This is a genomic window from Comamonas serinivorans, assembly GCF_002158865.1.
GTDB lineage: Bacteria > Pseudomonadota > Gammaproteobacteria > Burkholderiales > Burkholderiaceae_C > Comamonas_E > Comamonas_E serinivorans.
Genome location: NZ_CP021455.1, coordinates 1140925 through 1197251 on the forward strand (window position 1 = coordinate 1140925; position 56327 = coordinate 1197251).

General features: G+C 67.5%; 50 protein-coding genes and 2 tRNA genes (1 of these 52 running past the window's edge). 41 read left to right on the forward strand and 11 right to left on the reverse strand.

The window, feature by feature from the left end; genetic code table 11:
- The first annotated feature begins 639 nt into the window (after positions 1-639).
- From CCO03_RS04780 to CCO03_RS04800, 5 genes are all read left to right on the forward strand, one after another.
- A complete protein-coding gene (locus CCO03_RS04780; RefSeq protein ID WP_087284187.1) occupies positions 640-1044 on the forward strand; it encodes a CidA/LrgA family protein in 405 nt (134 codons plus the stop codon).
- On the forward strand, positions 1041-1790 hold the full coding sequence (locus CCO03_RS04785) for an LrgB family protein (RefSeq protein ID WP_087277926.1): 750 nt from the start codon (positions 1041-1043) through the stop codon (positions 1788-1790). Before CCO03_RS04780 ends, CCO03_RS04785 begins: the two co-directional genes overlap by 4 nt.
- A 312-nt stretch (positions 1791-2102) precedes the next feature.
- Positions 2103-2579, forward strand: a complete 477-nt coding sequence (gene bfr, locus CCO03_RS04790) for a bacterioferritin (protein ID WP_087277929.1) — start codon at positions 2103-2105, stop codon at positions 2577-2579.
- A 525-nt stretch (positions 2580-3104) separates the two neighbouring features.
- Positions 3105-3536 (forward strand): FKBP-type peptidyl-prolyl cis-trans isomerase, encoded by a 432-nt coding sequence (locus tag CCO03_RS04795; protein WP_418236049.1) that lies wholly within the window; start codon positions 3105-3107, stop codon positions 3534-3536.
- 283 nt (positions 3537-3819) lie between these two features.
- Positions 3820-5100, forward strand: a complete 1281-nt coding sequence (locus CCO03_RS04800) for a DEAD/DEAH box helicase (RefSeq protein ID WP_087277936.1) — start codon at positions 3820-3822, stop codon at positions 5098-5100.
- Between the two features lie 182 nt (positions 5101-5282).
- On the opposite strand, the gene CCO03_RS04805 is transcribed toward CCO03_RS04800, so the two are convergent.
- Complete coding sequence (locus CCO03_RS04805; RefSeq protein ID WP_087277939.1) at positions 5283-6215, reverse strand: LysR family transcriptional regulator; 933 nt, start codon at positions 6213-6215, stop codon at positions 5283-5285.
- An 84-nt stretch (positions 6216-6299) separates the two neighbouring features.
- On the opposite strand from CCO03_RS04805, the gene CCO03_RS04810 reads away from it, so the two are divergent.
- The 3 genes from CCO03_RS04810 to CCO03_RS04820 all read left to right on the forward strand — a co-directional run bounded on the left by CCO03_RS04810 (position 6300) and on the right by CCO03_RS04820 (position 8544).
- Positions 6300-6809, forward strand: coding sequence for a CidA/LrgA family protein (locus CCO03_RS04810; RefSeq protein ID WP_087277942.1), 510 nt, complete (start codon positions 6300-6302; stop codon positions 6807-6809).
- Positions 6810-6849: 40 nt separating this feature from the next.
- Positions 6850-7554 (forward strand): LrgB family protein, encoded by a 705-nt coding sequence (locus tag CCO03_RS04815; protein WP_087277945.1) that lies wholly within the window; start codon positions 6850-6852, stop codon positions 7552-7554.
- 126 nt (positions 7555-7680) lie between these two features.
- Entirely contained in the window at positions 7681-8544 is an 864-nt protein-coding gene (locus CCO03_RS04820; RefSeq protein WP_157667504.1) for a hypothetical protein, read from the forward strand.
- A gap of 267 nt (positions 8545-8811) precedes the next feature.
- Here CCO03_RS04820 and CCO03_RS04825 read toward each other — a convergent pair whose 3' ends face one another.
- Positions 8812-9255, reverse strand: a complete 444-nt coding sequence (locus CCO03_RS04825; RefSeq protein ID WP_087277951.1) for a VOC family protein — start codon at positions 9253-9255, stop codon at positions 8812-8814.
- Positions 9256-9316: 61 nt separating this feature from the next.
- Between CCO03_RS04825 and CCO03_RS04830 the strand changes: the two genes are divergently transcribed.
- Positions 9317-9910, forward strand: a complete 594-nt coding sequence (locus CCO03_RS04830; RefSeq protein ID WP_087277954.1) for a TetR/AcrR family transcriptional regulator — start codon at positions 9317-9319, stop codon at positions 9908-9910.
- Between the two features lie 127 nt (positions 9911-10037).
- Here the strand turns inward: CCO03_RS04830 and CCO03_RS04835 are convergent, their stop codons facing one another.
- The 3 genes from CCO03_RS04835 to CCO03_RS04845 form a co-directional block, all read right to left on the reverse strand.
- A complete protein-coding gene (locus tag CCO03_RS04835; protein ID WP_087277957.1) occupies positions 10038-11174 on the reverse strand; it encodes an aminotransferase class V-fold PLP-dependent enzyme in 1137 nt (378 codons plus the stop codon).
- Between the two features lie 532 nt (positions 11175-11706).
- On the reverse strand, positions 11707-12954 hold the full coding sequence (gene lysA / locus CCO03_RS04840; protein WP_087277960.1) for a diaminopimelate decarboxylase: 1248 nt from the start codon (positions 12952-12954) through the stop codon (positions 11707-11709).
- 188 nt (positions 12955-13142) lie between these two features.
- Positions 13143-14711 carry a TerC family protein gene (locus CCO03_RS04845; RefSeq protein WP_087277963.1) on the reverse strand — a complete coding sequence of 523 codons (1569 nt, stop codon included), beginning with the start codon at positions 14709-14711 and terminating at the stop codon, positions 13143-13145.
- A 311-nt stretch (positions 14712-15022) separates the two neighbouring features.
- On the opposite strand from CCO03_RS04845, the gene CCO03_RS04850 reads away from it, so the two are divergent.
- The gene (locus CCO03_RS04850; protein WP_087277966.1) at positions 15023-15613 is read left to right on the forward strand and encodes a GNAT family N-acetyltransferase; all 591 of its coding nucleotides are present in this window, start codon (positions 15023-15025) and stop codon (positions 15611-15613) included.
- A gap of 446 nt (positions 15614-16059) precedes the next feature.
- On the opposite strand, the gene CCO03_RS04855 is transcribed toward CCO03_RS04850, so the two are convergent.
- Positions 16060-17457: a heavy metal sensor histidine kinase gene (locus CCO03_RS04855; protein ID WP_236904030.1), complete on the reverse strand. Its 1398-nt coding sequence runs from the start codon at positions 17455-17457 to the stop codon at positions 16060-16062.
- Positions 17454-18143, reverse strand: a complete 690-nt coding sequence (locus CCO03_RS04860; RefSeq protein ID WP_087277972.1) for a heavy metal response regulator transcription factor — start codon at positions 18141-18143, stop codon at positions 17454-17456. Before CCO03_RS04860 ends, CCO03_RS04855 begins: the two co-directional genes overlap by 4 nt.
- A gap of 159 nt (positions 18144-18302) precedes the next feature.
- Here CCO03_RS04860 and CCO03_RS04865 point away from each other — a divergent pair, with 159 nt between their 5' ends.
- From CCO03_RS04865 to CCO03_RS04930, 14 genes are all read left to right on the forward strand, one after another.
- Positions 18303-18626, forward strand: coding sequence for a DUF4148 domain-containing protein (locus CCO03_RS04865; RefSeq protein ID WP_157667505.1), 324 nt, complete (start codon positions 18303-18305; stop codon positions 18624-18626).
- 92 nt (positions 18627-18718) lie between these two features.
- Positions 18719-19156 carry a hypothetical protein gene (locus CCO03_RS04870; protein WP_157667506.1) on the forward strand — a complete coding sequence of 146 codons (438 nt, stop codon included), beginning with the start codon at positions 18719-18721 and terminating at the stop codon, positions 19154-19156.
- Positions 19157-19216: 60 nt separating this feature from the next.
- Entirely contained in the window at positions 19217-20539 is a 1323-nt protein-coding gene (locus CCO03_RS04875; protein WP_087277979.1) for a TolC family protein, read from the forward strand.
- Positions 20540-20543: 4 nt separating this feature from the next.
- The gene (locus CCO03_RS04880) at positions 20544-21863 is read left to right on the forward strand and encodes an efflux RND transporter periplasmic adaptor subunit (RefSeq protein WP_087277982.1); all 1320 of its coding nucleotides are present in this window, start codon (positions 20544-20546) and stop codon (positions 21861-21863) included.
- Between the two features lie 10 nt (positions 21864-21873).
- On the forward strand, positions 21874-25029 hold the full coding sequence (locus CCO03_RS04885; protein ID WP_087277985.1) for a CusA/CzcA family heavy metal efflux RND transporter: 3156 nt from the start codon (positions 21874-21876) through the stop codon (positions 25027-25029).
- Positions 25030-25948: 919 nt separating this feature from the next.
- Positions 25949-26308 carry a hypothetical protein gene (locus CCO03_RS04890; protein ID WP_157667507.1) on the forward strand — a complete coding sequence of 120 codons (360 nt, stop codon included), beginning with the start codon at positions 25949-25951 and terminating at the stop codon, positions 26306-26308.
- Positions 26309-26814: 506 nt separating this feature from the next.
- Positions 26815-27681 carry an EI24 domain-containing protein gene (locus CCO03_RS04895; protein WP_087277989.1) on the forward strand — a complete coding sequence of 289 codons (867 nt, stop codon included), beginning with the start codon at positions 26815-26817 and terminating at the stop codon, positions 27679-27681.
- Between the two features lie 395 nt (positions 27682-28076).
- Positions 28077-28889, forward strand: coding sequence for a competence/damage-inducible protein A (locus tag CCO03_RS04900; protein ID WP_087284190.1), 813 nt, complete (start codon positions 28077-28079; stop codon positions 28887-28889).
- A 328-nt stretch (positions 28890-29217) separates the two neighbouring features.
- The gene (gene glnA / locus CCO03_RS04905) at positions 29218-30633 is read left to right on the forward strand and encodes a type I glutamate--ammonia ligase (RefSeq protein WP_087277993.1); all 1416 of its coding nucleotides are present in this window, start codon (positions 29218-29220) and stop codon (positions 30631-30633) included.
- A gap of 242 nt (positions 30634-30875) precedes the next feature.
- The gene (locus CCO03_RS04910; protein ID WP_087277996.1) at positions 30876-31421 is read left to right on the forward strand and encodes a hypothetical protein; all 546 of its coding nucleotides are present in this window, start codon (positions 30876-30878) and stop codon (positions 31419-31421) included.
- Positions 31411-32499, forward strand: a complete 1089-nt coding sequence (glnL, locus tag CCO03_RS04915; protein ID WP_236904031.1) for a nitrogen regulation protein NR(II) — start codon at positions 31411-31413, stop codon at positions 32497-32499. Before CCO03_RS04910 ends, glnL begins: the two co-directional genes overlap by 11 nt.
- 32 nt (positions 32500-32531) lie before the next feature.
- Entirely contained in the window at positions 32532-34118 is a 1587-nt protein-coding gene (gene ntrC, locus CCO03_RS04920; RefSeq protein ID WP_087277999.1) for a nitrogen regulation protein NR(I), read from the forward strand.
- 254 nt (positions 34119-34372) lie between these two features.
- On the forward strand, positions 34373-35299 hold the full coding sequence (locus CCO03_RS04925) for a glutaminase (RefSeq protein ID WP_087278002.1): 927 nt from the start codon (positions 34373-34375) through the stop codon (positions 35297-35299).
- 1 nt (position 35300) lies between these two features.
- Positions 35301-36257: a M90 family metallopeptidase gene (locus tag CCO03_RS04930; protein WP_236904032.1), complete on the forward strand. Its 957-nt coding sequence runs from the start codon at positions 35301-35303 to the stop codon at positions 36255-36257.
- Positions 36258-36376: 119 nt separating this feature from the next.
- Here the strand turns inward: CCO03_RS04930 and CCO03_RS04935 are convergent, their stop codons facing one another.
- Positions 36377-37183, reverse strand: a complete 807-nt coding sequence (locus CCO03_RS04935; RefSeq protein ID WP_087284199.1) for a GntR family transcriptional regulator — start codon at positions 37181-37183, stop codon at positions 36377-36379.
- A gap of 186 nt (positions 37184-37369) precedes the next feature.
- Positions 37370-37454 (reverse strand) — tRNA-Leu (locus tag CCO03_RS04940).
- A gap of 38 nt (positions 37455-37492) precedes the next feature.
- Here CCO03_RS04940 and cysM point away from each other — a divergent pair.
- Entirely contained in the window at positions 37493-38392 is a 900-nt protein-coding gene (cysM, locus tag CCO03_RS04945; RefSeq protein ID WP_087278006.1) for a cysteine synthase CysM, read from the forward strand.
- Positions 38393-38679: 287 nt separating this feature from the next.
- Here cysM and CCO03_RS19505 read toward each other — a convergent pair whose 3' ends face one another.
- Positions 38680-39642, reverse strand: coding sequence for a PfkB family carbohydrate kinase (locus CCO03_RS19505; protein ID WP_157667508.1), 963 nt, complete (start codon positions 39640-39642; stop codon positions 38680-38682).
- A 600-nt stretch (positions 39643-40242) separates the two neighbouring features.
- Between CCO03_RS19505 and xth the strand changes: the two genes are divergently transcribed.
- Entirely contained in the window at positions 40243-41022 is a 780-nt protein-coding gene (gene xth, locus CCO03_RS04955) for an exodeoxyribonuclease III (protein ID WP_087278012.1), read from the forward strand.
- Between the two features lie 171 nt (positions 41023-41193).
- Here the strand turns inward: xth and CCO03_RS04960 are convergent, their stop codons facing one another.
- Positions 41194-42417: an MFS transporter gene (locus CCO03_RS04960; RefSeq protein ID WP_236904033.1), complete on the reverse strand. Its 1224-nt coding sequence runs from the start codon at positions 42415-42417 to the stop codon at positions 41194-41196.
- Positions 42418-42783: 366 nt separating this feature from the next.
- On the opposite strand from CCO03_RS04960, the gene rpsO reads away from it, so the two are divergent.
- The 15 genes from rpsO to nuoI all read left to right on the forward strand — a co-directional run.
- Positions 42784-43050: a 30S ribosomal protein S15 gene (gene rpsO, locus CCO03_RS04965; RefSeq protein WP_087278015.1), complete on the forward strand. Its 267-nt coding sequence runs from the start codon at positions 42784-42786 to the stop codon at positions 43048-43050.
- Positions 43051-43344: 294 nt separating this feature from the next.
- Entirely contained in the window at positions 43345-45678 is a 2334-nt protein-coding gene (gene pnp / locus CCO03_RS04970; RefSeq protein ID WP_087278018.1) for a polyribonucleotide nucleotidyltransferase, read from the forward strand.
- 123 nt (positions 45679-45801) lie between these two features.
- On the forward strand, positions 45802-46821 hold the full coding sequence (locus tag CCO03_RS04975) for an NAD(P)H-quinone oxidoreductase (RefSeq protein ID WP_087278020.1): 1020 nt from the start codon (positions 45802-45804) through the stop codon (positions 46819-46821).
- A complete protein-coding gene (gene tpiA, locus CCO03_RS04980) occupies positions 46818-47576 on the forward strand; it encodes a triose-phosphate isomerase (protein WP_087278023.1) in 759 nt (252 codons plus the stop codon). The genes CCO03_RS04975 and tpiA overlap by 4 nt, the downstream gene beginning before the upstream one ends.
- Positions 47577-47628: 52 nt before the next feature.
- The gene (gene secG, locus CCO03_RS04985) at positions 47629-48036 is read left to right on the forward strand and encodes a preprotein translocase subunit SecG (protein ID WP_087284205.1); all 408 of its coding nucleotides are present in this window, start codon (positions 47629-47631) and stop codon (positions 48034-48036) included.
- A 136-nt stretch (positions 48037-48172) separates the two neighbouring features.
- Positions 48173-48257: transfer RNA gene (locus tag CCO03_RS04990), tRNA-Leu, on the forward strand.
- 55 nt (positions 48258-48312) lie between these two features.
- A complete protein-coding gene (locus CCO03_RS04995; protein ID WP_087278026.1) occupies positions 48313-48672 on the forward strand; it encodes an NADH-quinone oxidoreductase subunit A in 360 nt (119 codons plus the stop codon).
- A gap of 33 nt (positions 48673-48705) precedes the next feature.
- Positions 48706-49185, forward strand: a complete 480-nt coding sequence (locus CCO03_RS05000) for a NuoB/complex I 20 kDa subunit family protein (RefSeq protein WP_087278029.1) — start codon at positions 48706-48708, stop codon at positions 49183-49185.
- A 7-nt stretch (positions 49186-49192) separates the two neighbouring features.
- Positions 49193-49801, forward strand: a complete 609-nt coding sequence (locus CCO03_RS05005) for an NADH-quinone oxidoreductase subunit C (protein WP_087278032.1) — start codon at positions 49193-49195, stop codon at positions 49799-49801.
- A 28-nt stretch (positions 49802-49829) separates the two neighbouring features.
- Positions 49830-51083 (forward strand): NADH-quinone oxidoreductase subunit D, encoded by a 1254-nt coding sequence (locus tag CCO03_RS05010; RefSeq protein WP_087278034.1) that lies wholly within the window; start codon positions 49830-49832, stop codon positions 51081-51083.
- Positions 51080-51571 carry an NADH-quinone oxidoreductase subunit NuoE gene (gene nuoE / locus CCO03_RS05015; RefSeq protein ID WP_087278037.1) on the forward strand — a complete coding sequence of 164 codons (492 nt, stop codon included), beginning with the start codon at positions 51080-51082 and terminating at the stop codon, positions 51569-51571. Before CCO03_RS05010 ends, nuoE begins: the two co-directional genes overlap by 4 nt.
- Complete coding sequence (gene nuoF, locus CCO03_RS05020; RefSeq protein ID WP_087278039.1) at positions 51568-52920, forward strand: NADH-quinone oxidoreductase subunit NuoF; 1353 nt, start codon at positions 51568-51570, stop codon at positions 52918-52920. Before nuoE ends, nuoF begins: the two co-directional genes overlap by 4 nt.
- A gap of 14 nt (positions 52921-52934) precedes the next feature.
- Positions 52935-55082, forward strand: coding sequence for an NADH-quinone oxidoreductase subunit NuoG (gene nuoG / locus CCO03_RS05025; RefSeq protein ID WP_087278043.1), 2148 nt, complete (start codon positions 52935-52937; stop codon positions 55080-55082).
- Positions 55079-56149, forward strand: coding sequence for an NADH-quinone oxidoreductase subunit NuoH (gene nuoH / locus CCO03_RS05030; protein WP_087278046.1), 1071 nt, complete (start codon positions 55079-55081; stop codon positions 56147-56149). The genes nuoG and nuoH overlap by 4 nt, the downstream gene beginning before the upstream one ends.
- A gap of 17 nt (positions 56150-56166) precedes the next feature.
- Positions 56167-56327 carry the 5' end (the start) of an NADH-quinone oxidoreductase subunit NuoI gene (nuoI, locus tag CCO03_RS05035; protein WP_087278049.1) on the forward strand. Its footprint extends 352 nt past the window's final position, so only the first 161 of its 513 coding nucleotides appear in the window; its start codon is at positions 56167-56169; its stop codon lies beyond the right edge, outside the window.

The window sequence follows — 56327 nt, forward strand, 5'->3', positions numbered from 1 at the left end:
CCTGGCCGGCCCGCGTGACGATGCTGGCCGGTGTGGCGTGATGGAAACGGTGCAGGCGGCGCCCGCGCGTGGCCTGTAGATCCAGTGCGAATGCGCGTCGCGGGTCGCTGCGTGCGCCTCATGCCGACACGCGCGGCCACACAGGCTGTGTGGCTTGTCCTGCGGCTTCAGAGCGCTCAGGTGCATGCGCCGACGCTGATCGCCGGCTTCCACCGCCTGCGGCTTGGCCCATGCCCCTTAGACCGCGTGGCGCCGATGTGGCCAGCCGTGGGCATTCGACTGGGCAGCCGTTGGCGAGCGGTGCTTGGCGCGCCGGATGCGATCGTGTGGCTGAGCAGGACCAGTTCGGCAAAGGCGAGTGGCTTGGCACGCCGGTTTGGCATGCTGATTTGCAAAACAGTTGTGAGCACGCGCCTGGGGCCTGGCCCTGGGGCAAGATCGGGCGTTTGGCGCGCATGGCCGCGGCGCGTGGGCCCGTGCGGTCATCGCAATGGCTTCGCGGCCGGCTGGTGTGCCAGCGCGGCGTGGTTCGCTGGGACCGGCGAGGCTGGCGCGGGCAGGCTGCCTGCGACGCCTTGCACTACGTGCGACTTGCGCATGCGGCCGCAGGCGCGGGTGAATGGGACGAAGGATGTGGGCATGCAGGCCTTGATGGGGTTGATGTGGTTGCTGGTGTTTCAGGCGGGGGGCGAGTTGCTGGCCCAGAGCCTGGGACTGGCCTTGCCGGGGGCGGTGCTGGGCATGGCCCTGCTGGTGGTGGCCTTGCGCTGGCGCGCGGTGCGCGAGCCGGTGGCGGCCTGTGCCGACTTCCTGCTCACGCACCTGTCGCTGCTGTTCGTACCGGCCGGCGTGGGGGTCCTGGCCCACATGGGGCTGGTGACGCAGCATGGCCTGGTGCTGCTGGTCATCCTGCTGGTGTCCACCGCCATCGGGCTGGTGGTGACTGCCGTGCTGCTGAACTGGCTCACGCGCCATGAAGCCGCTCCATCGGCCGTCCCGCCTGGCGCGGCGTCGCTCCCTTCGTCGACGGAGCAGGGCGGATGACGGCGCTCTCTGCCTGGGCCGGCCAGGCCGCAGCGCTGTGGCACAGCTGGGCGGCCACGCCGCTGTTCGGGCTCACGCTCACGCTCATGGTGTACCTGGCGGTGCAAACCGTGTACCGGCGCCTGGGCAACCTGACCTGGGCCAACCCCGTGTTCTGGTCGGTGCTGGTGGTGGCCGTGGTGCTCAGCGTCACCGGCGTGCCCTATGCGCGCTATTTCGCCAGCGCGCAGTTCATCCACCTGTTGCTGGGCCCGGCCGTGGTGGCCATGGCCTGGCCGCTGTGGCAGCGCCGCGCGGCCTTGCGCCAGCGCGGCGTCAAGCTGTTGGCCGTGGCGATGGTGGGCGGCGCATGCGCCGCCGGCTCGGCCGTGCTCATGGCCTGGTGGTGGGGGCTGCCGCGCGAGGTGATCCTCTCGCTGGCGCCCAAGTCGGTCACCACGCCGGTGGCCATGGGCGTGGCCGACGCGATCGGTGGCATCCCGGCCCTGTCGGCGGTGTTCGCGGTGCTGACCGGCATGATCGGCGCCATTGGCGGCAAGACCGTGTTTGCCCTGCTGCGCCTGCCGGCCACCAGCCGCGGCGACATGGTGCGCGGCTTTGCCATGGGCACGGCGGCGCATGGCATCGGCTCGGCGCGCGCGCTGCAGGTCAACGCCGAGGCGGGCGCCTACGCCGGCCTGGCCATGGGGCTGCAATCGCTGCTGGCGGCCCTGCTGATTCCGCTGCTGGTGCAACTGTGGCCGTGAAGGCGGGTGGTCGGGCGGCCAGGCGAGCGCGTTCACCGTGGCCGACGTGGCGCGCGGCCATGGCGTCTGCCCCACGCCACTGAACACCACGCCCGCAACCGGGGTGGTGCTTTGATGGCCCAGGGCGGCGCTGCGCGCAGCATGCGCTCTGCCGCGGTTCGCGTGGGATGCCGCGCCGCCACGAATGCAATTGAGAATGCATGGCATGTGCATGCAGAGCGCCAATCAGGGGACATTGCGCCGCCGCTTTGTGGACGGCCCTGGGGGCGGGGATACTCTGGGCATTCGGATGAACCCTGAGGAGAATCGACCATGCAAGGCGACGCCCAAGTTGTGGACTGCCTGATCGCGCTGCTGCGCGGCGAGCTTGCCGCACGCGACCAGTATTTCGTGCATTCGCGCACCTACGAGGACCAGGGCTTCACCAAGCTCTACGAGCGCCTCAACCACGAAATGGAAGAGGAAACGCAGCACGCCGACGCCATCCTGCGCCGCATCCTCATGCTGGGGGCGCGACCCGACATGCGGCCCACCGCCTTCGAGCCGGGCCTGACGGTGCCCGACATGCTGCGCAAGGACCTGGCCACCGAGTACGAGGTGCGCGCCAACCTGCAGGCCGGCATTGCGCTGTGCGAGGCGCAGCGTGACTTCGTCACGCGCGACATCCTGCTCGCGCAGCTCCGCGACACCGAGGAAGACCACGCTTACTGGCTCGAAAAGCAGCTCGGCCTGATCGACAAGGTGGGCCTGCAGAACTACCTGCAGTCGCAGACCAGCGCTGGCGTGTGACAGCGCGGCGGGCCTTGGCTGGCTCGGCCAGCGGGTGACTGGTTGGCGGCGGGGCTTTGTCCCTGACCGCGGGCACTCGACCTTGGCGCGCCGCCGTTCCCTCCACCCGTTCGCTTGTTCAGCGGTGCGCCACAGCTGCCGGCGAACACGGTGTTGCCACCTCCGTCAAGGGCAGACTCACCGCCAACACCTCACAGCCCACACCAACCATCTGACCTGTGCAGCCCTTGGCCATCCGCCACCCGGTGGTTGACGAGCTGTCAGCGTTTGCAACCAGCCATGACACATGTGGGTGCAGTGTATGGCTTTAGGTGTGACCAGTATGGGTTGATTGTCGTTGTTCAAAAAACGGAAATGGCCGCATACTGGGTCAGCTGTTGAATGACCTGCGGCATGCCAGACGACCAACCGGTCCATCGCAGCCCGCGCGTGGGGCCACCCCAGGTGGTCATAATGGCCCCCGTCTCAACTGACCTGGATGCCCTTCGAATGACCAAGTTCCATGTGCCCTTGCTCGCCGCCCTGATGGCCACCGCGTTGACCGCCTGTGCGGGCAACCCCGGTGACAAGTCCGCCGCTGCCGCGCAGCCGCAGCCGGCCGCAGCGCCCGCCGCGCCGGGCAAGGCCGTGACCACCGCGAGCGGCCTGACCTACCAGAGCCTGAAGGACGGCACGGGCGCATCGCCCAAGGCCACCAACACCGTGCGCGTGCACTACCACGGCACCCTGGCGGACGGCAAGGTCTTCGACAGCTCGGTGCAGCGCGGCCAGCCGGCCGAATTCCGCCTGAACCAGGTCATCCCCTGCTGGACCGAAGGCGTGCAGATGATGAAGGTCGGCGGCAAGGCCAAGCTGACCTGCCCGCCGCAGATCGCCTACGGTGCCCGCGGCGCCGGCGGCGTGATCCCGCCCAACGCCACGCTGACCTTCGAGGTCGAGTTGCTCGACGTCAAGTGACGCCTGGCCTGCAAGCGGCAGGCCATGACACAGCCGACCTCAGGGTCGGCTTTTTTGTGGGCGAGCCGGGCGGTGACGCTGGCTTCGGGTGTGATGCGGTGAGCGCCCTGTGTCACCTCGCCCACGGCTTGCCATGGCGGTGCAGCGGGACTGACCCATCGGCGTCGGGGCTGCGGCCGTGAAGCGATGGCGGTTGCTGCACCACCGCCTGTGCGCCAGGGGGCGGCTGAGTGGCGGCCCGATGGCCCGGCGCGGGCGGGAACGGGGTTATCCTCCGCGTCCCATGTCATTTCACTCTCTGGGCTTGAGCCCCGCGCTGGCGCGCGCCGCCGCCGACCTGGCCTTTGACCAGCCCACGCCGATTCAGGCCGAGGCGGTGCCCGTCATCCTGCGCGGGGCCGACCTGCTGGCGCGCGCGCAGACGGGCTCGGGCAAGACGGCGGCGTTTGCGCTGCCGCTGCTGCAGGCCTTCGAGATCTCGCCAGACCAGGGCCCGCGCCGCGTGCAGGCGCTGGTGCTGGCACCCACGCGCGAGCTGGCGGCCCAGATCGGCGAGACGCTGCGCAGCCTGGCGCGGCACCTGGCGCGGGCGCCGCGCATCGCGGTGGTGTTCGGCGGGGCGTCCATCAACCCCCAGATGATGCGGCTGCGCGGTGGCGCCGACATCGTGGTGGCCACGCCGGGGCGGCTGCTCGACCTGGTGGACCACAACGCGCTGCGTCTCGCCGAGGTGCGCACGCTGGTGCTCGACGAAGCCGACCGTTTGCTCGACCTGGGCTTTGCCGACGAGCTGGGCCGTGTGCTGGCGCTGTTGCCGGCGCGGCGGCAGAACCTGCTGTTCTCGGCCACGTATGGCGGCGCGGTGCAGGCGCTGGCCGAGCGCCTGTTGCACGAGCCGGTGCAGGTCACGATCGCAGCGCCTGCAGTGGCTGACGCGCTGGTGCAGCAACGCGCCATCGCCGTCGATGCGGCCCAGCGCGCACCGCTGTTGCGCCACCTGCTGCGCCATGCGGGCTGGAGCCGGGTGCTGGTGTTCGTGGCCACGCAACATGCGACGGAGCACCTGGCTGCCAAGCTGCGCAGCCACGGCATCGCCGCCGCGCCGCTGCACGGGCAATTGAGCCAAGGCGCACGCACGCAGGCGCTGGAGGCCTTCAAGGCCGCGCAGGTGCAGGTGCTGGTGGCCACCGACCTGGCCGCGCGCGGCATCGACATCGCCCAGCTGCCCGTGGTACTGAACTACGACCTGCCGCGCTCCACCGTCGACTACACGCACCGCATCGGCCGCACCGCGCGGGCCGGGCAGGCCGGGCTGGCGGTGAGTTTCGTCAGCGCCGAGACCGAGGCCCATTTCGCGCTGATCGAAAAGCGCCAGGGCCTGAGCCTGACGCGCGAGCAGATTGCCGGCTTTGAACCCACGCAGACCGACGCGCTACCGCTGGCATTGGTCGATGGCACGGGCGGCATCAAGGGCAAGCGGCCGAGCAAGAAGGACAAGCTGCGGGCCGCCGCCGCCGCCGCAGCAGCAGCAGCCGCCGCCGACAGCCCGCACCAGGCGGACTGACGCGTAGCGAGCGTCAGGCCTGCGCGGGCCGGATGTCTGTGTCCAGGCTGGCGCATTGCATGCCAGTATGGGGAAGATGCCGTTGTTAAAAAAACGGGAGGGGCTAGATACTGCCTGCTCGCTGCGCCTGCGTGGCATCACGCCGTGCAGCGGTCCGGCGCTTGGCTTGCGATGGCGCCTCGTCAGTCGTCCACGTCATCGTCGGGTGCAACGCCTTGCGCCGCGGCCTGCGGGTAGATGGCCTGCACGCACGCCAGCCAAGCACGGGCGGCGCGCGAGAGGCGACCGCGCCGCCACAACAGGACCACGTCCCAGGCCAGCTCGGGCTCGATGAGCGGGCGGCTGGCCACGCGGGCGGGGTCGAAGCGCGCGATGACGTGCTCGAACATGACGCCCACGCCCAGGTTGGCGGCCACGAGGTCGCCGAGGAAATCCCAGTAACGCGTCTGCAGCTTCACCTCGGGCGTGAAGCCGGCTGCGGCGCAGGCGTCGAGCACGGCCTGGTGCAGGTGAAAGTCGGACGTGTAGAGGACGAAGGGCTGATCGGCCAGCTCGCGCCAGCGCACGGGCTGGTGGGGGTCGGCAACGGCCGCGGCCGGGAAGACCGCGCGCGTGACCTGGTGGGCGAGCACCCACTGCTGCAGCTCGGGATCGCGTTCGCCCCCGGGCTCGTCCCCCAGGCCCACCGTCATGTCGACCTCGCCGTCGATCACCGCCTGACGCAGGCCGCGCGCGCCCAGCTCGGCCACCTGCAGCGTGACGCCCGGATGCAGCCGGGCAAAGCGCGCCAGCACCGGGGCCATGTAGTGGCCGCTGGTGGGCATGACGCCGACGGTGAGGGTGCCGCGTGCCATGCCGTCGACCTCGGCCACCTCCTGCTGCAGGCGCTGTGCATCGGCCAGCAGCTGCTGGCCGCGCGCGAACACGACCTGGCCGGCGTCGGTCAGCCGCACGCCACGGCCCTGGCGCACCAGCAGCGGGCCGCCCAGCTCGTCTTCGAGTGCGCGCACCATCTTGCTGATGGTGGGCTGGGTGACGAACACGGCCTGGGCAGCGCGCGAGAAGCTGTTGTGGTTGACGACTTCGACGAAGTAGCGGAGCGCGCGCAAGTCCATGGTGGATCAATCATTCGTAGGGTGAATTGATTTCATGAAAATAAGTCATTTTGAGAATATCAGCGTAAACCCTAGGATGGGGCCATGTCTCAGCCCCTGCAGAACGCGGACTTGTCGCACACCCACGCCGCACGCGCCGCCAAGGCCGCCCGGGCGCTGACCGGCGTGGTGGCGCAGGTGGCGGTGCTCAGCGCCATCTGGGTGGCCATGGAGCAGCTGCGGCTGCTCCTGGGCTGGCGCATGCCGGCGGGCTTGCTGGGCCTGGCGCTGCTGGCCCTGGGCCTGTTCGCAGGCTGGGTGAAGGCCGATTGGCTGCGGCGGGGCACCAACTGGCTGTTGGCCGACATGCTGCTGTTCTTCGTGCCCGCCATGCTGGTGGTCACCGACTACCCCGATCTGGTGCGCGCGCAGGGCTGGCGCATCCTGGCGGTGATCGTGCTGTCCACGGCGTGCGTGCTGGCCGTCACCGCGGTGGCGGTGGACCGGGTGTACCGCCTGGAGCTGGCGTGGGCGCGCCGCCGGTCCACCCGGCGTGCGCGGCTGAAGGTGCATGGGTATCAGGCTGCATCGATCGATCAACAAACGCAAAGCTGAAGTACTGCGCCATGATGAAACCAAACACCGAGGGCGTGCCATGCTGACCGCCGTGTCCCCGGAAGCGGTCGCCCTGGGCTCGCTGCTGGTCACGGTGGCTTGCTATGTGCTGAACAAACGCCTCTACCGCGCCTGCCCGCATGTGCTGCTGATGCCGTTGATCGCCACGCCCGCGCTGCTCATCGCGCTGGCCTGTGCGTTGCAGGTGAGCCATGGGCAGTACATGACCCACACGCACTGGCTGGTCTGGCTGCTGGGCCCCACCACGGTGGCGTTTGCCCTGCCGCTGTACGACCACCGGCAGGTGCTGGCGCGGCACGGGCTGTCCATCGGCACCGGGGTGGTGGTGGCCAGCGCCGTGTCGATCTGCACCACGGTGTGGCTGGCGCGTTGGCTGGGGCTGCCGGTGGCGGTGCAAAAAGGCCTGGCTGTGCGCTCGGTCACGACGCCGTTCGCCATCGAGGCCGAGCGCGCACTGGGCGGCCCGACCGACCTGGCCGCGCTGTTCGTGCTGTTGACGGGGGTGGCCGGCATGTTGCTGGGCGGGTTGGCCCTGCGCGGGCTGCCCCGCGTGCGCGAGCGCCTGGCCGGCGGCGCGGTGTTGGGCGCGGCGGCCCACGGCACGGGCGTGGCCACGGCGCGCCAGCTGGGCGAGGTGCAGGCGGTGGTCGCGTCGCTGGTGATGATGATCGCCGGGGCGGTGAACGTGCTGATCGCGCCGTGGGTGCGCCTGGTGTTCTTCTGACCCGTGTCGGCGTCGGCGCGATGCCGGCAGAGGTGACCGGCAGCTGGCTTTGGCAGCTTCGCGCTCGACACGGCGGCATGCGCCCCCCCAAAATGTTGTCGTTTGTAACGAAGCGAGGAGGCCGACATGGGCAACAGGGCATGCGCAAGCGGGGGCCGGTGCGGCGTGTTGGTCATCGGCGCCTGGCTGGCGGGCAGTGCCGCGGCGGCGGTGGTCACCACGCCGGCCGGGGTGCTGGTGGGGCCGGCCGGCGATGCGCCGGTGGCCGAGGTCTGGCAGCGCACCAACGTGCGCGTCGGGTCGTCGGCGGGCATCACGGCGGACTACCCGAACGCCAGCACGGCGTCGGGCCTGTTGACCTCGGACAGCGTGAACGGCAAGGCCGACTGGCAGTACCTGGCCGCCACCCCCTTGGGCCCCCTGAGCAGCTTCCGCTCGGCCACCTACCAGTGGTACCGCGACGGCGCCAGCACCGTGGCGGGGCATTTCAGCCCGTTGCTGCGCATGCTGGTCGATGTGGATGGCAACCCGGCCACCACAGACCTGGCCTGGGTCATTTACGAACGCGGCGCCATCGATGCCGTGACCCCGGTGCCAACCGACACCTGGGTCACCGAAACCATCGACGGCGACACGCGGGTGTGGGTGCATCAGGTGGGCTCGACCAACAACCAGGTGCCCTACACGCGGATGGCGGACTTCGCCGCCGGCACGCATGTGCCCGAAGCCGGCGGCACCCAGATCACGGGCGCCAGCCTGATCCTGGGCTTGCAGGCGGGCATCGGCTCGGGCTGGGACGGCGTGTTTCGCGGCGCGGTCGACCACATCGGCCTGGTGGCCCAGCGCAGCCTGGGGCCGGACAACTTCGAGCTGGCGCCCCCACCGCCGAGTCCCGCGCCCGCGGCCGTGCCGGCCGCATCGTGGTGGAGCCTGCTGGGACTGGGCAGCCTGCTGGTCTGCTGGGGCGCGTGGCGCCGCCGCAGGGCTTGATGCACACGGGCTTGGCGTGGCTGGACGATGGCCTGGCCCACCAAGCCGCGCAGGACCTGGCCTCGGGCGGCGCGGCGTGCGCCCGCGCGCTCGCGTTGGTTCGGCCTCGCGTCCAACCGCCTGGTGCCCGCAGCACCCACCGCACGGCGGGCACAGGCCCGGCGAAAGCCTGGCCGGATCGGCACGGGAGCCGGCCGCGGCCGCACGCATACCCGTGAAGGCTGGATGAGGGCTGCATTCACTCCCGGGCGTCGTGACCGCCCGGGCTCACGCCAGGTACTGCGCGGCGAACTCGGCGCTGGGGGCAATGGGCGTGATCACGTCGATCAGCGTGCCCTCGGGCCCCTGGGCGATGAAGTGGCGCTGGCCAAAGGCCTCGCTGCGCAGCGGCAGCAGGATGGGCAGCACCTCGCGCAGGCGCGCCCACTCGGCGTCCACGTCCGCCACCTCCAGGTTCAGCAGCAGGCCGTGCGCCCGGGCGCCGCGCTGGGCTGCGGGCACGGTGTCGTGGCTGGCGTCCAGCACGGCCAGGTTGGCCTGAGGATTGCCCGCGGACTGCAGGTGCACGTACCAGCTGCTCTCGAACAGGGCCTGAAAGTCGAAGTGGGTGCGGAAGAAGGTGGCGGTCTGCGCCACGTGGGCGGTCATCAGCACCGGGTAGAACGAGCGGATGGGCGACGCGGTGACAGGGCTGGCAGCAGGGGAGGGCATGGCGATTCCTTCAAAACATACAATCTGCATGTCTAAAGATTAAAACATACAGGCTGCACGCATGCAAGACAAGCCCACCCGAACCAACGCCGAACGCACGCAGGCCACGCGCGGTGCCCTCCTCACCGCGGCCCGCGCGCTGTTTGTGCAGCGCGGGTATGCCGACACCAGCACGCCCGAGATCGTGGCCGCCGCCGAGGTCACGCGCGGCGCGCTGTACCACCACTTCGCGGACAAGCGGGCGCTGTTCCTGGCCGTGGCGCAGGCTTCGGCGTTCGAGGTGGCCGAGGCCGTGGCGCACGCGAGCGACGGGGCCCCCGATGCCGTGCAGGCCCTGAACCGGGGCGCGCAGGCCTACCTGCAAGCCATGGCCGAGGCCGGGCGCGCGCGCGTGCTGCTCGTCGAGGCGCCGGCGGTGCTGTCGGCACCCGAGCTGCTGGCCCTGAGCGACCAGGCGGGTGCCCAGGCCTTGGCGCAGGGCCTGGGCGAGTTGTTTGGCGAGCGGGGCGTGGCGGTGCCCGCCGACGAACTGCATGCGCTGGCCCAGCTGTTGTCGGCCGCGTTCGACCGCATGGCCCTGGCGCTGGCGCGGGGCGAGGCGGTCGAACCCTATGCGGCCGCCATGCAGCGCCTGCTGGCGGGCTTGGCGGGCTGAGGAAGGCCTTTGGCGCGGGGCCGCTGCAGAAGCCGTGCTGCGCCGTTGTGGAGGATGAGTATCAGCCCATTGCCGTTCATCAACAAACGGTGATGGGGTGATACGGTCTGAAAATGGTTGAGGCCTGTCAAACGCCCATCTGGTCGAGTGCGGCCTGAAGCTGTGCCACGCTGCGGTCCACGTTGCCCCACTTGTCCAGGCCGAACAACCCGAGGCGGAAGGTCCGGAAGTCCGGCCCTTCGCCGCATTGCAGCGGCACGCCGGCGGCGGCCTGAACGCCCACGGCTGCGAACTTGCGCGTGTTCTGGATGTCCGGGTCGCTGGTGTAGCTCACCACCACGCCGGGCGACTGGAAGCCCGCGGCTGCCACGCTGGGGAAGCCGCGTGATTCGAGCAGGGCCCGCACCTGCGTGCCCAGCGCGATCTGCTGGTCGCGCAGCGTGGCCAGGCCGCGGTCGCGCGCTTCGAGCATGGTGTCGCGCACCTGGGCCAGTGCATCCGTGGGCATGGTGGTGTGGTAGGCGTGCTGGCCATTCACATAGCCTTCGGCGATCTGCAGCCACTTCTTCAGATCGCAGGCAAAGCTGGAACTGGTGGTGCCGTCGATGGCGGCGCGGGCACGCTCGTTCAGCATGACGAAGGCGCCGCAGGGCGAGGCGCTCCAGCCCTTTTGCGGGGCGCTGATGAGCACGTCGACGCCGGTTGCCGCCATGTCCACCCAGATCGCGCCCGAGGCGATGCAGTCCAGCACGAACAGCGCACCCACCTCGTGCGCGGCGTCGGCCACCGTGCGCAGGTAGTCGTCGGGCAGCAGGATGCCGCTGGCGGTTTCGCAATGCGGGGCGAACACGACCTTGGGCTTTTCGGCGCGGATGGTGGCCGCCACCTCGTCCGCCGGCATGGGTGTCCAGGGCGCCTGCGGGCCGCTGCCGACCTGGCGGGCCGCGCAGACGGTGGCGCCGCCATTCAGGCCGAAATGGCCCATGTCGAAGATCTGCGACCAGCGGAAGCTGAAGAAGCCGTTGCGCACGATGAGCACCTTTTCGCCGTTGGCGAACTGGCGGGCCACGGCCTCCATGCCGAAGGTGCCGCTGCCGGGCACGATGGCTGCGGTGTGGGCGTTGTAGGTGGTCTTCAGCGTGGCCAGGATGTCCTGCATGACGCCGATGAAGCGCTGGGACATGTGGTTGAGCGCGCGGTCGGTGTACACGACCGAGAACTCGAGCAGGCCATCGGGGTCGACGTGGGGCAGCAGGGCGGGCATGGGGGTCTCCGGGTGTGGGGTGGGCAATCGGCGTGCGGACGGTGCGACCGTGCGCGGTCTGCGCCGCAGGGCGCGCGGTGCGGGAACCTGGGGCCACCGGTTGGTGGCAGCGGCCCGATTCTAGGGCGTGCCTTCAGGTGCAGCGGCGGCCCGGCTGGGCGGGTTGGGCGGCATGGCTGCGGGCGGGTGCCGCTGTGCAAGGCATCGCCCGGGCGGTCGAGGCATCTTGGCCAGAGATGGGTCGGGGCGGTCAGGTCGCGGCGGCTGAGCGATGGCGCCACGCTGGCGATGCTGCACGCCTTTTTCCGTCTCACCTGGGCTGTGCGCGGCCCGACGTGCTTGCCGCCATGGCGTTCAGCGTGGTGGGCCATTTCGCATCGCCGGCATCGGCGGTATGGGTGGGACGTGTGTGGCGTGAATGGCCAGTTCTGAGGTTTTGATGTGAGTATGGCCTCATTCCCGTTGTTCATTGAACGGGAACGAGGCCATACTCATGTGCCATGATTCGCGCCACGCGTCAGCGCGCCGCTGCTTACAGCCCGGTTTCCAGCGCCAGCAGGTCGTCCACGGTCTGGCGGCGGCGAATCAGCCGCGCCTGGCCGCCATCGACCAGCACCTCGGCCGCCAGCGGGCGCGTGTTGTAGTTGCTGGACATGCTGGCGCCATACGCGCCGGTGTCGTGAATCACCAGCAAGTCGCCGACCTGCGCGGCCGGCAGCATGCGCGGCAGCACCACGCCGCCTTCGCCCTGGGTGAACACGTCCCCCGATTCGCACAGCGGGCCCGCCACCACGCTGGCCACCTCGGCGGCCTGGCTGCCATCCCGGCGCAGCAGGCCCATGGCGTGGTAGCTGCCGTACATGGAGGGGCGCATCAGTTCGTTGAAGCCCGTGTCGACCAGCACGAAATGCGAGCGGCCCTGGTTCTTGACGGCGCGCACCTGGCCCAGCAGCACGCCCGATTCGGCCACGAGGAAACGGCCGGGCTCGATCTCCAGGTGCAGGGCATGGCCCACGATGGCCTCGGCCTGCTGACGCGCGGCATGCCACAGGCTGAAGTAGTGCGCGGTGTCGATGCGATCGCCCCCCGCCTGGTAGGGGATGGACAGCCCGCCGCCGGCCGACAGGGCCTGCAGGTCCATGCCCGCGGCGCGGGTTTGCTCGACCAGGCCGACCATGGCGCCGCAGACGTTCTGCAGGTGGGCGTAGTCCACGCCCGAGCCGATGTGCATGTGCAGGCCGACCAGCGTCAAGCCATTGCGCTGCACGGCGGCCAGGGCCGCGGCCAGGTCGCCGTGCCAGATGCCGTGCTTGCTGTGCTCGCCGCCGGTGTTGGTCTTGTTGCTGTGGCCGTGGCCGAAGCCGGGGTTGATGCGCAGCCACACGGCATGGCCGGGCGAGGCCGCGCCGAGCTGGTCCAGCATGTCGATGGAGCCGGCGTTCACGGGCACGCGGTGTTCGACCACGGTGGCGAGCGTGGCCGGGTCGAACACGTCGGCCGTGAAGACGATGGGGGCGGGCTCGTCAAACCCGGGCTGGTAGCCGGCGGCCAGCGCGCGCAGGATCTCGCCGCGCGAGACGGCATCGACCCGGACGCCGCGCTCGCGCATCAGCGACAGGATGTGGATGTTGGAGCAGGCTTTTTGCGCAAAGCGCACGGTGTCGAAGGCCTGCAGCTGGGCGATGCGCTCGCGGATGGTGGCGGCGTCATACACCCACAGCGGGGTGCCGAACTCGTCGGCCAGGGCCCAGAGCTGGGCGGCAGAAAAAGGATTGGACATGGGCAGGTGGCGTGGCGTCGGCCGGTGCAAGGCTGCGTGGCCGGTGAACCCGCGATTGTCGCCGCAACGGCGCCAGGGGGCGCCGTGCGGGTGTGTCATTGAGGCGATGCAACAGGCGCCGGTGGCCTGCAGGCCATGGGCGGCATCGGCGGCCTTGCGCCGTGCGGGCTTGCCTGGGTGTCAGCCCCTTATCCGTTGTCGTCGCCGCCCTCGGGCAGGCGCTCGATCCGCACGGTCTTGATGCGCTGGGGATCCACCTCGTCCACCGTGAACGCGTAGCCCTGGTGAACCGTGCTGGCGCCGCGCGCGGGCAGCTCACCAAACACGCGCAGCAGGTAGCCGGCCAGCGAATAGGCCTCGCTGCCCTGCACCAGGCCGTCCACGCCGAGGGTGCTTTCCAGCTGGTGCAGGTCAGCCGTGCCGGCCACGCGCCAGCGCCCGTCGCCGGCCGGCTGGATCTCCAGCTGTTCGTCCTCGTCGGGGAATTCGCCGGCAATCGCTTCCAGCACGTCGATGGGGGTGACGATGCCCTTGAGGGTGCCGTCCTCGTCGTTGACCAGCACCAGTTGGCCCTTGGCGCTTCGCAACACGCCGATCACGTCGATGACCAGCATGGATTCGGGCACGAACACGGGCTGGCGCAGGTAGCCGTTGGGCTCCAGCCGGCCCCTCTCTTCGATGGCGCCGAGCAGGTCCTTGGCGCGGGCCACGCCCAGCACCTGGTCCAGCGAGCCCTGGCACACCGGGTACATGCCGTGCGGCGCGGCCAGCAGCTTGCGTCGGTTCACGGCGCCATCGTCATCGACGTCCACCCACGAGATGTTGGAGCGCAAGGTCATGATGGAGCGCACGTTGCGCTCGGCCAGGCGCAGCACGCCGCCCACCATGTGGCGCTCTTCGGCCGCGAAGGCCGGTTCCGGGGCATCCGGCTCGGCTCCGCCACCCGCGGTGGCCGCCTGGGTGGCCTGCGCCGTCGTGCGGTGCCCCAACAGGCTCAGCACGCGCTCGGCCGTGCGTTGGCGCAGTGGCAGGCGCGCCTCGTGCTTGGCCGCGTTGCGGTTGGCCAGCTGGTTGAAGAACTCGATCAGGATGGAGAAACCGATCGCCGCGTACAGGTAGCCCTTGGGCAGGTGGAAGCCCAGGCCCTCGGCCACCAGCGACAAGCCGATCATGAGCAGGAAGCTCAGGCACAGCACGACGACGGTGGGGTGCGCGTTGACGAAGCGCGTGAGCGGCTTGGAGGCCAGCAGCATCACGCCGATGGAGATGACCACGGCGGCCATCATCACGGGCAGCTGGTCCACCATGCCGACGGCGGTGATCACGGCGTCGAGCGAGAACACCGCGTCGAGCACCACGATCTGCGCCACCACGAGCGAGAAGCTCGAGTAGGCGACTGTGGCGGTGGCCTGGTGCTGCACGCCTTCCAGCCGCTCGTGCAACTCCGAGGTGGCCTTGAACAGCAGGAACAGGCCGCCAAAGAGCAGGATCAGGTCGCGTCCCGAGAACGGATGGCCGAACACGTGGAACAGCGGTGACGTGAGCGTCACCAGCCAGGAGATCACCGACAGCAGGCCCAGGCGCATGATCAGCGCGAGGCTCAGTCCGATCACGCGGGCGCGGTCACGCTGGTGCGGCGGCAGCTTCTCGGCCAGGATGGCGATGAAGATCAGGTTGTCGATGCCCAGGACGATTTCCAGGACGACGAGCGTGGCCAGGCCGACCCAGACGGCCGGGTCGGTCAGTAATTCAAGCATGGTGGGGATGGGTTAGGCGCGAGACCGGCCAGGCCGGCAAGGGCTGCCGGCAGCGGTGCGCACAAGAAGATGGGGGACGACCAGCACGGGATGCTGGCGGGTGGTGTCGAGCAAGGCCGTCGACTGGGGGGCTCGGCGTCGCTTGACGCAGAAGGAGAGTCCATGCGCAAAATTTTATCGGGGCCTCGAATGTCCCCGAGAGGCCCGGGCCGAAGGGGGCTTTAGCGGGCCGCCGAAGGCTGGTGCCATCGACCGGATGTCCGACAGGCATGGTCGGTCCTTCTATGCTTGGCCGTTTGAGCGGATCTCGCATGCACCTTTTTCCACCGGCACACCCCTTGCTCACGCCGCGGCTGCAACTGCGGCGTTTTCGCGACACCGACTTCGCCGCGTATGCCGCCTACCACGGTGACCCGCAGGTGTACCGCTTTCTGTACCAGGCCGCACCCGAGGCCGACCGGCTGGGAACGCAGTTCGCCGAGGTGTTGCGCGCACCGTTCGACGGCGATGGGCACGCCTTGCGCCTGGCGGCCGTGCGCCAGGCCGATGAGGCCGTTGTCGGTGAGGTGCTGCTCAAGATCGCCAGCCTCGCGGCCTTGCAGCTGGAGGTGGGCTACATCTTCAACCCGCGCTTTGGCGGCCAGGGCTATGCGACTGAGGCGGTGCGCGCCCTGCTGAATTGGGGCTTCGAGGGCATGGGCGCCCACCGGATCTTTGCGCGGCTGGATGCGCTCAACACGGCCTCTGTCAAGGTGGTGGAGCGCCTGGGCATGCGCCGGGAAGCCCACTTGATCCAGAACGACCGGTTCAACGGTGTCTGGGGAGACGAGTACATCCATGCGTTGTTGCGGTCCGAGTGGCCGCAGGTGGCTGTGTGCCCTGGCCAGGGCCCAGCAGGATGAGGTGTTCGGCCTGGGGCAGGCCAGATGCCGGTCGAGCGACCCGGCCTCGGTCCCGATGATGGGGTGGCGAGGCATCGCAGCGCCATCTTGGGTGACTACGCGATGGCATCGCCCATGGCGAACACCCTCTGCATGACGTGGGCGGCCACGGGTGTGAGGCTGCGTCTTGCCTGCGCGACCTGGCCGGGGGTCTGCTGATGGATGCCATCGGCGTCGTGGCCTTCGCGCCGGTGCTGCTGGCGCGGCGCTGCTGGGCGTGGCCCTGCTGCTGCAACGCAGATCGCCCGCTCACCCGGCGCTGCAAGCCTGCTGGGCCGTTGTCCAGCCATCCACATCGCAGTGCAATTCTTGTGCAGTATGGGTCAACTTCCGTTTGATTGACATCGGATATGCGGGTATACCCATGTTGATGTGGCGTTTGCGGTGCCCGCCCCGAAGTCGGGTGATCAGTCGCGTGCCGGGGCACCGCCTGCAGCCGGCTCCCCCGTGTCAGCGGCCCCAGCCTGGGGACCACCGGGCTCGGCATCCATGGAGAAGCCGATCGTCGTGCGGCCCTGGGCGGAATGGGCCGACGCCTGCCCGCCGTGCATGCGCGCAACGGCGCTGACGATGGCCAGACCCAGGCCGTGGTGGCGGGCGGCGTCGGTGCGCGCGGCATCCACGCGGTAGAAGCGGTCGAACAGGTGCGGCAGGTGGCTGGCATCCAGGGGCGCGCCCTGGTTGCTCACCGCCAGCGTCACCTGGCCGTTGCCAGGGACGATGTCGATGCAGAGGTCGGAGCCCGCATCGGCATGGCGCACGGCATTCGACAGCAGGTTGGACAGGGCGCGCTCCACCAGCGGCTGGTCCAAGGCGCCGACGTGGTCGCCCCGAATCCGCAGGCCCAGACCGGCCTCGGCCAACTCGGCTTCGTGGTAGCTGGCGACCCGCTGTGCCACCGCAGCCAGGCTGGCGGGTGGGCCGCGCCGTGCGAGCGCCCCGCGGTCGGCCCGGGACAGGAACAACATGTCCTGAACGATGCTGGCCATGCGGTGCAGCTCTTCGAGGTTGGCGCCCAGCGTGTCGCGCAGGGTGCCCGCATCGCGTTGCCGCCGCAGGGCAATCTCGGTGCCGCCGATGAGGTTTGCCAACGGGGTGCACAGCTCATGCGCCACGTCGGCGTTGAAGCCCTCCAGCTGCTGGTAGGCGTGCTCCAGGCGCTCCAGCAGCGCGTTGAACTGCTCGACCAGGGGCCGCAGCTCGTCGGGCTGGCCGGCGAGCAGAAGGCGTTGGTGCAGGGTGTCGGCGCTGAGCTGGCGTGCCTGGTCGGTCAGCAGCCGCAAGGGGCGCAGGCCCTGCCGCACCAGGACAAAGCCGCCGGCCGAGATCAGCGCGGCCCCGATCACGCTCGCCAGCACCAGGATCCAGGCGATGCGGGCCAGCAGCACTTGGTCGTCGTCGATCGACAGGCCGAGTTGGCCGCTCACCCGGGGTCGGCCTGCACCCGGCACACCCGGCAGGGCGCTCTCGATGGCCCGGGTGCGTTGGGCACGGCGGGGCACGTCGCCCGCTGGCGGGCGTGCATAGAACACCGTGCCGTCGGCGTGGCGCAGCACCAGCGACATGTCGCCATGCCCGAGCAGGAACTCATCGAGCCGATGGCGCAGGTCCGCCGCGCTGGACTCCGCGAACAGGTGCGCGAGCAGGGTGGTTTTCTCGTCGAGGAAGCGCGTCTGCCGCGATTCCAGCCCCATCGCAATCGCGGCATAGATGGCGAGGCAGATGGCGGCCAGGCCGGCCAGGCTTTGCAACGCCAGCCACATCGACAGGCGTCGGCCCAGGGAATGAGGGCTGTGCGCTGTCACGTCGAACGGGGCTCCAGGACGTAGCCCATGCCGCGAACCGTGTGCAACAGGGGGTGCGAAAACGGCTCGTCTATCTTGCTGCGGAGTCGGCGCACGGCCACGTCGATCACGTTCGTGCCATGGTCGAAGTTCACGTCCCAGACCTGCTCGGCGATCTCGGTGCGCGACAAGACCTCGCCCGTGCGCCGCATCAGCAACGACAGCAGCTGGAACTCCTTGGCCGACAGGTCCAGCCGCCTGCCGTTCCGCGTGGCGCGCCGGCGGACCAGGTCCAGGTGCAGATCGGCCACGGTCAGCTGCAGCGTGTCGGCCAGGCCCGGCGCGGTCGCGCGCCGCAGCAGCACCTCGATGCGGGCCAGCAGCTCGGTGAACGCAAACGGCTTGACGAGGTAGTCGTCGGCGCCGGCCTTGAGCCCCTGCACGCGGTCTTCGACCTGGCCCCGTGCGGTCAGCATCAGGATGGGGATGTGGGCCCGCGGTGACTGCCGGAGCGCCGCCAGCACCCCCAGGCCATCGATGCCGGGCAGCATGCCGTCCAACACGATGAGGTCGTGGTGGCCTTCGGTCGCAAGGTGCAGGCCATCGATGCCGTTGTGCGTCACCTCCACCACATAGCCTTCTTCGCCCAGCCCCTTGCGCAGGTAATCGGCCAGCTTGACCTCGTCTTCGACCACCAGGATCTTCATGGCGCGATCCGATCCGTGGCGCGCCTCTGACATGACAGAACTGTCATCTGCCGGACCCGTTCCTGTTGGGTGCGGCTTCCTACAGTGGCCCCCATGCCTCGTGGCATGCGAGACGCGTTGAGAACACGTCCGCAATTTCCGCTGACAGGAGTGATCACCATGAACAAGACTTTTTCCATTTTGACCATTGTCGCTGGCGTGCTGTCGGCCCCGGTGGCCGCGCATGCCGCATCGGCCTGGCACGAGGGCAACGGCAACGTGGTTCAGTTCACGCCCCACCACATCGGCTCCCAGCCGCGGGCCGAAGTGCAGGCCGACACCCGTGCGGCGCGCGAAGGCGGCACCCTGAGCACCTACCAGAGAGCGATTCCCGTGCCGGGCAAAAGTTCGGCCAGCCCCAAGACGCGCGCCGAGGTGATCGAGGAGATGCGCACCCAGTCGCCGGAAGCCCGCCAGGCGTACAAGGCGCTGTACGGCGGCTGATCGCCGCCGGGGGGGCGCCGACGCGCGCCGCGCTCGCATCGTCCAGGCCTGGCAGACGGCCTGAGACGATCTCCCTACAATCGCCCTCGCTCATGAACCAGGCATCCCTTCGCAGCGCATCGAGCGGCGGCTCCGCCGCCGCGATGCCGGCTCGCCGTCAGCGGCTGGCCGGCTGGCTGCTGCTGGCCTTGCTGTGCCTGATGCCGCTGCAATTCAGTTGGGCGGCCGTGGCCCGCTATTGCCAGCACGAGGCCGTGGCCCCGGCTCAGCAGCCCCATGCCGGGCACCACAGCCACGAGCACCGGGCGCAGGTGGCGGGCGTGGTGTCCAGCCTGCCCGATGCGGATTGCCACTACTGCCATGCCTCGGTGGCGCCGTTCGTGATCTCGCAGTACGCGCAGCAGGCGCCCAGTGTGCCGCCCCAGCAGCGGCTGCAGTCCCCCAACCCCGCTTTCCCTGGCTGGATTCCGCCCGGCATCGACCGCCCCAATTGGCCTTGGACCGACCGTTCCGGCATGGCGGAGGCTTGAGCTTGCTTTGACCTTGGCCATGTCGGATTCACGTTGGTTCGAGACTGAACGGAGAATTCGATGGGCAAAGTTCGTGTGCCGCTCGCCTGGTTGGCGTGTGCGGCCTTGGCCGGCAATGCGCTGGCGGATGAGGGTCGGCTGGGGGATGCAGCACCCCCTGTGCGAGGCGGGTTGAGCGAGCCCGCCCCTGCGCCCGCGACGGGCGCAGGGCTGGACCTGGCGACGGCGTTGCACCGCGCCGAGGCGCGCAGCCCCGACATGGCGGCCTCACAGCTGGAGGCGGAGGCGACGCGCCACGAGCTGGCGCAGGCGGGTGTTCGGCCCAACCCTGAACTGGGGGTGGACGTGGAGGACGCGAACCGTCGCCAGCGCACGACCACCGTGCTGCTGAGCCAGCGCATGGAGCTGGGCGGCAAGCGCGACGCGCGGGTGCAGGCCGCGCGCAAGGCCAGCGAGCTGGCCACCGTTCAGACGCAGCAGCAGCGCGTGGAAACGCGTGCGGCGGTGACCCGCGCGTTCTTCGACACCCTGATCGCGCAGGAGCGCGTCCAGCTGGCGCAAGAGGCCTTGAACCTGGCGCAGCTCGGCGCCGCGGTGGCCGACAAGCGCGTGCAGGCGGGCAAGGTGTCGCCGGTCGAGCTGACCCGGGCCCGTGTGGCCCAGGCGCAGACGCGCATGGCGCTGACCCAGGCGCAGGGCGAGCTGCAGACCAGCCTGCACGCGCTGCATGCGGCGCTGGGCGGCGACACCCGCGTGGAACGGGTGGAAGGCAAGCTGTTGCAGGTGCCCACCTTGCCGGCGTTGCCGGCTGTGCTGGATACCGCCGAGCGGGCCCCGGCGCGGCGCAAGTCGGCCCTGGACGTCGAGCGCTGGAGCGCCGTGGCGGCGGTTGAGCGCAGCCTGCGCACGCCCGATGTCACGCTTTCGGTCGGCATCAAGCGTGAGCGCGAGAGCGCTCGCAACCAGGTGATGCTGGGCGTCTCCATGCCGCTGCCGCTGTTTGACCGCAACCAGGACAACGAGCTGGCCGCGCTCCGGCGCCGGGACAAGGCGGAAGAAGAAGCGCGCGCGCTGGCGCTCAGGCAGCGGGCGGATCTGCTCTCGGCCCATCAGCGCTGGGCCAGCGCCACCGAGGTCGTGGCGCTGATGCGCCAGGACGTGCTGCCCGGTGCCGAAAGCGCGTATGCGGCTGCCACGCGGGGCTTTTCGCTTGGCAAGTTCAGCTACCTGGAGGCGCTGGACGCCCAACGCGCGCTGCTGGAGGCGAAAACCCAGTACCTCACCGCCCTGGCGGATGCCTACCGCGCCGCCAGCGATGTCGAGCGCCTGATCGGTGAGCCGCTGTTCGGCACTGCCGCCCCTTCCACGACCACGCCGAAGTAACGCCATGAACCGCCTTTTTGTTTCGACCCAACGCGGCCTCGCGCGCGCACACCTGCTGATGATCGTGGCCCTGCTGATCGTGGGCGCCGTGACGGCGCTCCTCATCCTGCGGCCGGCTTCGGGTCCCTCTGGCGCCGATGACCATGGCCATGGTCATGGTCACGGAAAAGCGGGGCATGCCAAGGGTGACGCCACGGCGTCCCGCGCCGGGCATGACGAGCACAGTGACGACGACCACCGCGAACACGGCGACGAGGCGCAGCCCGCCAAGCCGTCGCCCGCCGCTGCGCCCGAGCAGGAAGTCGTGGCGATGACCGATGCCCAGATTCAGGTCGCCGGCATCGAGATCGCGCGCAGTGCGCCGGCCCCGTTGCAGACGGTGCTGACGTTTCCGGGCGAGATCAAGTTCAACGAAGACCGCAGCGCGCACATCGTGCCGCGCACGCCGGGCGTGGTGGAGGCCGTGCACGTCGAACTGGGACAGCCGGTGCGCAAGGGCCAGGTGCTGGCCGAGATCGCCAGCACCACCGTGTCCGACCTGCGCGCCGAGCTGCAGGCCGCCAGCCAGCGCACCGCCCTGGCGCGCAGCACCTACGAGCGCGAACGCCAGCTGTGGCAAGAACAGATATCGCCCGAGCAGGACATGCAGCAGGCCCTGCAGGCGCTGCGCGAGGCCGAGATCGGCGTGGCCAACGCGCGCCAGAAGCTGCTGACGCTGGGCGCTGCAGCCACCGGTGCCGGCGGCGGGCGCGTGGCCTTGCGTGCGCCCTTCGAGGGCATCGTGGTGGACAAGCACCTGACCCTGGGCGAAGCGGTGCAGGAGAGCACCAACGCCTTCACCGTGGCCGACTTGTCCACGGTCTGGGCCCAGCTGAACGTGCCGGCGCGCGAGCTGGAGCAGGTGCGGGTCGGCGAGCTGGCCACCGTGCGCTCGGGCGCTTCCGGCGCCACCGCTCAGGGTCGCATCGCCTACGTCGGGGTGCTGATTGGCGAGCAGACGCGCACGGCGCCGGCGCGCGTGACCCTGCCCAACCCGCAGAACGCGTGGCGCCCGGGCCTGTTCGTCAACGTCGAAGTGGCCACGGGACACAGCCAGGCCCCGGTGACGGTGAGTGAAGCCGCGATCCAGACGCTGGACGGCAAGCAGGTGGTGTACCTGCGCGTGCCGGGCGGCTTCCGGGCTCAGCCGGTGGAGCTGGGCCGGCGCAGCCAGGGCCGCGTCGAGATCGTCCAGGGCATGGTGGCGGATCAAGCCCACGCGGCCCAGGGTAGCTTCACCGTCAAGGCCGAGCAGGGCAAGGCCGAAGCCTCGCACACGCACTGAAGGAGTCCCGATGTTTGAACGCATTCTTCGGTTCGCCATCGAGCAGCGATGGCTGGTGCTGCTGGCCGTGTTGGCCATGGCGGGCCTGGGCTTCCACAACTACCAGCGGCTGTCCATCGACGCCGTACCGGACATCACCAACGTCCAGGTCCAGATCAACACGGCGGCACCTGGGTACTCCCCCCTGGAGACCGAGCAGCGCGTGACGTTTGCGGTCGAGACCGTGATGGCGGGCCTGCCGGGTCTGGAGCAGACGCGCTCGCTGTCGCGCTACGGTCTGTCGCAGGTGACCGTGATCTTCCAGGACGGCACGAACATCTTCTTTGCCCGCCAGCTGGTCAACGAACGCCTGCAGTCGGCCGCCGGCCAGTTGCCCGAGGGCATCCACCCGCAGCTCGGGCCCATCTCGACCGGCCTGGGCGAAATCTTCCTGTGGACCGTGGAGGCGGAGGAGGGGGCCACCAAGCCCGACGGGACGCCCTACACCGCAATCGACCTGCGCGAGATTCAGGACTGGGTCATCAAGCCCCAGTTGCGCAACGTGCCCGGGGTGACCGAGATCAACACCATCGGCGGCTACGCCAAGCAGTTCGAGGTGGCGCCGCAGCCCGAGCGGCTGGCCGCGTACGGCCTGTCGTTGAGCGACCTGGTGAACGCGCTGCAGCGCAACAACGCCAACGTCGGCGCGGGCTACATCGAACGTCAGGGCGAGCAGTACCTGATCCGCGCGCCGGGCCAGGTGGCCAGCCTCCAGGACATCCGGAACATCGTGGTGAGCAGCCAGGGCAGCACGCCCGTGCGCATCGCCGACGTGGCTGAAGTGGGCCTCGGCAAGGAGCTGCGCACGGGCGCGGCCACCGACAACGGGCGCGAGGTCGTGCTGGGTACGGTGTTCATGCTGATCGGCGACAACAGCCGCACCGTGGCGCAGGCCGTGGCTCGCAAGATGGCGGAGATCAACCAGAACCTGCCGCCCGGCGTGCAGGCCATCACGGTGTACGACCGCACGGTGCTGGTGGACAAAGCCATTGCGACGGTCAAGAAGAACCTGTTCGAAGGCGCGTTGCTGGTGATCGCGGTGCTGTTCCTGTTCCTGGGCAACCTGCGGGCGGCGCTGATCACGGCGCTGGTGATCCCGCTGTCCATGCTGTTCACCTTCACCGGCATGGTGAACCAGAAGGTCAGCGCCAACCTGATGAGCCTGGGCGCGCTGGACTTCGGGATCATCGTCGACGGTGCCGTGGTGATCGTGGAGAACTGCGTGCGTCACCTGGCGCATGCCCAGGCCCGGCTGGGTCGGCCGCTGACGCGCACCGAGCGCTTGCATGAGGTGTTCGCGGCAGCCAGGGAAGCGCGCCGCCCGCTGCTGTACGGCCAGCTCATCATCCTGGTGGTCTACCTGCCCATCTTTGCGCTCTCGGGGGTGGAGGGCAAGATGTTCCACCCCATGGCCTTGACCGTGATGCTGGCGCTGCTGGGCGCCATGATCCTGTCGGTCACCTTCGTGCCGGCGGCGGTGGCGCTGTTCATCGGCAACTCGGTGGCGGAGAAGGACAACCGCCTGATGACTTGGGCCAGAAAGGGGTATGCACCACTTCTCGATTGGGGAATGAACGCAAAAGCGGTGATGCTCACTGCAGCGGCCGTGGCGGTGGCGTTGAGCGCCTTGTTGACCACGCGCTTGGGCAGCGAATTCATGCCCAGCCTGAACGAGGGCGATTTCGCCGTGCAGGCCTTGCGCATGCCGGGCACCAGCCTGAGCCAGTCGGTGCAGATGCAGCAGCAGATCGAGACCACGCTGATCGAGCAGGTGCCCGAAATCGAGCGCGTGTTCGCGCGCACGGGCACCGCCGAAGTGGCGGCCGATCCCATGCCGCCCAACATCTCGGACGCCTACGTCATGCTCAAGCCCGAGTCCGAATGGCCGGCGCCCCAGCGCACGCGCGACGAAGTGGTGGCCGCGGCCCAGGCGGCGCTGGCCGAGCTGCCGGGCAACAACTACGAGTTCTCGCAGCCGATTCAGCTGCGCTTCAACGAGCTGGTGTCGGGCGTGCGTGCCGACGTGGCGGTGAAGGTGTTCGGCGACGACATGGCGGTGCTGAACGACCAGGCACGGCGGATCGAGGCGGTGCTCCAGGGCATTGCCGGCGCTTCGGAGGTCAACGTCGAGCAGACCACGGGCCTGCCGATGCTGACCGTGCGCATCGACCGCGAGGCCATCAGCCGCTATGGGCTGAACGTGGCCGATGTGCAGGACACCGTGGCCACCGCGCTGGGCGGGCGCGAGGCCGGCACCCTGTTCCAGGGCGACCGCCGCTTCGACATCGTGGTGCGCCTGCCCGAGTCGGTGCGCAGCGACCTGGAGGCGATGCGTCGCCTGCCCATCCCGCTGCCGCGGTCGGGCGACGGGCCGGTGCGCTTCATCCCGCTGTCCGAGGTCGCGGCGTTCGAGCTGGCGCCTGGCCCGAACCAGGTCAGCCGCGAGGACGGCAAGCGCCGCGTGGTGGTCAGCGCCAACGTCCGCGGCCGCGACCTGGGGGGCTTTGTGCGCGAGGCGCAGGCGGCGCTGAACGCCCAGGTCAAGCTGCCAACGGGCTACTGGCTGGACTGGGGTGGTCAGTTCGAAAACCTGGCCTCGGCGGCCACGCGCCTGCAGATCGTGGTGCCCATGGCCTTGCTGCTGGTGTTCGTGCTGCTGTTCATGATGTTCGGCAACGTGCGCGATGGCCTCATCGTGTTCACCGGCATCCCGTTCGCGCTGACCGGCGGCATCCTGGCACTGTGGCTGCGTGGCATGCCGTTGTCCATCACCGCAGCGGTGGGCTTCATCGCGCTGTCGGGCGTGGCGGTGCTCAACGGCCTGGTGCTGATCGCCTTCATCCGCACCCTGCGCGAGGCAGGCGCCTCGGTCAGCCAGGCGGTGCGTGACGGTGCGCTGACGCGGCTGCGTCCCGTGCTGATGACGGCGCTGGTCGCCTCGCTCGGCTTCGTGCCCATGGCCATCGCCACCGGCACGGGGGCCGAGGTGCAACGCCCCCTGGCGACGGTGGTGATCGGCGGCATCCTGTCGTCGACCGCCTTGACGCTGCTGGTGTTGCCGGTGCTCTACCAGCTGATCCACCGGCGTGACGACGGGCCAACGTCACCTTCACCCCTCAAGGCATGACGAGAGGATCGATCTGGTAACCCCCAGGGTTCAGAGCCCGCGCCAGCCACTGATGCACACGTGCGGATCAACGTGTGAGGTTTCTGCCACAAGTGCGTGGCAGTCGCATCAACGCAACATAATGCAACATACCGCGCCCTGAATCCTTAGGCCAGATGACAGATGGGAATGAATCGTGAGTAAACATCGATTGTTGATTGCATCTTTGGGATTGGCCCTGAGTCCTGTGGCCTTGGCCGCGACCCAGGACTTCACCAGCCCGGGGTTCCATGGCTTCACGGTGCCGGCTGGGGTGACCTCCATCCAGGTGGAAGTGGCAGGTGCAGGCGGTGGGGCGGGTTCTGGCTTCACGTTTCGAGATGTGCCCGGAGCGCCGCCATACATGATTGGGGTGTTTCCTGGAGGCAGTGGCGGCGCGGGCGCACGGGTCACCGCCACCTTGACCGTGGTGCCGGGCGACCTCCTGGAGATCGTCGTTGCAGATGGTGGCAAAGGGGGCTCGCTCCATCGAGCTGATGCGCCGGTCGGAACGGGGGCTGGGGGATCTGGCAGCGGATCGGGGGGGGCAACCACGAACGCGGCATATCCAGACCCGGGTTCGAACACGCGCAGCATGGCGGGCGGCGGCGGAGGTGGCGCTTCGTCGCTGTCCATCGGTGGCACGTTCATTCGAGCCGGCGGCGGCGGCGGGGGCGGCGGTGCATTTCAAAGCCAGGCCACCGTGTCGACCGCAGAGTCTGGGGCGAATGGGCTGCAGCCCGCTGTATCGACCGCCAGTTGCATGAGCCCCGGCGATGGTTCTGATGGGACTCACTCACCCCTGTTGGTCGAGAACGGGGCCTACCTCAACACCGGATCAGGCGGGGGCGGGGGAGGGGGCTATCTGGGGCAAGTCGGAGCCGGCGGGATCACCCCCGGCTTGCTGTTTGACTTCGGACCTCCGGTGGTGGAGTTTGCACCCACCGGCGGGGGCGGTGGCGGCTCGTGCATTCATGTGAATGGCACGCGCCAGCTCTCCAACGTCAATTCGGATGTCCAAGGGGGCTCGGGTGGCGTCGCAGATTCAGACCCGATTTTGATCACAGACTTCTTTGACGGCATCGTGTCGCCCCCCATTGATGGCTCCGCTGGCTGGGTGAGGTTGACCTTCTCCGATGCGCCTGTCGTCACGCCCCCTGCGCCTGCGCCGGTGCCGGCTTTGGGGATGGCTGGCGTGGTCTCCCTCTCGGCCTTGATGCTCGGGATGGGCGTGTTTCGCCGACAACGCCTCAACCCCTGAAGTCATGGGCGGTTGGGTGCGCTTCAGGTGAGCGTGGCGGTTGCCCAAGTGAGCTGTCGATGGCGAGCGGAGGCACATCGCTCGGCACAGCCCTGCAATCGGTTCAGGGGTCAGCGCGGCCAGCCAACCCTATACGGCAGGTCGCAGCCGATGACGGGCGGCACTCATCGGGGCGTCTCGCCCTGAGCGCCAGGGCGGGCGATCTTGAGCAGTCCGAGACCGATGTTTTCATGGCCGCAGCCAACGCGCCTGCGATGGGGGGTATGAGGGGATTTTCGTTTTCATATGAACGGCAACTGCGCGATACTGCTGCAGCTTGTGACTTGAATAGGGCGAATCCCGGTGGCGAGCCGAACTGATTTCGATGGCCCCTCTCGTTGCGCCGCAGGCTGCGCCACAGGGGGCAACCCCTCGCGATGCCCGCCTGTTTCCCCGCATGGCGGGGGGGCGTGCGGGCCGGATGTGGATGATGCAGGCCCTGACATGGCCCTTCGATCGAACCCCTCATGACCCGTGTGCTTCGCAGTTTGAGACTGGCCCTGGCCGACCTTTTGCGCCCGCGCACCTGGGCTTACGTGGTGCTGCCCATCCTGCTTCTGGGGCTGCTCGTGGGCGGCGTCAGCGTGCTGTTCTGGGACGAAGCGAGCTCGGGCTTGCTGCGTTGGCTGTCGGGCTGGGCCATGGTGGAGGCGGTGCAACACCACATGACGCGCTGGTTTGGCCACGCCGCCTGGCTGGGCGACGTGGGCGGCGTGTTGGTCGGGCTGATGCTGGCCATGGCCTTGTACACGGTGGCGCTGCTGTGCGCGGTGGTGGTGGCGTCGGCCGTGCTGGCGCCGCTGGTGGCGCGCGATGTGGCGCGGCGTCGCTTTGGGGGCCTGGCGCGCCGTGGCGAGACCACGTTCTGGCAGTCGGTCGTCTGGTCGGCTTCGGCGCTGGCGCGGGCGATGCTGTACCTGCTGATCAGCCTGCCGCTGTGGTGGGTGCCGGGTGTCCATTTCATCGTGCCGCCCTTGATCTGGGGCTGGCTCAACGCCCGCGTGATGGGCTTCGATGTGCTGTCCGACTTCGCGACCGGGCTGGAGTTGCGCGAGCTGCTGCGCACCAGGCGCCGCGATCTGGTGCTGATGGGTGTGGTGACCGGGTTGCTCGGCGCGGCTCCGGCGGTGGTGTGGGCGTCGGGGCTGCTGTTCGCGGCGTTCTTTGCCGTGCTCATGCCGTTGGCGGCCATGATTTACATGGCCGTGCTGGTGTTCACAGCCCTGTGGTTTGCCCATTACACGCTGGATGAGTTGCAGCTGCTGCGCGATAAGAATGGGAGTACGGCGGTGTTTCCGATTCAAAATAAATCGAAGCTGGCGAATACTGCCTGATAAGGCTTTTCAAGCCTGGCCAAGCGGTCGTGGATTGACGCGGCGCGGACAGGTGCCCTGCTGCGGCAGGATTCGCAGGCGTCCTCCTGCGCCGTTCAGTCCGATGGCGTCGGCGGTGCAACCGTGGCCCTGCGCTGGCGGCCTTGGCGCTGCGCGTGATGTCCGTGTCGCTTCGCCGCTGCATGCGATGGCACCGGGGCGGAGGCCGCTGACCCCGGCCGCGTCCGGCGCGATGGGGCCAGAATGCGGGCGGTTCATTCCCTTTCTGCTGCCCATCGCCTGCCATGTCTGATTCACCTGATTCGAACACCGCGTCGTCCCCTGTCAGCGAGGCCGACGAGGCCTTGCGCGTCGTGCCCGACGCAACCTTCACCTGGCCCGCCGACGAAGCCCGCATGCCGCGGGTTGGGCTCATCGTGGTGGGGGATGAAATCCTGTCGGGCAAGCGCCAGGACAAGCACCTCGCCAAGTGCATCGAGCTGCTGACGGCACGCGGCATGAGCCTGGCCTGGGCCGAGTACGTGGGCGATGACCGCGACCGCATTGCCGCCACCCTGGCGCGTGCCTTTGCATCGGGCGACGTGGTGCTGTCCACAGGCGGCATTGGGGCGACCCCCGATGACCACACGCGGCAGGCGGCCGCGCAGGCCCTGGGTGTGCCGCTGGCCTTGCACCCGCAGGCCAAGCTGCTGATCCAGGCGCGCATGCGCGAAGTGGCGCAGCAAAAGGGCGAGCCCTACGAGCCCGAGCGGCCCGACAACCTGCACCGCCTCAACATGGGCGTGTTTCCGGCCGGCGCCAGCCTGGTGCCGAACGCGTTCAACCGCATTCCCGGCTTCAGCTGCGCCGGCGCGCGCGGTGGGGCGGTGCACTGCTTTCCGGGGTTCCCGGTGATGGCCTGGCCCATGATGGCCTGGGTGCTGGACAGTTACTACCAGCGCTTGCAGCGCCGGGTCGTGCAAGTGGAGCGCTCGGTCATCATCCTGGGGGCGGCCGAAGGGCTGCTGACGCCGACGATGGAAGCCATTGAGTCCGAGCACCCCGCCGTGAAGGTGTTCAGCCTGCCCTCGGTCGACCACCCGGAGTGGGGGGCGCACATCGAGCTGGGGGTGAAGGGCGAAGCGGCCGAGGTGGAAGCGGCGTACGCCGACCTGCGCCAGCGCCTGGCCGCGTTTGCGTTGCGCTACGGACCGGAATTGAGCCGGTGATCCCCCGGAGGGCTTGTGACGCACCGTTTCGGGGCTTTGTCATGCGTATTGCACCAATCTGGTGACTTTCGAGAGGTGTGAACCAAAGTGGTGCGATCGCCAAGGGGGTGGGGCGGCGCCCCACCGCCGTGCGTGAGAAAAAAGCGCCGGGACCTGGGAGCGCCCCTGCCCGACAGGGCGGAGTCAGGGCACAATGCGCGCGCGCTGTGAAGAGCGGGAGCCATCGCGAAGGTCGCGACCCCCGATCCCCACCAGCAACATGGCATGAAACCTGCATTCTTCCGGGTGGATTGCTTGATGAACTGATCGGATTAACCAGGAGAGCTTGATGGCCAAGAGTGTCGCAGACGTGATGGGCATGGTGAAAGAGAACGAGGTCAAGATCGTTGACTTCCGCTTCACCGACACGCGTGGCAAGGAGCAGCACGTGAGCGTGCCGCTGTCTCATTTCGACGAAGACAAATTCACCGAAGGCCATGCGTTCGACGGCTCGTCGGTGGCCGGCTGGAAGGGCATTGAAGCCTCGGACATGCTGTTGATGCCCGACCCGAACACGGCGTACATCGACCCCTTCTTTGAAGAACCCACGCTGGTGCTGAGCTGCGACGTGCTCGAGCCCGGCGACGGCAAGGCCTATGACCGCGACCCGCGCTCGATCGCGCGCCGCGCCGAGGCCTACCTGAAGGCCTCTGGCCTGGGTGACACGGCGTACTTCGGACCGGAGCCCGAATTCTTCATCTTCGACGGCGTGCGCTGGGCCGACGGTCCCTCGGGCACGTTCTTCGAGATCGAAGAGTACGAAGCGCCGTGGAACACCGGCACCAAGTTCGACACCGGCAACCGTGGCCACCGCCCGACTACCAAGGGGGGCTATTTCCCCGTGCCGCCGGTTGACTCGACGCACGACATGCGCACCGAGATGGTCCTGATCCTGGAATCGCTGGGCATCCCGGTCGAGGTGTACCACCACGAAGTGGCGGGCGCTGGCCAGAACGAAATCGGCACCAAGTTCAGCACGCTGGTCGAGCGCGCCGACTGGACGCAACGCCTGAAGTACGTGGTGTGGAACGTGGCCAATGCCTATGGCAAAACCGCGACCTTCATGCCCAAGCCCTACGCCGGCGACAATGGCTCGGGCATGCACGTGCACCAGTCGATCTGGAAGGACGGCAAGAACCTGTTCGCGGGCAACGGCTATGCCGGCCTGTCGGACACGGCGCTGTACTACATCGGCGGCATCATCAAGCACGCCCGTGCACTGAACGCCATCACCAACCCTGGCACCAACAGCTACAAGCGCCTGGTGCCCGGCTTTGAAGCCCCCGTGAAGCTGGCTTACTCGAGCCGCAACCGCTCGGCCTCGATCCGCATTCCGCACGTGGCCAGCGACAAGGGCCGCCGCATCGAAGCGCGCTTCCCCGATCCCCTGGCCAACCCGTACCTGTGCTTCTCGGCGCTGCTGATGGCCGGTCTGGACGGCATCGAGAACAAGATCCACCCCGGCGAAGCCGCCACCAAGGACCTGTACCACCTGCCGCCCGAAGAGGACGCGCTGATCCCGACCGTGTGCTCCAGCCTGGATCAGGCCCTGGAAGCCCTGGACAAGGACCGCGCCTTCCTGACGCAAGGTGGCGTGTTCACCGACGCGATGCTGGATGCCTACATCGAGCTGAAGATGGGTGAAGTGCAGCGCCTGCGCATGTCGCCGCACCCCGTCGAGTACGACATGTACTACTCGCTGTAAAACGCAACATCGCGTTGACGTGTGAAAGGACGGCTTTGGCCGTCCTTTTTTGTGGGTTCCCAGCCACGCTTGCGGTGTCAGGGGGCGGACTTTGCGCGATACTTACCCGTCGATAAAGTTGCGTTCACTTACAAATTGGGCGCTTCGCCGTCGGGTGTGATGGAATCTTTGGGCGTCAGGCCACTCCATAGCGCTTTTGACCGATGCAGGTGGGCTTCAGGGCCCCATCAAGGAAAGCAGTCATGCATGTGATCATCCCTTCGTTGTTGTTGGCTTTGGTGGCGGGCCTGCCCATGGCCGCTGCGGCGCAGGACAAGGTGTATCGCTGTGGCAACGAATACACCAACCGGCCCGCCAAGGGCAAGGACTGCAAGGCGCTGGACACCAGCGTCGGGGTGACCGTCATCCATGGCACCCGGCCGCAGGCCGTGGCAGCGCCATCGCCGTCGCCGAGTCCCCAGCGCACCGCTGCCGCGGCGCCGCCACGGGCGCGCCCAGCCCCCACGGCCACCGTGGCGACGGCCGTGCCCCGTCCGGTGTCCAACGACCCGGGCCAGAAGGCGCGGGACAGCGACGCCCGCGTGATCCTCGAGAACGAGCTGCAGCGGGCCCAGTCGAAGCAGGCCGAGCTCGTCAAGGACTACAACAATGGCCAACCCGAGAAGGTGGGCGGCGAGGCACGCAACTACCAGAAGTACCTGGACCGCGTGGCGGGCATGAAAGCCAACCTAGACCGCAACCAGGCCGACATCGACAGCATCCAGCGCGAACTGAGCCGTGTTCGCTGAGGACCCTGCTGCGCTGGCGGACACGGCGCGCTTTCAGGCCTTCGACCGCCTGGCCTCGCTGGTGGCCGTGGTGCGTCACGACGGGCAGTTCGCCTTCGTGAACGTGGCCCTCGAGAGCGTGCTGGGTCGACCGCTGCACAGCCTGCGTCAGTTGAGCCTGCAGCATTACCTGCAGGACACGCTGGACTTCGAGCAGGCCCTGGCCGGTGTGCGGCGCAACGCGTTCTCGCACATGCGCTTCGATGCCACGCTGGTGCATCCCGAATTGGTCGAGCCCATGTTGGTGCACGTCATGCTGGCCCAGCCCGAAGACCCCGATGAGATCGTCATCGAGATGGTGCCCATCGACCTGCAGGTGCGGCTGGCCCGCGAGGAGCGCCAAGCCGGGTTTGGCGAGGCCAACAAGGAGCTGGTGCGCAACCTGGCGCACGAGATCAAGAACCCGCTCGGCGGCATCCGCGGCGCGGCCCAGCTGCTCGAAATGGACATCGAGGACAAAGGCCTGCGCGAGTACACCCAGGTCATCATCCACGAAGCCGATCGCCTGCAGACCCTGGTCGACCGGCTGCTGGCGCCGCATCGGCATGCCCATGTGGTCGGTGCCGTCAACATCCACGAAGTCTGCGAGCGGGTCCGCTCTTTGATCCTGGCCGAATTTCCCCAGGGCCTGACCATCGCGCGCGACTACGACATCTCGCTGCCCGACCTGCATGCCGATCGCCAGCAGCTGATCCAGGCTGTGCTCAACATCGCCCACAATGCCGCGCAGGCCTTGTCCGAGCGCATCCAGGCCGGGGATGCGCGCATCACCTTGCGCACGCGCGTGGCGCGTCAGGTCACGATCGGCAAGCGGCGACACAAGCTGGCATTGCAATTGCTTATTCAGGACAACGGCCCTGGTGTGCCCGATGCCATCAAAGAACGGGTATTTTTCCCACTGGTGTCTGGACGCGACGGGGGAACCGGCTTGGGCCTGACCTTGGCGCAGACCTTTGTGCAACAGCACGACGGGATGATCGAGGTGGACAGCGAGCCCGGCCGCACGGAATTTCACATCTTGATTCCCCTGCCTTCCTGAGCGGGGGATGACCGCCAGAAGGACGCAGCTGCATGAAGCCGATTTGGATTGTTGACGATGACCCCTCCATTCGCTTTGTGCTCGAGAAGGCGCTGGCACGCGAGGGGCTCGCAACCCGCAGCTTCAGCAACACCAAGGATGTGCTGGCTGCGCTGGCCGATGGGACGTCGCCTCAGGTCCTGGTGAGCGACATCCGCATGCCGGGGGGCTCAGGCCTGGACCTGCTCAACCAGGTCAAGGCGCGTCACCCCGAGCTGCCGGTCATCATCATGACCGCGTTCTCGGACCTGGACAGCGCCGTGGCGGCGTTTCAGGGCGGCGCCTTCGAATACCTGGCCAAGCCCTTCGACCTGCCCAATGCCGTGGACCTGATCCGGCGCGCGCTGGACGAGAGCAGCCGCGAAAGCGAACAAGCCCAGGCCAGCAGCGTGACGCCCGAGATGCTGGGCCAGGCCCCGGCCATGCAGGAGGTGTTCCGCGCCATCGGCCGCCTGTCGCAAAGCCACGTCACCGTGCTCATCACGGGCGAGTCGGGCGCGGGCAAAGAGCTCGTGGCACGCGCCCTGCACAAGCATTCGCCGCGAGGCGATCTGGGCACCAAGGGCCCGTTTGTGGCCATCAACACCGCTGCCATTCCCAAGGATTTGCTCGAAAGCGAGCTGTTCGGTCACGAACGCGGGGCTTTCACCGGCGCGCAGACCATGCGTCGCGGGCGGTTTGAGCAGGCCGATGGCGGCACGCTGTTCCTCGACGAAATCGGCGACATGCCGTTCGACCTGCAGACGCGCCTGCTGCGGGTGCTGTCCGACGGGCACTTCTACCGCGTCGGCGGGCACAACCCCATCAAAGCCAACGTGCGCGTCATTGCGGCCACACACCAGAACCTGGAGCAGCGCGTGCGCGAAGGCGGGTTCCGCGAAGACCTGTTCCACCGCCTGAACGTCATCCGCCTGCGCCTGCCAGCCCTGCGCGAGCGGCGCGAGGACATCCCGGTGCTGGCGCGCCACTTCCTGCAGCAAAGCGCCTTGCAGCTCGGCGTCGAGCCCAAGCGCTTCACGTCGGCGGCGCTGGCGCGCCTGGCGCAGTTCAGCTTTCCGGGCAATGTGCGTCAGCTCGAGAACATCTGCCACTGGCTCACGGTGATGGCGCCCGCCCAGGTGGTCGAACCCGAGGACCTGCCGCCCGAGGTGCTGAGCGAGCTGGCGCCGGCCGGTCTGACCCAGGCGGCGCCCGTGCTGGCGCCCGAGCCCGATGGCCACATCGAGACCGCCGCCTTGGCGGCGCCCGCGCCCGGCCCGGTGTCCGCGGCTGCGTTCAACGGCGCACTCGAGCCCATGCACAGCGTGCACGCCACGGGCCTGGACAGCCGCGTCGGTGTGCCGGCGGCGCACGATCCGCTGGCCGACTGGGACCGCCAGCTGGCTCAAGAGGCAAGGCAGCTGCTGGTCCAGGGCCAGACCGACGTCTGGGAGGTGCTGACCCGGCGGTTCGAGACCTGCCTCATCCAGACGGCCCTGGCCACCACCAAGGGCCGGCGCATCGAGGCCGCCCAGAAGCTTGGCATCGGCCGCAACACCATCACGCGCAAGATCCAGGAGCTGGGCCTCGACGAGGTGTGATGGTGAATGAGGCAGTATGAGCCAATTACCGTTGATTATAAAACGAGAACATGGCCATACTGCTGAAAATGGGATGACGATGAACCCGGCGCACGGTAGAGCCGCGCCTTGGGCATCGCCGTCGCGGGGCGGGCCCCCAACCAGGGTGAGCAACGCGGTATGGCATGCAGGGGGCACCCCCGAATGGTTCGCCGAATGGCTGGCCCAATGGCTCGCCGTCTCGCAGGGCTGAGCGCAGCCCCGACAATCACGGCATGGATCTTCAACCCGTACTGGATGGCATCGTGGCCGCGCTGGCTCCCCTGGCTGGTGCCGAGGGCAAGGTGGCCGACTACATTCCCGCCTTGGCCTGCATCTCCCCCCAGCACCTGGGCCTGGCGCTGCGCACCTGCGAGGGCGCGGCCAGCCAGGCGGGCGAGGGCGCGCAGCCGTTCTCGGTGCAGTCCATCTCCAAGGTGTTCACGCTGACGCTGGCCATGCGCCACCTCGACGAGCGCGAGCTGTGGCAGCGCATCGGCGTCGAGCCCTCGGGCACGGCCTTCAACTCGCTGGTGCAGCTCGAGTTCGAAGGCGGCAAGCCCCGCAACCCCTTCATCAACGCCGGCGCGATTGCCGTCGCCGATCGCCTGGTCAGCGTGTACGGGCAAGCGGGCGCCAAGGCAGCGCTGCTGGCCCTGGTCAGCGACCTGTGCGGCGAGCCTGTGGTGTTCGACGAGGCGGTGGCGGCGTCCGAGGCCGCGACGGGCTTTCGCAACATGGCCATGTGCAACTTCATGAAGGGCTTTGGCCAGATCGACAACGCCGTCGAGGCTGTGCTGGACGTGTACTTTCACCAGTGCGCGCTGCGCATGAGCTGCGTGCAGCTGGCCCGCGCACTGGGCTACCTGTGCCGCGACGGGGCGCACCCGCTGCGCGGCAGCGAACAGGTGGTGTCCGAGCGGCAGGCCCGCCGCATCAACGCGCTGATGCTGACCTGCGGCACCTACGACGCGGCGGGCGAATTCGCCTACCGCATCGGCTTGCCCTGCAAAAGCGGCGTGGGCGGCGGCATCGTGGCCGTGATGCCGGACCGCCTGACGCTGGCGGTCTGGTCGCCGCCGCTGGACGAGGCCGGCAACTCGCTGCTGGGCCAGGTGGCGCTGGAGCAGTTCGTCAGCCGCACCGGCCTGAGCGTGTTCTGACATGTGGCAACGTGTGCGTGCCTGGTGGCAGGGCGGGCCGGCGGCGCGCGGCGCGATGGCTGAGGCGCGGGGCTTGAGCGCCGAGCGCTGGCGCCGCGTGGTGGCGCCCATGCGGTTCATCACCGCCTTGCCCGACGAGGAGCAGGCGCGCCTGCGTCGCCTCAGCGCCGCCTTTCTGGCCGCCAAGGAGTTCCACGGCCTGGCCGGCTTGCACGTCACCGACGACATGGCGATTGCCGTCGCCGCCCAGGCCTGCCTGCCCCTGCTGCACCTGGGGCCGGCGCATGCGCCCGAGCAGGCGCTGCGCTGGTACGCCAGCTTTGTCGGCATCCTGATCGCGCCGCACGAGGTGCCGGTGCAACGCCGCTGGGAAGATGACTCGGGCGTGGTGCACGAGGGCTGGGACGTGGTCAGCGGCGAGGTCAGCGACGACGGCCCCGTGTTGCTGTCGTGGCTGGACGTCCAGCTCGGCATGGGCGTGGCCATGCCTGGGGCGGTCGATGTGGTCAGTGCCGGCAACCCACTGGCAGCGCGTGACGATGCCGGTCTGCCGGCGATGGCTTCATCCGAGGCGTGGTCCGAGGCCGGGCGCCGGCCGGACACGCCCTACAACGTCGTCATCCACGAGTTTTGCCACAAGATCGACATGGCGTCGGGCGAGGCCGACGGCTGCCCGCCTTTGCCGGCGGGCTTCATGGGCCATGCCCGGGTGGCCGAGGCCCGCGCGCACTGGCTGGCGCAGTTGACGGCGGCCTTCGAGCAGCACGCTGAGCAGGTGGCGGCGGCCGAACGCTTTGGCCAGCCCGCGCCGTGGCTGGATGCCTACGGCGCCGAGTCGCTGGCTGAGTTCTTTCCGGTGGCCTGCGAGGCTTATTTCACCGAGCGCGAGCGCTTCGCGCGCGAATGGCCCGCGCTGCTGAGCTTGTTCGACGCCTTGTTCCGCCCCGTTCAGGGGTGATCGGGTGGTGTGGGGGCTTGAGAGTATGGCTGCATGGCCGTTCGTGAACGAACGGCAATCGATGCATACCCCATGCGAAAAGGCGAAGCGAAGGCCGTGCCCTCAGCCCGGCAGCCGCCTCAGGCCTTCAGGCGCGTCTTGTAAACGTAGGCGTCGCCGCGGAACACGCCCTCGACGTATTCGAACAGCATCTGCGAGGTGCTGTGGCTGTGGCGCTTGAGCAGCAGGCAGGGCTGCGAATCGGTCCAGCCGAAGGCCTCGTTCTCCTCGGCGCTGCTGAGCACGGCTTCGACGGTTTGCTCGGCCCAGTCGGGCTCGATGCCGCAGGCCTGCTGCAGGTGGGTGTAGATCGAGCCCTCGCCGTTCCAGTCGACCAGGCCGGGCGCCAGCTGCAGGTCGTACCAGGCGTTTTCGCGCGTCATGGGCACCTGATCGCCATAGCGGATGCGCACCACGTGCAGGAACTGCGCCTGCGAGGGCCGGTTGAACACCGAGGCGATCGTCCGGTCGTGCAGCACCTCGCGCTTGAGCACGCGCGACGAGGCCTGCATGCCCAGCTCGCGCATTTCTTCGGTGAAGCCCTTGAGGCGCCCCATGGCCGGCATGACACGGGAGGTCACGTTGAGCAGGGTGCCGCCGCGGCCGTTGGAGCTCAGCGTCTCGTCTTGGCGCAACTCGTCGTAGCAGCGCTTGACGACCATGCGGCTCACGCCGAGGTGCTCGGCCAGCAGCCGTTCAGAGGGCAGGCCGACGCCCGGGGCAATCGCCCCGGAGGCCAGCAGCTGTTTCACCTGTCGCAGCAGCTGCAGGTACAGCGGTTCGGAGGAGGCCGTGTCCACATGCAGGCTGCCCCAGGTGTGCACCGGCAAGGCGGCGGCAGGGCGCCGGGCGCGCGATGGGCTGTTGTCCGTTGGCTTGGCGGTCATCACCTTCATTCAACTTCGTCTTCAGCAGAGGCGGGCAGTCTATGCAACCGCTCTGCAATGGATGACTCCCTGCTTGTCGCAGCCTGTCGCATGCCCGCCTGTTTCGTGATTTGTGCGCACCCGTGTGCGTTTCACGCAAGAAAAAAAGCCGCAGATCAGACTGCGGCTTATCGGGATGCAAACACCTGGTGCCGGAGGCCGGAATCGAACCGGCACGCCTTGCGGCGGGGGATTTTGAGTCCCCTGCGTCTACCAATTTCACCACTCCGGCAGCGCTTGCTAAGCGGCGATTATGGCACAGTGTCGGTCATGATTTATCCAACCATAGAAGATGCGGTGGGCAAGACCCCCCTGGTACGGCTGCAGCGTCTGGGCGCCCACAACGCGGCGCGCGGCAACGTGATCCTGGGCAAACTCGAGGGCAACAACCCGGCTGGGTCGGTGAAGGATCGGCCGGCACTCGCCATGATCGGCAAGGCCGAAGCGCGCGGCGAGATCAAGCCCGGCGACACGCTGATCGAGGCCACCTCGGGCAACACCGGCATCGCCCTGGCCATGGCGGCGGCCATCAAGGGTTACCGCATGGTGCTCATCATGCCCGAGGACCTGTCCATCGAGCGCGCGCAGACCATGAAGGCGTTCGGCGCCGAGCTCATCCTGACGCCCAAGAGCGGGGGCATGGAGTACGCGCGCGACCTGGCCGACAAGATGGTGCGCGAGGGCAAGGGCCGGGTGCTGGACCAGTTCGCCAACCCCGACAACCCGCTGAGCCACTACGAAACCACGGGCCCCGAGCTGTGGGAGCAGACCGGCGGACGCATCACGCACTTTGTCTCGGCCATGGGCACCACGGGCACCATCACCGGCGTGTCGCGCTTCCTGAAGGAGAAGAACCCGGCCATCCGCGTGATCGGCGCACAGCCGGCCGAGGGTTCGCGCATTCCGGGCATCCGCAAGTGGCCGGCCGAGTACATGCCGGCGATCTACGACGGCTCGCTGGTGGACGAGCAGGTCAGCGTCACGCAGGATGACGCCGAGGAAACCTGCCGCGCGCTGGCGCGGGAAGAGGGCATCTTTGCCGGCATCTCGGCCGCGGGGGCGCTGTGGGTGGCGCTGCAGCTGTCCAAGCAGGTCGAGAACGCCATCATCGTCTTCGTGGTGTGCGATCGCGGCGATCGCTACCTCTCCACGGGCGTGTTCCCGGCCTGAACGGAGCTGCTGGGCCTGCATTGGCCGTCAGCCGGCGCCCAGACGCATGGCTTGGGCGCGGCCGACACGCTGCGCCGCAGCCGTGAAGCCATGGGTCATCTAGGCCTCATGGCCTGGCGTGGCAGCTTGATCAATGGCAGTATGGTGGGGTCGTCGTTGTAAATTGAACGAAGACTGGCTCATACTCCTCACTTGCCGTGGCGCCGTAGACACCGGCGCGACGGGTGTCCGGTGCCCAGGTCTGCATGGCACCGGCAAAGACCGTGGGCGCCGAGCCCGCGGCAGGGTCACCCCGGTGGCATCACACGGCTGAGCCAGGCCTGATCGGGCAAGGCCTGCAGCACGCCGACGTGCGAGGCCAGGTGGGCGCCGCATTGGTTGCCCAGGGCCAGGGCCGCGGGCAGATCGGCGCCCTGCGCGCGCGCCCAGCAAAAGCCGGCGGCAAAGGCGTCGCCACAGCCCACGGCATCGCCTCCGGGCGCAGCGGGTAGACCGGGAGCCACCAGGGCGTGGGCTTGCCCGCGTGTCCAGGCCAGACAGCCGTGCTCGCCCAGCGTGACGACCAGCGCCTGCGCGCCCGGGTGGCGCTGCCAGAACGCCTGCACCGACGCCTGCAGGTGATGCGCGAGCGTGGCGGGCCAATCCGCGGTGTCGCGCGCGGGCCAGGGTTGGTCCAGCAGCTGTTCGGCCTCGCTTTCGTTGACGAGGTAGGTGTGCACCACCTCGCGCAGCGTGGCGGGCACAGCCTGCCAGGGCGAGGGGTTCAGCACCGTCAACACGCCGGCCTGCCGGGCCAGCCGCAGGGCCTCGACCACCGCATCCAAGGCCACCTCGAACTGCCCATACACCACGGTGGCCTGGGCGATGGCGTGCGCCGCCTGGCCCACGTGGGCGGCGCTCAAATGGTCGTTGGCGCCCGGGAACACCGCGATGCGGCATTGGCCGTCGGGCTCGATGAACCCGGCGCCCCAGCCCGAGGGGTGTGGCAGCGCATGCACGTGGTCCAAGGGCAGGCCCTCGGCCTGCAGCAGGGCGCGAAGCTGGTCGCCGGCGGCATCGCGGCCGTGGGCCAGGATGGGCGTGACCCGCGCACCCAGGCGTTGCAGCGCAATGGCGACGTTCAGACCCTTGCCGCCCGCTTCGCTGTGAAAACCGTAGGCCCGCCGGGTTTCGCCGGCCTGGGGCGCGCGGTCCAGCTGCCAGCAGCAGGCCTGGACAAAGTTGGCGATGACCACGGCGTGTGGGGTCATGGGATGCGACGGGCTGGTGGCGGGCCGCCGGGTGACGGCGGGCGAAAAGCCATTGTGACGGAGGCCGGTGCGGCGCACGCGCCACCGCTGTGACGGCAGGGCGAGCGGCGGCCTGCGGGTCATCGCTGTTGCTGGCTGCATGGTGGGCTTTTTGCAGGACGTGGTGCGCGGAAGCGGGTGCCGCATCACACGACACGTGGCGCCGGGGGGCTGAGCATCGCAGCGCAGTTCTGACTTGCTACCCCCTGCTGGACAGCCAGGGCCAGCAGGCGCCAACGCGCGAAGTGCCGGGCTGGCAGGTGCCGACGGTGGCGGGCGGCCTGGACGGGTGGGCGTTGGCAGCCGCCCGTGACGCGGCAGGCGCTGGCCACCTCGGCGGAGGTGCTTGGACATTGGCAAGGCCCGCGCAGAGCTGGGCCATGAACCGCCCATCAGCCGGGCCGAGGGGGGCTGGCCGAGCTGGCGGCCCTGTATCGGGCTGAGGTGCTCAGGCGCCGGCTGTGGCGACAGCCGGGTGCACGGGGTGGTCTGCCGTGGCGCCAGCGCGGTGGCGGGCAATGGGACAATCCACCGCTTGTCCACCACCCCCTTGGAGTCCTCATGCGTCTAGCCACCTGGAACGTGAACTCGCTGACGGCGCGCTTGCCCCATGTGATCGACTGGCTGGCGGCCAACCCGGTCGATGTGCTGGGGCTGCAGGAGCTCAAGTGCACCGACGACAAATTCCCGTTTCAGGCCCTGCAGGATGCGGGCTATGCGGCGCAGGCCTTTGGCCAGAAGACCTACAACGGGGTGGCGCTGCTGTCGCCCGGCGGCCTGACGGCGGTGCAGCGCAACATCCCCGGCTTTGACGATGAAAGCGCGCGCGTGATCGCGGCCAGCGTGCCGCACCCCGAGGGCGACATCCGCGTTGTCAACGCCTACTTCGTCAACGGGCAGGAGCCCGGCAGCGACAAGTTCGCCTACAAGATGCGCTGGCTGGACGCCCTGCAGGCCTGGGTGAAGGCCGAGCTGGCGCAGCACCCGCGCCTCGTCCTGATGGGCGATTTCAACATCGCGCCCGAAGACCGCGACAGCTTCGACCCGATCGGGCTCGCGGGCACGATCCACCACACCGACGAGGAGCGTGCGCATTTCCAGGGCCTGCTGGACCTGGGGCTGGTGGATGCCTTCCGCCTGTTCGAGCACCCGCCCAAGACCTTTTCGTGGTGGGACTACCGCATGTTGGGCTTCCAGAAAAACCGCGGTTTGCGCATCGACCACGTGCTGGTCAGCGCCGCGCTGAAAGACCGCGTGGAGGCCTGCAGCGTGGACCGCACGCCGCGCAAGTGGAGCAAGCCCAGCGACCATGCGCCCGTGGTGCTGACCTTGCGGACGTGAGGCGAGGGCAGTCTCGTTGTGTTGGACTGAAATGGGAGTATGCGGTGACTACCGTTTTCAAGATAACGGAAACTCGCCCATACCCCCATACTGATGGGGTTGCATCATCGCAGCGGCCATGGCTGCCTACCCAGGCTGAACCACGAAACGGCGTGCCGTGAGCGCCGGTGCTCAGGCGGGCGGCAAACCCGGCGCCACCAGCAGAGGCGGGGTGCGCCACACCAGGGTGGCAATCGCGGCGCTCAACAGGGCCATGACGACGGTGAACACGTCCAGGGCGTGGGTCAGGCCGATGAGGTCGGTCAGCCACCCGACGGCCAGGATGGGCACGATGGTGCCCAGGTAGCCCACCACCAGGTAGGACGCCAGGATGGTCGGGCGCTCGGCGTCGGTGCAGATCTTCTGGATCACGGCCATGCCGCCGACGTTGGCCAGACCGTGGGCCAGCGCGGTCACCAGCACCGAGGCCGCGAACAACAGCGGCGAGCCCAGCTCATTCGTCGCCAGCAGCACCAGGTTGGCCGCCACCATGGCGCAGGCACTCACCAGCACGATCTGCTTGTTGGCAAACGGCCGGGCCGCCAGCTGCACGCCCGCCGACAGGAACAGGATGGTGGCGATGGAGAGGCCGCCGACCAGCGGGCCGCTCCAGGGCAGCAGCTTTTGCATGAAGCTGGGCGCCAGCGAGGCATAGAGGCTGAACAGGCCGAACGAGCTGAATGCGCCCGCGGCGCCCAGCCAGAAGTAGCGGCGCAGGCGCAGGTCGGCCGGCAAGGCCAGGCGCGGCAGCCAGAGCGACCAGCCCTGAGGCAAGTTGGCCGGCGCGTGGTGTCGCGGGATGGCGCGCACCTTGAACAGGGCATGGCAGGCCAGGGCGCCCATGAGCAGGGTGGGCAGGTAGGCCGAGCGCAGCGGCCAGGGCGCAATCTGTGCCATGAGGCCGCCCAGCAGCGGGCCCATGCCAAAGCCCAGCGTCATGATGACGGTGATCGCCGCCGACGTGCGCTTGGGATCGGCGCTGCGTGCGACGCGCACCAGGCCGATGGCCGAGGAGGTGGTGATCATGCCGGAGGCCAGGCCGATCAAGGTGCGGCTGACGGCAAACAGCCCCGGCCCGTTGGACAGCATGGACAGCAGCACCCCGCCTGTCATGGTGAACAGGCCGATGCGCAGCACCGGCAGAAACCCGAAGCGCTGCGTGGCTCGCCCCAAAAACAGCAGGCTGGCCATGGCGCCAAACATGTAGACCACGAACAGCTGCGTGAGCGTGCTGGTGCGCAAGCCCCATTGCGCCTGATACAGCGGGTAGAGCGGGCTCGCCAAGGCCGTCCCCATGACGCCGACGCACATGGCGTAGCAGATCCAGATGAAGGGCGACCAGCGGGGCTTGAACATGGCGGTGGTGCCCCCGGGAACGATGCGGAAAAGGGGCGAAAAATCAGGGAAATCCCTCAATTGTGCGCCTGTCCCATGCAGAACGGGAGGGGACTACGCCTCAGGAGGCGCTGGCTGGCCGCCGGTGTGGCGCCTGCGTGACGGTTGGCAGCGATGCCTGTGTCGCCCATGGCCTGTGCCAAGGCGTCGGGACGTGCCAACGCTGCCAGGCGCCCCCTGCGCGGGAAACGCTCGCTTCGGCCGGGCCAGCCACGGCCCAAAGCCCGCGCTGCTATAATCTTCGGGCTTTGCCTGTCGCAAGGCGCACGGCGTGAGCAGTTCCGGCCCACGCCGCAAGTCAAACAGATTGGAACACTGGAAATACTCATGATTTCTGCCGAAAACAAGGCTCAGGTTGTCAAAGACAACGCCCGCGCTGCCAACGACACGGGCAGCCCCGAAGTGCAAGTGGCCATCCTGACCGCTCGCATCAACGAGCTGACGCCTCACTTCAAGCAGCACGCCAAGGACCACCACGGTCGTCGCGGCCTGCTGCGCATGGTGAGCCGTCGTCGCAAGCTGCTCGACTACCTGAAGCAGAAAGACGCCGACCGTTACCTGGCGCTGATCGCCAAGTTGGGTCTGCGCAAGTAATCCCTGCACCACGACCCTCGACGGCGTGATCGAACAGCCCCGGCCGTTCATGAACGCGTGGCATCGGCTGATCGAGGGCTGTGGCCGCGGGATTGCGCCTGCCGAAACGCCTGGGTTAGGTCTAGCTCAGGCGTTTTTTACTTCAACCTTCCGAATTCCGGCGCCTTGCAGAGCGAAGCTGTGTCATTCCAACAGGATCGTCCCCCACGGTCTTGCTGGAATGGCATCGTGTTCTGACTGGTGATGGCCGCGGTCCACGCGGATTCCGGACAACCTGCATCCAGGAGCACACACATGTCCATGTTCAACAAAATCACCAAGACCTTCGAGTGGGGCGGCAAGACCGTCGTCATGGAAACGGGCGAAGTGGCCCGCCAGGCCACGGGCGCGGTGCTCGTCAACATCGACGGCACGGTGGTGCTGGCCACGGTCGTGGCCTCCAAAAACGCCAAGCCCGGTCAGGACTTCTTCCCGCTGACCGTCGATTACATCGAGAAGACCTACGCAGCCGGCAAGATCCCCGGCAGCTTCTTCAAGCGTGAAGCCAAGCCCAGCGAACTGGAAACGCTGACCAGCCGCCTGATCGACCGCCCGATCCGCCCGCTGTTCCCTGAAGGCTTCTTCAACGAAGTGCACGTGGTGATCCACACCGTGTCGCTGAATCCCGAAGTGGATGCCGACATCGCCGCCATGATCGCCGTGTCGGCCGCGCTGTCGATTTCCGGTATTCCGTTCAACGGCCCCATTGGCGCCGCGCGCGTGGGCTACATCAACAACGAATACGTGCTGAACCCGGGCCAGACCGCGCGCAAGAGCAGCAAGCTGGACCTGGTGGTGGCCGGCACCGAGCAGGCCGTGCTGATGGTCGAGTCGGAAGCGCAGCAGTTGCCCGAAGACGTCATGCTGGGCGCCGTGGTCTTTGGTCATGAGCAAGGCAAGATCGCCATTGAGGCCATCCACGAACTGGTGCGCGAAGCCGGCAAGCCCCTGTGGGTCGAAAACGGCGCCTGGGCGCCCGAAGTCAAGGACGAGGCTTTCGTCGCCAAAGTCGGCGCGCTGGCCGAAGACAAGCTGCGTGCGGCCTACCAGATCCGCAGCAAGCAGGCCCGCACGCAAGCCCTGCGTCAGGCACAGGCCGATGTGCTGGCCGCGCTGAAGGACGAGGGCGTGACCTTCGACGCCGTGAAGGTGGAAGGCCTGCTGTTCGAGATCGAAGCCCGCATCGTGCGCGGCCAGATCCTGGAAGGCGAACCCCGCATCGACGGCCGCGACACGCGCACCGTGCGCCCGATCGAGATCCGCAACTCCGTGCTGCCGCGCACCCATGGCTCGGCCCTGTTCACGCGCGGCGAGACGCAGGCCCTGGTCGTCACCACGCTGGGCACCGAGCGCGATGCGCAGCGCATCGACGCGCTGGCCGGCGAGTTCGAAGACCGCTTCCTGTTCCACTACAACATGCCTCCCTTCGCCACGGGCGAAGTCGGCCGCATGGGCTCGACCAAGCGCCGCGAAGTCGGCCACGGACGCCTGGCCAAGCGCGCCCTGGTGGCGGTGCTGCCGAGCAAGGACGAGTTCCCCTACACCGTGCGCGTGGTGTCCGAGATCACCGAATCCAATGGCTCGTCGTCGATGGCGTCGGTCTGCGGCGGCTGCCTGTCGATGATGGACGCCGGCGTGCCCATGAAGGCGCACGTGGCCGGCATCGCCATGGGTCTGATCAAGGACGGCAACCGCTTTGCCGTGCTGACCGACATCCTGGGCGATGAGGACCACCTGGGCGACATGGACTTCAAGGTGGCCGGCACGACCAACGGCATCACCGCCTTGCAGATGGACATCAAGATCGAGGGCATCACCAAGGACATCATGCAGATCGCCCTGGCGCAGGCCAAGGAAGCGCGCATGCACATCCTGGGCAAGATGCAGGAGGCCATGGGCGAAGCCAAGGCCGATGTGTCCGAGTTCGCGCCGCGCCTGACCACGATCAAGATCAACCCCGAGAAGATCCGCGACGTGATCGGCAAGGGTGGCGCGGTCATCCGCGGCCTGCAGGAAGAAACCGGCACGCAGATCAACATCGACGAAGACGGCACCATCACCATCGCGTCGACCGACCCGGCCATGGCCGATGTGGCCAAGAAGCGCATCGAGGCCATCACGGCCGAGGTGGAAGTGGGCTCGGTCTACGAAGGCCCCATCGTCAAGATCCTGGACTTCGGCGCCCTGGTCAACGTGCTGCCCGGCAAGGATGGTCTGCTGCACATCAGCCAGATCGCCCACGAGCGCGTGGAAAAGGTGAGCGACTACCTGCAAGAAGGTCAGGTCGTGCGCGTGAAGGTGCTCGAGGTCAACGACCGCGGCCAGATCAAGCTGTCGCTGAAGGCGTTGCAAGAACGTCCCGAGGGCCTGGATGACGGCCGTGGCGAGCGCGCAGAACGTGGTGAGCGTTCGGAGCGTGGCGAACGCGGCGAGCGTCCGCGCCGCGAGCGTTCTGATCGTGGTGAGCGTTCGGAGCGTGGCGACCGTGTGGAACGTGGCGAGCGCCCGGAGCGCGCCGAACGCAGCGAACGCCAGGAGCGTGACGACGAGCGTCAAGGCGCGGAGCAACAGCAGCAACAGCAGCAGTGAAGGTGTTGTTGATTAATGACTGAGGGAGTATGGGGTGATTGCCGTTGGGTATACAACGGCATTTGGTCCATACTCCATTGTTGTTGAATCAACACCAGGATGCCAACCTAGACCCGAGTTGACATGAAAGCCATTGAAATTCAATCCGTTGGCGGCCCCGAGCAGCTGGTGCTGGTGGACCGTCCCGATCCTGTGCCGGGCGTCGGCGAGCTGCTGATCCGTGTGCGCGCTTCGGGGGTGAACCGTCCCGATGTGTTGCAGCGCAAGGGCAACTACCCCGTGCCGCCCGGAACGTCCGACATCCCCGGCCTGGAAGTGGCCGGTGACATCGTGGCGGGCGACGAAGCGGCGCTGCGTGAAGCCGGCTTCAAGCTCGGTGACCGCGTGTGTGCGCTGGTGGCGGGCGGTGGTTACGCCGAGCTGTGCGTGGCGCCGGTGGGGCAGTGCCTGCCCGTGCCGAAGGGTTTGAGCGATGTCGACGCTGCGTCGCTGCCGGAGACCTACTTCACGGTCTGGAGCAACGTGTTCGACCGCGGGCGCCTGCAGGCGGGTGAGACCTTGTTGATCCAGGGTGGCACCAGCGGCATTGGCGTCACGGCGATTCAGCTGGGCAAGGCGGCGGGTGCCACGGTCATCGTGACCTGTGGCAGCGACGACAAGTGCCAGGCCTGTCTGGATCTGGGCGCCGACCACGCCATCAACTACAAGACCGAGGACTTCGAGGCCCGCGCGCTGGAGATCACGGGCGGCAAGGGCGTGGACGTCATCCTTGACATGGTGGCGGGCGACTACGTGGCGCGCGAGGTGAAAAGCCTGGCCGAAGACGGTCGCCTGGTCATCATCGCCGTGCAGGGTGGCACGCGTTCCGAGGTGAACGCCGGTCTCATCCTGCGCAAGCGCCTGACGGTGACGGGCTCCACGCTGAGGCCGCGTCCCGTGGCGTTCAAGGCGGCAATCGCCCGGTCGCTGCGCCAGACCGTCTGGCCCTGGATCGAGTCGGGCCGGCTCAAGCCCGTGGTGGACACCGTCTACGGTGCCGCCGCGGCGGAGGGTGGCTTGACCACGGGTGCGGCCCAGGCACATGCCTTGATGGAAAGCGGCCAGCACATGGGCAAGATCGTTCTGGACTGGAGCAAGGCATGAGGCGCAAGTTGATTGCAGGCAACTGGAAGATGAACGGCAGCCAGGCGGCCAACGACGCGTTGGTGCAGGCGGTTCTGGCGGGCCTGCCTGCGGGTGCCTGCGACGTGGCGGTCTGCCCGCCGGCGCTGTATGTGCCGCAGGTGCACGGCTTGCTGCAGGCGCAGAACGCCGTGGCGCTGGGGGCGCAGGATGTCTCGGCACACGAAACGGGCGCCTACACGGGTGATGTGTCGGCGGCGATGCTGAAGGAATTCGGCGTGCGCTACGCCATCGTGGGCCACAGCGAACGGCGCCAGTATCAGCATGAAGGCGACGAGCTCGTGGCCATCAAGGCGCAGCGCCTGCTGGCGGCGGGCATCACGCCCATTGTCTGCGTGGGCGAGAGCCTGGCCGAGCGCGAGGCCGGTCAGACCGAGGCCGTGGTCAAGCGTCAGCTGGCGGCGGTCACACACCTGAACGGCAAATGCGTGAGCGAGATCGTGGTCGCCTACGAGCCGGTCTGGGCCATTGGCACGGGCAAGACGGCCACGCCCGAGCAGGCCCAGGCGGTGCATGCCGCGCTGCGCGCGCAGCTGGCGGTGGCGGTGGCCGATGCGGGCAAGGTCCGCATCCTGTACGGCGGCAGCATGAATGCCGGCAACGCCGCCGAACTGTTGGCTCAGCCTGACATCGACGGCGGCCTGATCGGCGGTGCGGCGCTCAAGGCCCCCGACTTCCTCAGCATCATCGGTGCGGCCACGCAGGCTGCGCATTGAGCACGGCGCGGCTGGCCTGTGAGGCCGGCCCGCTCAGACATTCGGAGTGAACATGTCCATTTTTGCAACCCTTTTGCTGGTGCTGCAGATCGCGTCTGCCCTGGCGATGATCGGCCTCATCCTGCTGCAGCACGGCAAGGGCGCCGACATGGGCGCTGCCTTCGGCAGCGGCTCGTCCGGCAGCCTGTTCGGTGCGTCCGGCAGTGCCAATTTCCTGTCCCGTTCGACGGCTGTGGCCGCGACCGTTTTTCTGGCGACCACGCTGGCGCTGGCTGCCACCGGCGGCCCTCAGCGCGGTGCGGCGGGCAGTGGCAGCGTGTTCGGCAATGAGGCGAGTACACCCGCGGTGCCGACGCCTGCGGCTTCCATTCCGGCGCCTACTGCCTCTGAGGTGGCCGCGCCGGCCGCGTCCGTGCCAGCTCCTGCTGCGTCGGGTGTGGGGGCCATCCCGGGTCAGTGAGGCGGATGCCGGCCTCACAAAGAAAAAGTTTGACCTTGTGACAACTGCGGGTTTTTCAGGGTAAACTCTAAAGCTGTCAGGAACACAAGATTGATCCAACAAGGCCTTACCCACAGGGCCGGTTTCTGAAGCATCAGCCGTCGTGGTGAAATTGGTAGACACGCTATCTTGAGGGGGTAGTGGCGAAAGCTGTGCGAGTTCGAGTCTCGCCGACGGCACCAAACAACAAACATCCGCCGGGTTCATCCCGGCGGACGTTCTTTGAAGTGCGACACGATGGACCTCTCAGCCTATTTCCCGGTTTTTCTTTTCATCGTGATTGGCTTGGCGGTCGGTGCCATCTGTCTCGGGGTGGGCACGCTCGTTGGGCCCAATCGTCCCGGTGACGTCAAGAACGCCCCTTACGAATGTGGCTTCGAGGCCTTCGAAGACGCGCGCATGAAGTTCGATGTGCGCTATTACCTCGTCGCCATCTTGTTCATCCTGTTCGACCTGGAAATCGCCTTCCTGGTGCCCTGGGCCGTCGCGCTCAAGGAAGTGGGTGCCGTGGGCTTTGCAGCCGTGGTCATTTTCCTGACCGTGCTGGTGGTCGGCTTTGTGTACGAATGGAAAAAGGGTGCGCTGGAGTGGGAGTGAGTCCCGTCCGGCATAGCAGATAAGGAGCGCCCCATGGTGGAAGATGTGCAGGATAAGGGCTTTGTCGTCACGCAAGTCGACAAGGTCGTGAACTGGGCCAAGACTGGCTCGATCTGGCCCGTGACCTTTGGTTTGGCCTGCTGCGCGGTGGAGATGATGCATGCCGCGGCAGCGCGCTACGACATCGGCCGCTTCGGCGCTGAAGTGTTCCGCGCCAGCCCCCGTCAGGCTGACCTGATGATCGTGGCCGGCACGCTGTGCAACAAGATGGCGCCGGCCTTGCGTCGCGTGTACGAACAGATGGCCGAGCCCCGCTGGGTCATCTCGATGGGGTCTTGCGCCAACGGTGGGGGCTACTACCACTACAGCTATTCGGTGGTGCGTGGATGCGATCGCATCGTGCCGGTCGACGTCTACGTGCCGGGCTGCCCGCCGACGGCCGAGGCGCTCATCTACGGCATCATTCAGCTGCAGCAGAAGATCCGCCGCACCAACTCCATTGCACGGTACTGAGGACGTCATGACTGTTGCTGCGATCGCGCCCGAAGTGCTGGCGCAAAACATTGCCGACGCCCTGGGTGGCCTGGCGCAAGACGTGCATCTGGCGCGTGGCGAAGTCACCGTGACGGTGGCGGCTGCCGACTACCTCACGGCCATGCGAACCCTGCGCGACCACGCGCTGTGCAAATTTGAACAGCTGATCGACCTGTGTGGTGTGGATTACTCCACCTACCGCGACGACGTGTGGAACGGCCTGCGTTTTGCCGTCACCAGCCACCTGCTGTCGATGAGCCTGAACCAGCGCGTGCGCGTGCGCACCTTCTGCGCCGATGACGAGTTCCCGGCACTGCCGACGCTGTGTGGCGTGTGGGCCGCGGCCAACTGGTTCGAGCGCGAAGCCTTCGACCTGTTCGGCATCGTGTTCGAAGGCCATGACGACCTGCGTCGCATCCTGACCGACTACGGCTTCATCGGCCACCCGTTCCGCAAGGACTTCCCGCTGTCGGGTCATGTGGAAATGCGCTTCGACGCCGAGCGCAAGCGCGTGGTGTACGAGCCGGTGTCGATCGAGCCCCGCGAAGTCACGCCCCGCATCATCCGCGAAGACAACTACGGAGGCCTGCACTGAGCCGCTCACTGCGGACTGTGACGTTCCCATGGCAGAAATCAAGAACTACACCCTGAACTTCGGGCCGCAGCATCCCGCAGCGCACGGCGTGCTGCGCCTGGTGCTCGAGCTCGATGGTGAGGTCGTGCAACGTGCCGACCCGCACATCGGTCTGCTGCATCGCGCGACGGAAAAGCTGGCCGAGCACAAGACCTTCATCCAGGCGCTGCCCTACATGGACCGCCTGGATTACGTGTCCATGATGTGCAACGAGCACGCGTATTGCCTGGCCGTCGAAAAGCTGCTGGGCATCGAGGTGCCGATCCGGGCGCAGTACATCCGCGTGATGTTCTCCGAGATCACCCGCATCATGAACCACCTGATGTGGCTGGGTTCGAGCGGCAACGACGCGGGTTCGTCGACCGCGCTGATCTACACCTTCCGTGAGCGGGAAGACCTGTTCGACATGTACGAGGCCGTGTCCGGGGCCCGCATGCACGCGGCCTATTTCCGGCCCGGCGGCGTGTACCGCGATCTGCCGGAGACCATGCCGCAGTACAAGGCGAACAAGATCCGCAACGCCAAGGCCCTGGAGGCCCTGAACGATCTGCGCAAGGGCTCGCTGCTGGACTTCATCGACGACTTCACGCAGCGCTTTCCGGCCTGTGTGGACGAGTACGAAACCCTGCTGACCGACAACCGCATCTGGAAGCAGCGCAACGTGGGCATCGGCGTGATCGAGCCCGATCGCGCCATCAACCTGGGCCTGACCGGGCCCATGCTGCGCGGCTCCGGCGTTGCCTGGGATCTGCGCAAGAAGCAACCCTATGAAGTCTATGACCGCATGGATTTCGACATCCCGGTGGGCAAGACGGGCGACTGCTACGACCGTTACCTGGTGCGCGTGGCCGAGATGCGCGAGTCCAACCGCATCATCAAGCAGTGCGTGGACTGGCTCAAAGCCAACCCTGGTCCGGTCATCGTGGACAACCACAAGGTGGCGCCGCCATCGCGGGTGTCCATGAAGGAAAACATGGAAGAGCTGATCCACCACTTCAAGCTCTTCACCGAAGGCATGCACGTGCCGGAAGGCGAGGCCTACGCGGCCGTGGAACACCCCAAGGGCGAGTTCGGCATCTACCTGATCAGCGATGGTGCCAACAAGCCGTATCGCCTGAAGATTCGCCCGCCAGGTTTTGTGCACCTGGCTGCCATGGATGAAATGTCCAAGGGCTATATGTTGTCTGACGCGGTGATGGTGCTGAGCACCCTGGACATCGTGTTTGGAGACGTGGACCGATGATCACCGAAGCAACCAAGGCCCGCTTTGCGCGCGAAGTGGCCAAATATCCGCCTGAAGGCATCCAATCGGCCGTGATGGCCTGTCTGAGCATCGTTCAGCAGGAGTATGGTTGGGTTTCCGCTGAGTCTGAAAAGGCTGTGGCGGAATACCTCGACATTCCGCCGATGGCCGTGCACGAAGTCACGACCTTCTACAACATGTACAACCAGCACCCGGTGGGCAAGTTCAAGCTCAACGTGTGCACCAACCTGCCGTGCCAGCTGCGCAATGGCCAGCACGCGCTCGAGCACCTCGAGAAGAAGCTGGGCATCCATGCCGGTGAAACCACGGCCGACGGCTTGTTCACGCTGCAGCAGTGTGAATGCCTGGGTGCCTGCGCCGACGCGCCCGTGATGTTGGTCAACGACCGCACCATGTGCAGCTTCATGGAAGACGACAAGCTCGATCAGCTGATCGACGGGCTGCGCCAGGCGGAGGGCCAAGCATGAACGCCCAGCAGGTTCTGTCGCAGTTTGCCGCTTCGGGCGTGCAAACCTGCTTCCACGATCGCCACCTCGGCCCGCAGATCTACGAGGGTCTGAATGGCAGCAACTGGTCGATCAAGGATTACGAGGCGCGTGGTGGCTACCAGGCGCTGCGCAAGATCCTGGGCCAGGACGGCGGTGCCGGTCTGACGCAGGACGAGGTCATTGCCACGGTCAAGGAGTCGGGCCTGCGCGGACGCGGTGGCGCCGGTTTCCCGACGGGCCTGAAGTGGAGCTTCATGCCCCGCCAGTTCCCGGGCGCCAAGTACCTGGTCTGCAATTCGGACGAGGGCGAGCCGGGCACCTGCAAGGACCGCGACATCCTGATGTTCAACCCCCACATCGTCATCGAAGGCATGGCCATCGCGGCCTACGCCATGGGGGTGAAGGTCGCCTACAACTACATCCATGGCGAAATCTTCGAGGTGTACGACCGCTTCGAAGCCGCCCTGGAAGAAGCGCGTGCCGCGGGTTACCTGGGGGACAACATCCTGGGCAGCACCTTCAGTTTTCAGCTGCATGCCCACCATGGTTTCGGCGCCTACATCTGTGGCGAGGAAACCGCCTTGCTGGAATCGCTGGAAGGCAAGAAGGGTCAACCCCGCTTCAAGCCGCCGTTCCCGGCCAGTTTTGGCCTGTACGGCAAGCCCACCACCATCAACAACACCGAGACCTTTGCCGCCGTGCCGTGGATCATCCGCAATGGCGCCAAGGAGTACCTCGAGATCGGTCTGCCCAACGCGGGCGGCACCAAGATCTTTTCCGTGTCCGGTGACGTCGAGCGTCCCGGCAATTACGAGGTGCCGTTGGGGACGCCGTTCGCCAAGCTGCTGGAGCTCGCCGGCGGCGTGCGCGCCGGGCGTCAGCTCAAGGCCGTGATTCCGGGTGGCTCGTCGGCGCCCGTGCTGCCGGCTGACATCATGATGCAGACCAACATGGACTACGACAGCATCTCCAAGGCAGGGTCCATGCTGGGTTCGGGTGCCGTCATCGTCATGGACGACTCGCGGTGCATGGTGAAGTCGCTGCTGCGCCTGTCTTACTTCTACATGCACGAGTCCTGTGGCCAATGCACTCCCTGCCGCGAGGGCACGGGCTGGCTGTGGCGCCTGGTCGAGCGCATCGAGAAGGGCGAAGGCCGGCCCAGTGACATGGACCTGCTCGATTCCGTCGCCGGCAACATCATGGGACGCACGATCTGTGCGCTGGGTGACGCAGCGGCCATGCCTGTCCGCGGCATGCTGAAACATTTCCGCCACGAGTTCGAGCACCACATCGAACACAAGTCGTGTGTGGTTCCTGCTTACGTCTGATTCGGTAGATATTCATGGTTGAAGTCGAAATCGACGGCAAGAAGGTGGAGGTCACCGAAGGCAGCATGGTCATGCATGCGGCTGACAAGGCTGGCACCTACATCCCCCATTTTTGCTATCACAAGAAGCTGTCCATCGCGGCCAACTGCCGCATGTGTCTGGTTGATGTGGAGAAGGCACCCAAGGCGGTGCCGGCCTGCGCCACACCAGTCACCCAGGGCATGATCGTGCGCACCAAGAGCGACAAGGCCGTGTCGGCCCAGCGCTCGGTGATGGAATTCCTGCTGATCAACCATCCGCTGGATTGCCCCATCTGCGACCAGGGCGGCGAGTGTCAGCTGCAGGATCTGGCCGTCGGCTATGGCGGTTCGTCGTCGCGCTACCAGGAAGAAAAGCGCGCGGTGGTGCCCAAGGACGTGGGGCCGCTGATTTCCATGGAGGAGATGAGCCGCTGCATCCACTGCACACGCTGTGTGCGTTTCGGCCAGGAGATCGCGGGCGACATGGAACTGGGCATGTCCAACCGTGGTGAGCATGCCGAGATCGAAACCTTTGTCGGCGACACGATCGATTCGGAACTCTCGGGCAACATGATCGACATCTGCCCCGTGGGCGCGTTGACCAGCAAGCCCTTCCGCTATTCGGCGCGGACCTGGGAGTTGTCGCGTCGCAAGAGCGTGAGCCCGCACGACAGCACCGGCGCCAACCTCATCGTCCAGGTCAAGAACCACAAGGTCATGCGCGTTGTGCCGCTCGAGAACGACGCCGTGAACGAGTGCTGGATTGCCGACCGCGACCGCTTTTCGTACGAAGCCCTGAATTCCGAAGACCGCCTCACGCGCCCCATGATCAAGCAGGGTGGCGCCTGGAAAGAGGTGGATTGGGAGACCGCGCTCAACTACGTGGCCAATGGCGTCAAGCAGATCCGGGCCGAGCACGGTGCGAACAGCATCGGCATGCTGGTGAGCCCGCACGCCACCGTGGAGGAAGGTCACCTGGGCGCGCAGCTGATGCGTGCGCTGGGCAGCGCCAACGTAGACCACCGCCTGCGCCACGCGCAATTCGGCGTGTTCGAAGGGGTGCGCTGGCTGGGCCGTTCGATCGCCTCGTTGAGCCATCTGAATGGCGCGCTTGTGCTGGGCTCCAACCTCCGCAAGGAACACCCGCTGTTTGCGCAGCGCATCCGTCAGGCGGCGCGCAGTGGCGCCCAGGTGGCGGCCATCGTGGACGCGGCGCAGTATCGTGGTCAACACGCTTGGGCCATGAACGTGAGTTCGGTGATACTGGCTGCACCAGCCTCTTGGCTGGATGCGCTGGCCAGCGTGGCTGCTGCGGTGGCCAAGGCCAAAGGCGTGGCAGCGCCCGTGAACGCCTCCGACAGCGAAGAGGCTGCACAGGTCGCCCAAGCCCTCTTGGCTGGCGAGCAAACCGCCATCCTGTTGGGCAATGCGGTGGCACACCACCCCAATGCCGACAGCTTGCTGGCCCTGGCCAACTGGCTGGGTGCGCAGACGGGTGCCAGCGTGGGCTTCCTGACCGAAGCCGCCAACACCGTGGGGCTGCAGGCCGCGCGCGTGCTGCCGGGCGAGGGCGGTTTGAATGCGCAGCAGATGCTGGCGGGTGGGCTCAAGGCGGCGTTCCTGCTCAATTGCGAACCCGAGTTCGACTCGGCGCTGGGTGCTCAGGCCGTTGCCGGCCTCGACCAAGCTGAGATGGTGGTGACCTTGAGCCCGTTCAAGGCCAACATGGCATTCAGTGACGTGTTGTTGCCGATCGCGCCGTTCAGCGAGACCTCGGGCACGTTCGTCAACGCCGAAGGTCGGGTGCAGAGTTTCCACGCCGTGGTGCGCCCGCTGGGCGACACGCGTCCTGCATGGAAGGTGCTGCGCGTATTGGCCAATGTGCTGGAACTGCCCGGGTTTGACTTTGACGCCTCGCCGGCCGTGCTGGCTGCGGCGCTGGGGGATGGCGTGCAGCAGCTGACCGACACGCAATTGAGCAACCGCACGAACGCTTCGGTGCGTGCGTCGACGTCGAACGTCGCGCCTGCGGTTGCCGCCATGTATCAACTCGATTCATTGGTCCGCCGCGCGCCTGCCCTGCAGGCGACGCAGGACGGCCGTGATGCGCAAGCCGCACTGTCCGTGGGAGGTGCGCAATGATTGACGCGCTGTACAACTGGGGCGCAGGCCTCATTGCTGCGCCGTGGTGGACGGACGCCGTGTGGGTGTTGATCTGGACCTTGATCAAGATCGTCGTGGTGCTACTGCCCCTGATGGGCGCGGTCGCCTACCTCACGCTGTGGGAGCGCAAGCTGCTCGGCTGGATGCAGGTTCGCTATGGCCCGAACCGGGTCGGTCCCTTTGGCTTGCTGCAACCGATCGCGGACGCGGTCAAGCTGCTGACCAAGGAAATCATCCGCCCAGCGGCGTCCTCCAAGGGCTTGTTCCTGCTGGGGCCGCTGATGGCCATCATGCCGGCGCTGGCCGCCTGGGTGGTGGTGCCGTTTTCGCCGGACGTGGCCTTGGCCAATGTCAACGCAGGTCTGTTGCTGGTCATGGCCATCACCTCGATCGAGGTCTATGGGGTGATCATCGCCGGCTGGGCGTCGAACTCGAAGTACTCCTTCCTGGGCGCCATCCGTGCCTCGGCCCAGATGGTGAGCTACGAAATCGCCATGGGCTTCTGTTTCCTGGTGGTGATCATGGTGTCGGGCTCGCTGAACCTGACCGAGATCGTCATGGGCCAGGGCCGCGGCGATCATTTCGGCGGCAACATGTTCTCGTGGAACTGGCTGCCACTGCTGCCGATCTTCGTGGTCTACATGGTGTCTGGTGTGGCCGAGTGCAACCGCCCGCCGTTTGACGTGGTGGAGTGCGAAGCCGAATTGGTGGCCGGTCACATGACCGAGTATTCCGGCATGGGCTTTGCCATCTTCTTCCTGGCCGAATACGCCAGCATGTGGCTGGTGTCCATCCTGGCCGTGATCATGTTCTTCGGCGGCTGGCTGCCCCCGTTCGAGTTCCTGTCCTTCATCCCGGGCTGGATCTGGTTGGCCATCAAGACGTTCTGCGTGGTGTCCCTGTTCATCTGGTTCCGCGCGGCCTTTCCCCGCTTCCGCTATGACCAGGTCATGCGCCTGGGCTGGAAGATCTTCATTCCGGTGACCTTGATCTGGTTGCTGCTGGTTGGTGTTTGGCTCCACTCGCCTGCCAACATTTGGCACTGAGGCCGGAGGGTTCACATATGGCATCGATTGCTGCAACACCTTTTTCCCTCAAAGACTTCGTCAAGAGCTTTGCCCTGTTTGAACTGCTGTTCGGCGGCATGCGCCTGACGGGGGGGTATACCTTCAAGCGCAAGGTCACCGTTCAGTATCCTGAAGAGAAGACCCCGTTGAGCCCGCG

Excerpts from the sequence above, each read along its gene's own strand:
- CCO03_RS04780 (WP_087284187.1), top strand. The coding sequence starts at position 640 with ATGCAGGCCTTGATGGGGTTGATGTGGTTGCTGGTGTTTCAGGCGGGG.
- CCO03_RS04785 (WP_087277926.1), top strand. The coding sequence starts at position 1,041 with ATGACGGCGCTCTCTGCCTGGGCCGGCCAGGCCGCAGCGCTGTGGCAC.
- bfr (WP_087277929.1), top strand. The coding sequence starts at position 2,103 with ATGCAAGGCGACGCCCAAGTTGTGGACTGCCTGATCGCGCTGCTGCGC.
- CCO03_RS04795 (WP_418236049.1), top strand. The coding sequence starts at position 3,105 with ATGGCCACCGCGTTGACCGCCTGTGCGGGCAACCCCGGTGACAAGTCC.
- CCO03_RS04800 (WP_087277936.1), top strand. The coding sequence starts at position 3,820 with ATGTCATTTCACTCTCTGGGCTTGAGCCCCGCGCTGGCGCGCGCCGCC.
- CCO03_RS04805 (WP_087277939.1), bottom strand. The coding sequence starts at position 6,215 with ATGGACTTGCGCGCGCTCCGCTACTTCGTCGAAGTCGTCAACCACAAC.
- CCO03_RS04810 (WP_087277942.1), top strand. The coding sequence starts at position 6,300 with ATGTCTCAGCCCCTGCAGAACGCGGACTTGTCGCACACCCACGCCGCA.
- CCO03_RS04815 (WP_087277945.1), top strand. The coding sequence starts at position 6,850 with ATGCTGACCGCCGTGTCCCCGGAAGCGGTCGCCCTGGGCTCGCTGCTG.
- CCO03_RS04820 (WP_157667504.1), top strand. The coding sequence starts at position 7,681 with ATGGGCAACAGGGCATGCGCAAGCGGGGGCCGGTGCGGCGTGTTGGTC.
- CCO03_RS04825 (WP_087277951.1), bottom strand. The coding sequence starts at position 9,255 with ATGCCCTCCCCTGCTGCCAGCCCTGTCACCGCGTCGCCCATCCGCTCG.
- CCO03_RS04830 (WP_087277954.1), top strand. The coding sequence starts at position 9,317 with ATGCAAGACAAGCCCACCCGAACCAACGCCGAACGCACGCAGGCCACG.
- CCO03_RS04835 (WP_087277957.1), bottom strand. The coding sequence starts at position 11,174 with ATGCCCGCCCTGCTGCCCCACGTCGACCCCGATGGCCTGCTCGAGTTC.
- lysA (WP_087277960.1), bottom strand. The coding sequence starts at position 12,954 with ATGTCCAATCCTTTTTCTGCCGCCCAGCTCTGGGCCCTGGCCGACGAG.
- CCO03_RS04845 (WP_087277963.1), bottom strand. The coding sequence starts at position 14,711 with ATGCTTGAATTACTGACCGACCCGGCCGTCTGGGTCGGCCTGGCCACG.
- CCO03_RS04850 (WP_087277966.1), top strand. The coding sequence starts at position 15,023 with ATGCACCTTTTTCCACCGGCACACCCCTTGCTCACGCCGCGGCTGCAA.
- CCO03_RS04860 (WP_087277972.1), bottom strand. The coding sequence starts at position 18,143 with ATGAAGATCCTGGTGGTCGAAGACGAGGTCAAGCTGGCCGATTACCTG.
- CCO03_RS04865 (WP_157667505.1), top strand. The coding sequence starts at position 18,303 with ATGAACAAGACTTTTTCCATTTTGACCATTGTCGCTGGCGTGCTGTCG.
- CCO03_RS04870 (WP_157667506.1), top strand. The coding sequence starts at position 18,719 with ATGAACCAGGCATCCCTTCGCAGCGCATCGAGCGGCGGCTCCGCCGCC.
- CCO03_RS04875 (WP_087277979.1), top strand. The coding sequence starts at position 19,217 with ATGGGCAAAGTTCGTGTGCCGCTCGCCTGGTTGGCGTGTGCGGCCTTG.
- CCO03_RS04880 (WP_087277982.1), top strand. The coding sequence starts at position 20,544 with ATGAACCGCCTTTTTGTTTCGACCCAACGCGGCCTCGCGCGCGCACAC.
- CCO03_RS04885 (WP_087277985.1), top strand. The coding sequence starts at position 21,874 with ATGTTTGAACGCATTCTTCGGTTCGCCATCGAGCAGCGATGGCTGGTG.
- CCO03_RS04895 (WP_087277989.1), top strand. The coding sequence starts at position 26,815 with ATGACCCGTGTGCTTCGCAGTTTGAGACTGGCCCTGGCCGACCTTTTG.
- CCO03_RS04900 (WP_087284190.1), top strand. The coding sequence starts at position 28,077 with ATGCCGCGGGTTGGGCTCATCGTGGTGGGGGATGAAATCCTGTCGGGC.
- glnA (WP_087277993.1), top strand. The coding sequence starts at position 29,218 with ATGGCCAAGAGTGTCGCAGACGTGATGGGCATGGTGAAAGAGAACGAG.
- CCO03_RS04910 (WP_087277996.1), top strand. The coding sequence starts at position 30,876 with ATGCATGTGATCATCCCTTCGTTGTTGTTGGCTTTGGTGGCGGGCCTG.
- ntrC (WP_087277999.1), top strand. The coding sequence starts at position 32,532 with ATGAAGCCGATTTGGATTGTTGACGATGACCCCTCCATTCGCTTTGTG.
- CCO03_RS04925 (WP_087278002.1), top strand. The coding sequence starts at position 34,373 with ATGGATCTTCAACCCGTACTGGATGGCATCGTGGCCGCGCTGGCTCCC.
- CCO03_RS04930 (WP_236904032.1), top strand. The coding sequence starts at position 35,301 with ATGTGGCAACGTGTGCGTGCCTGGTGGCAGGGCGGGCCGGCGGCGCGC.
- CCO03_RS04935 (WP_087284199.1), bottom strand. The coding sequence starts at position 37,183 with ATGACCGCCAAGCCAACGGACAACAGCCCATCGCGCGCCCGGCGCCCT.
- cysM (WP_087278006.1), top strand. The coding sequence starts at position 37,493 with ATGATTTATCCAACCATAGAAGATGCGGTGGGCAAGACCCCCCTGGTA.
- CCO03_RS19505 (WP_157667508.1), bottom strand. The coding sequence starts at position 39,642 with ATGACCCCACACGCCGTGGTCATCGCCAACTTTGTCCAGGCCTGCTGC.
- xth (WP_087278012.1), top strand. The coding sequence starts at position 40,243 with ATGCGTCTAGCCACCTGGAACGTGAACTCGCTGACGGCGCGCTTGCCC.
- CCO03_RS04960 (WP_236904033.1), bottom strand. The coding sequence starts at position 42,417 with ATGTTCAAGCCCCGCTGGTCGCCCTTCATCTGGATCTGCTACGCCATG.
- rpsO (WP_087278015.1), top strand. The coding sequence starts at position 42,784 with ATGATTTCTGCCGAAAACAAGGCTCAGGTTGTCAAAGACAACGCCCGC.
- pnp (WP_087278018.1), top strand. The coding sequence starts at position 43,345 with ATGTCCATGTTCAACAAAATCACCAAGACCTTCGAGTGGGGCGGCAAG.
- CCO03_RS04975 (WP_087278020.1), top strand. The coding sequence starts at position 45,802 with ATGAAAGCCATTGAAATTCAATCCGTTGGCGGCCCCGAGCAGCTGGTG.
- tpiA (WP_087278023.1), top strand. The coding sequence starts at position 46,818 with ATGAGGCGCAAGTTGATTGCAGGCAACTGGAAGATGAACGGCAGCCAG.
- secG (WP_087284205.1), top strand. The coding sequence starts at position 47,629 with ATGTCCATTTTTGCAACCCTTTTGCTGGTGCTGCAGATCGCGTCTGCC.
- CCO03_RS04995 (WP_087278026.1), top strand. The coding sequence starts at position 48,313 with ATGGACCTCTCAGCCTATTTCCCGGTTTTTCTTTTCATCGTGATTGGC.
- CCO03_RS05000 (WP_087278029.1), top strand. The coding sequence starts at position 48,706 with ATGGTGGAAGATGTGCAGGATAAGGGCTTTGTCGTCACGCAAGTCGAC.
- CCO03_RS05005 (WP_087278032.1), top strand. The coding sequence starts at position 49,193 with ATGACTGTTGCTGCGATCGCGCCCGAAGTGCTGGCGCAAAACATTGCC.
- CCO03_RS05010 (WP_087278034.1), top strand. The coding sequence starts at position 49,830 with ATGGCAGAAATCAAGAACTACACCCTGAACTTCGGGCCGCAGCATCCC.
- nuoE (WP_087278037.1), top strand. The coding sequence starts at position 51,080 with ATGATCACCGAAGCAACCAAGGCCCGCTTTGCGCGCGAAGTGGCCAAA.
- nuoF (WP_087278039.1), top strand. The coding sequence starts at position 51,568 with ATGAACGCCCAGCAGGTTCTGTCGCAGTTTGCCGCTTCGGGCGTGCAA.
- nuoG (WP_087278043.1), top strand. The coding sequence starts at position 52,935 with ATGGTTGAAGTCGAAATCGACGGCAAGAAGGTGGAGGTCACCGAAGGC.
- nuoH (WP_087278046.1), top strand. The coding sequence starts at position 55,079 with ATGATTGACGCGCTGTACAACTGGGGCGCAGGCCTCATTGCTGCGCCG.